Annotated in this window: 47 protein-coding genes, 5 tRNA genes, 1 pseudogene and 1 riboswitch (2 of these 54 only partly in view); of the genes and pseudogenes, 41 read left to right on the top strand and 12 right to left on the bottom strand. The window is 68.8% G+C overall.

Annotated features, from left to right (window positions below):
• The 3 genes and pseudogenes from nrdE to IE157_RS07290 all read left to right on the top strand — a co-directional run.
• Positions 1 to 1,792, top strand: partial view of a class 1b ribonucleoside-diphosphate reductase subunit alpha gene (gene nrdE / locus IE157_RS07300; protein ID WP_064846810.1) — the 3' portion only. It extends 368 nt beyond the left edge of the window; only the last 1,792 of its 2,160 coding nucleotides appear in the window; its start codon lies off the left edge, out of view; it ends in the stop codon at positions 1,790 to 1,792.
• Positions 1,793 to 1,942: 150 nt separating this feature from the next.
• Positions 1,943 to 2,668 (top strand): annotated as a pseudogene (locus tag IE157_RS07295) (ornithine cyclodeaminase family protein); the annotation flags it as partial.
• 206 nt (positions 2,669 to 2,874) lie between these two features.
• Positions 2,875 to 3,267, top strand: coding sequence for a MerR family transcriptional regulator (locus tag IE157_RS07290; protein ID WP_241246692.1), 393 nt, complete (start codon positions 2,875 to 2,877; stop codon positions 3,265 to 3,267).
• A gap of 223 nt (positions 3,268 to 3,490) precedes the next feature.
• Here IE157_RS07290 and IE157_RS07285 read toward each other — a convergent pair.
• The 3 genes from IE157_RS07285 to IE157_RS07275 all read right to left on the bottom strand — a co-directional run bounded on the left by IE157_RS07285 (position 3,491) and on the right by IE157_RS07275 (position 3,802).
• A tRNA-Val gene (locus IE157_RS07285) sits at positions 3,491 to 3,565 on the bottom strand.
• A gap of 36 nt (positions 3,566 to 3,601) precedes the next feature.
• Positions 3,602 to 3,672, bottom strand: a tRNA-Cys gene (locus tag IE157_RS07280).
• 57 nt (positions 3,673 to 3,729) lie between these two features.
• Positions 3,730 to 3,802: transfer RNA gene (locus IE157_RS07275), tRNA-Gly, on the bottom strand.
• 243 nt (positions 3,803 to 4,045) lie between these two features.
• Between IE157_RS07275 and IE157_RS07270 the strand changes: the two genes are divergently transcribed.
• The 6 genes from IE157_RS07270 (at position 4,046) to rpe (ending at position 9,234) form a co-directional block, all read left to right on the top strand.
• Positions 4,046 to 4,117, top strand: a tRNA-Val gene (locus IE157_RS07270).
• A 179-nt stretch (positions 4,118 to 4,296) separates the two neighbouring features.
• On the top strand, positions 4,297 to 5,217 hold the full coding sequence (locus tag IE157_RS07265; protein WP_193519559.1) for a cytochrome: 921 nt from the start codon (positions 4,297 to 4,299) through the stop codon (positions 5,215 to 5,217).
• Between the two features lie 45 nt (positions 5,218 to 5,262).
• Positions 5,263 to 5,922: a peptide deformylase gene (gene def / locus IE157_RS07260; protein WP_193519558.1), complete on the top strand. Its 660-nt coding sequence runs from the start codon at positions 5,263 to 5,265 to the stop codon at positions 5,920 to 5,922.
• Positions 5,919 to 6,869 (top strand): methionyl-tRNA formyltransferase, encoded by a 951-nt coding sequence (locus tag IE157_RS07255; protein ID WP_193519557.1) that lies wholly within the window; start codon positions 5,919 to 5,921, stop codon positions 6,867 to 6,869. The genes def and IE157_RS07255 overlap by 4 nt, the downstream gene beginning before the upstream one ends.
• Positions 6,866 to 8,524, top strand: coding sequence for an RsmB/NOP family class I SAM-dependent RNA methyltransferase (locus tag IE157_RS07250; protein ID WP_193519556.1), 1,659 nt, complete (start codon positions 6,866 to 6,868; stop codon positions 8,522 to 8,524). Before IE157_RS07255 ends, IE157_RS07250 begins: the two co-directional genes overlap by 4 nt.
• 44 nt (positions 8,525 to 8,568) lie before the next feature.
• Positions 8,569 to 9,234, top strand: coding sequence for a ribulose-phosphate 3-epimerase (rpe, locus tag IE157_RS07245; protein ID WP_064846815.1), 666 nt, complete (start codon positions 8,569 to 8,571; stop codon positions 9,232 to 9,234).
• 46 nt (positions 9,235 to 9,280) lie between these two features.
• On the opposite strand, the gene IE157_RS07240 is transcribed toward rpe, so the two are convergent.
• Positions 9,281 to 9,637: an ArsR/SmtB family transcription factor gene (locus IE157_RS07240; protein WP_064846816.1), complete on the bottom strand. Its 357-nt coding sequence runs from the start codon at positions 9,635 to 9,637 to the stop codon at positions 9,281 to 9,283.
• 85 nt (positions 9,638 to 9,722) lie between these two features.
• Here IE157_RS07240 and arsB point away from each other — a divergent pair, with 85 nt between their 5' ends.
• The 20 genes from arsB to pyk all read left to right on the top strand — a co-directional run bounded on the left by arsB (position 9,723) and on the right by pyk (position 33,584).
• Entirely contained in the window at positions 9,723 to 10,826 is a 1,104-nt protein-coding gene (gene arsB / locus IE157_RS07235; RefSeq protein ID WP_193519553.1) for an ACR3 family arsenite efflux transporter, read from the top strand.
• Positions 10,823 to 11,263, top strand: coding sequence for an arsenate reductase ArsC (locus IE157_RS07230; RefSeq protein ID WP_193519551.1), 441 nt, complete (start codon positions 10,823 to 10,825; stop codon positions 11,261 to 11,263). The genes arsB and IE157_RS07230 overlap by 4 nt, the downstream gene beginning before the upstream one ends.
• A gap of 57 nt (positions 11,264 to 11,320) precedes the next feature.
• Positions 11,321 to 11,496, top strand: a riboswitch (FMN riboswitch).
• Positions 11,497 to 11,643: 147 nt separating this feature from the next.
• Positions 11,644 to 12,351, top strand: a complete 708-nt coding sequence (pnuC, locus tag IE157_RS07225; protein WP_131332861.1) for a nicotinamide riboside transporter PnuC — start codon at positions 11,644 to 11,646, stop codon at positions 12,349 to 12,351.
• A 95-nt stretch (positions 12,352 to 12,446) separates the two neighbouring features.
• On the top strand, positions 12,447 to 13,616 hold the full coding sequence (gene ribD, locus IE157_RS07220; RefSeq protein ID WP_193519650.1) for a bifunctional diaminohydroxyphosphoribosylaminopyrimidine deaminase/5-amino-6-(5-phosphoribosylamino)uracil reductase RibD: 1,170 nt from the start codon (positions 12,447 to 12,449) through the stop codon (positions 13,614 to 13,616).
• Between the two features lie 88 nt (positions 13,617 to 13,704).
• Positions 13,705 to 15,099, top strand: a complete 1,395-nt coding sequence (gene ribB / locus IE157_RS07215) for a 3,4-dihydroxy-2-butanone-4-phosphate synthase (RefSeq protein WP_193519549.1) — start codon at positions 13,705 to 13,707, stop codon at positions 15,097 to 15,099.
• Positions 15,096 to 15,797, top strand: coding sequence for a GTP cyclohydrolase II (ribA, locus tag IE157_RS07210; RefSeq protein ID WP_082943382.1), 702 nt, complete (start codon positions 15,096 to 15,098; stop codon positions 15,795 to 15,797). The genes ribB and ribA overlap by 4 nt, the downstream gene beginning before the upstream one ends.
• On the top strand, positions 15,794 to 16,273 hold the full coding sequence (gene ribH / locus IE157_RS07205; protein WP_064846821.1) for a 6,7-dimethyl-8-ribityllumazine synthase: 480 nt from the start codon (positions 15,794 to 15,796) through the stop codon (positions 16,271 to 16,273). Before ribA ends, ribH begins: the two co-directional genes overlap by 4 nt.
• 114 nt (positions 16,274 to 16,387) lie before the next feature.
• Complete coding sequence (locus tag IE157_RS07200) at positions 16,388 to 16,651, top strand: phosphoribosyl-ATP diphosphatase (protein ID WP_035962118.1); 264 nt, start codon at positions 16,388 to 16,390, stop codon at positions 16,649 to 16,651.
• A gap of 69 nt (positions 16,652 to 16,720) precedes the next feature.
• Complete coding sequence (gene hisG / locus IE157_RS07195) at positions 16,721 to 17,566, top strand: ATP phosphoribosyltransferase (RefSeq protein WP_064846822.1); 846 nt, start codon at positions 16,721 to 16,723, stop codon at positions 17,564 to 17,566.
• Positions 17,567 to 17,614: 48 nt separating this feature from the next.
• Positions 17,615 to 18,379, top strand: coding sequence for an imidazole glycerol phosphate synthase subunit HisF (hisF, locus tag IE157_RS07190; RefSeq protein WP_064846823.1), 765 nt, complete (start codon positions 17,615 to 17,617; stop codon positions 18,377 to 18,379).
• Positions 18,379 to 18,783 (top strand): phosphoribosyl-AMP cyclohydrolase, encoded by a 405-nt coding sequence (gene hisI, locus IE157_RS07185; protein WP_231885604.1) that lies wholly within the window; start codon positions 18,379 to 18,381, stop codon positions 18,781 to 18,783. The genes hisF and hisI overlap by 1 nt, the downstream gene beginning before the upstream one ends.
• On the top strand, positions 18,784 to 20,373 hold the full coding sequence (locus IE157_RS07180; protein WP_085108536.1) for an anthranilate synthase component I: 1,590 nt from the start codon (positions 18,784 to 18,786) through the stop codon (positions 20,371 to 20,373).
• Positions 20,374 to 20,375: 2 nt separating this feature from the next.
• Positions 20,376 to 21,017, top strand: coding sequence for a Trp biosynthesis-associated membrane protein (locus IE157_RS07175; RefSeq protein WP_193519547.1), 642 nt, complete (start codon positions 20,376 to 20,378; stop codon positions 21,015 to 21,017).
• A 132-nt stretch (positions 21,018 to 21,149) separates the two neighbouring features.
• A complete protein-coding gene (locus IE157_RS07170) occupies positions 21,150 to 21,395 on the top strand; it encodes an HGxxPAAW family protein (RefSeq protein ID WP_098054460.1) in 246 nt (81 codons plus the stop codon).
• Positions 21,396 to 21,526: 131 nt separating this feature from the next.
• The gene (locus IE157_RS07165) at positions 21,527 to 23,692 is read left to right on the top strand and encodes a bifunctional phosphoribosylanthranilate isomerase/tryptophan synthase subunit beta (RefSeq protein WP_064846827.1); all 2,166 of its coding nucleotides are present in this window, start codon (positions 21,527 to 21,529) and stop codon (positions 23,690 to 23,692) included.
• Between the two features lie 38 nt (positions 23,693 to 23,730).
• On the top strand, positions 23,731 to 24,537 hold the full coding sequence (gene trpA / locus IE157_RS07160) for a tryptophan synthase subunit alpha (protein ID WP_231885607.1): 807 nt from the start codon (positions 23,731 to 23,733) through the stop codon (positions 24,535 to 24,537).
• Positions 24,537 to 25,400, top strand: coding sequence for a prolipoprotein diacylglyceryl transferase (lgt, locus tag IE157_RS07155; protein WP_064846828.1), 864 nt, complete (start codon positions 24,537 to 24,539; stop codon positions 25,398 to 25,400). The genes trpA and lgt overlap by 1 nt, the downstream gene beginning before the upstream one ends.
• Positions 25,401 to 25,727: 327 nt before the next feature.
• The gene (gene gltB, locus IE157_RS07150; protein ID WP_231885605.1) at positions 25,728 to 30,443 is read left to right on the top strand and encodes a glutamate synthase large subunit; all 4,716 of its coding nucleotides are present in this window, start codon (positions 25,728 to 25,730) and stop codon (positions 30,441 to 30,443) included.
• Positions 30,436 to 31,899 (top strand): glutamate synthase subunit beta, encoded by a 1,464-nt coding sequence (locus IE157_RS07145; protein ID WP_064846829.1) that lies wholly within the window; start codon positions 30,436 to 30,438, stop codon positions 31,897 to 31,899. Before gltB ends, IE157_RS07145 begins: the two co-directional genes overlap by 8 nt.
• 182 nt (positions 31,900 to 32,081) lie before the next feature.
• The gene (gene pyk, locus IE157_RS07140; RefSeq protein WP_064846830.1) at positions 32,082 to 33,584 is read left to right on the top strand and encodes a pyruvate kinase; all 1,503 of its coding nucleotides are present in this window, start codon (positions 32,082 to 32,084) and stop codon (positions 33,582 to 33,584) included.
• 217 nt (positions 33,585 to 33,801) lie between these two features.
• Here the strand turns inward: pyk and IE157_RS07135 are convergent, their stop codons facing one another.
• Both IE157_RS07135 and IE157_RS07130 read right to left on the bottom strand, forming a co-directional pair.
• Positions 33,802 to 34,167: an iron chaperone gene (locus IE157_RS07135; RefSeq protein ID WP_193519545.1), complete on the bottom strand. Its 366-nt coding sequence runs from the start codon at positions 34,165 to 34,167 to the stop codon at positions 33,802 to 33,804.
• Positions 34,168 to 34,408: 241 nt separating this feature from the next.
• Positions 34,409 to 34,490 (bottom strand) — tRNA-Leu (locus IE157_RS07130).
• Positions 34,491 to 34,685: 195 nt separating this feature from the next.
• On the opposite strand from IE157_RS07130, the gene IE157_RS07125 reads away from it, so the two are divergent.
• From IE157_RS07125 to rpsA, 4 genes are all read left to right on the top strand, one after another.
• Positions 34,686 to 35,420: an ANTAR domain-containing response regulator gene (locus tag IE157_RS07125; protein WP_064846832.1), complete on the top strand. Its 735-nt coding sequence runs from the start codon at positions 34,686 to 34,688 to the stop codon at positions 35,418 to 35,420.
• Positions 35,421 to 35,556: 136 nt separating this feature from the next.
• On the top strand, positions 35,557 to 38,445 hold the full coding sequence (gene polA / locus IE157_RS07120) for a DNA polymerase I (protein WP_193519543.1): 2,889 nt from the start codon (positions 35,557 to 35,559) through the stop codon (positions 38,443 to 38,445).
• A 129-nt stretch (positions 38,446 to 38,574) separates the two neighbouring features.
• Positions 38,575 to 39,972 (top strand): GNAT family N-acetyltransferase, encoded by a 1,398-nt coding sequence (locus IE157_RS07115; protein WP_064846834.1) that lies wholly within the window; start codon positions 38,575 to 38,577, stop codon positions 39,970 to 39,972.
• Positions 39,973 to 40,157: 185 nt separating this feature from the next.
• Positions 40,158 to 41,627, top strand: a complete 1,470-nt coding sequence (gene rpsA, locus IE157_RS07110) for a 30S ribosomal protein S1 (RefSeq protein ID WP_035962088.1) — start codon at positions 40,158 to 40,160, stop codon at positions 41,625 to 41,627.
• A gap of 78 nt (positions 41,628 to 41,705) precedes the next feature.
• Here the strand turns inward: rpsA and IE157_RS07105 are convergent, their stop codons facing one another.
• The gene (locus IE157_RS07105) at positions 41,706 to 42,428 is read right to left on the bottom strand and encodes an IMPACT family protein (RefSeq protein ID WP_286738176.1); all 723 of its coding nucleotides are present in this window, start codon (positions 42,426 to 42,428) and stop codon (positions 41,706 to 41,708) included.
• 156 nt (positions 42,429 to 42,584) lie between these two features.
• Here IE157_RS07105 and IE157_RS07100 point away from each other — a divergent pair, with 156 nt between their 5' ends.
• From IE157_RS07100 to IE157_RS07080, 6 genes are all read left to right on the top strand, one after another.
• Positions 42,585 to 44,840, top strand: a complete 2,256-nt coding sequence (locus tag IE157_RS07100) for a dephospho-CoA kinase (protein ID WP_318281373.1) — start codon at positions 42,585 to 42,587, stop codon at positions 44,838 to 44,840.
• Complete coding sequence (locus IE157_RS12845) at positions 44,795 to 44,956, top strand: hypothetical protein (RefSeq protein ID WP_318281372.1); 162 nt, start codon at positions 44,795 to 44,797, stop codon at positions 44,954 to 44,956. The genes IE157_RS07100 and IE157_RS12845 overlap by 46 nt, the downstream gene beginning before the upstream one ends.
• On the top strand, positions 44,949 to 45,575 hold the full coding sequence (gene coaE, locus IE157_RS07095) for a dephospho-CoA kinase (RefSeq protein WP_193519541.1): 627 nt from the start codon (positions 44,949 to 44,951) through the stop codon (positions 45,573 to 45,575). Before IE157_RS12845 ends, coaE begins: the two co-directional genes overlap by 8 nt.
• Before the next feature lie 62 nt (positions 45,576 to 45,637).
• Positions 45,638 to 47,785: an excinuclease ABC subunit UvrB gene (gene uvrB / locus IE157_RS07090; protein WP_193519539.1), complete on the top strand. Its 2,148-nt coding sequence runs from the start codon at positions 45,638 to 45,640 to the stop codon at positions 47,783 to 47,785.
• A gap of 104 nt (positions 47,786 to 47,889) precedes the next feature.
• Positions 47,890 to 49,101, top strand: coding sequence for a TerC family protein (locus tag IE157_RS07085; protein ID WP_064846601.1), 1,212 nt, complete (start codon positions 47,890 to 47,892; stop codon positions 49,099 to 49,101).
• A 297-nt stretch (positions 49,102 to 49,398) separates the two neighbouring features.
• Positions 49,399 to 50,781: a TerC family protein gene (locus tag IE157_RS07080; RefSeq protein WP_082943339.1), complete on the top strand. Its 1,383-nt coding sequence runs from the start codon at positions 49,399 to 49,401 to the stop codon at positions 50,779 to 50,781.
• A gap of 60 nt (positions 50,782 to 50,841) precedes the next feature.
• Here the strand turns inward: IE157_RS07080 and IE157_RS07075 are convergent, their stop codons facing one another.
• The 5 genes from IE157_RS07075 to IE157_RS07055 form a co-directional block, all read right to left on the bottom strand.
• Positions 50,842 to 51,342: a hypothetical protein gene (locus IE157_RS07075; RefSeq protein WP_064846600.1), complete on the bottom strand. Its 501-nt coding sequence runs from the start codon at positions 51,340 to 51,342 to the stop codon at positions 50,842 to 50,844.
• A complete protein-coding gene (locus IE157_RS07070) occupies positions 51,339 to 52,049 on the bottom strand; it encodes a sigma factor-like helix-turn-helix DNA-binding protein (RefSeq protein WP_064846599.1) in 711 nt (236 codons plus the stop codon). Before IE157_RS07070 ends, IE157_RS07075 begins: the two co-directional genes overlap by 4 nt.
• 85 nt (positions 52,050 to 52,134) lie before the next feature.
• Complete coding sequence (locus IE157_RS07065) at positions 52,135 to 54,747, bottom strand: DEAD/DEAH box helicase (RefSeq protein WP_064846598.1); 2,613 nt, start codon at positions 54,745 to 54,747, stop codon at positions 52,135 to 52,137.
• An 80-nt stretch (positions 54,748 to 54,827) separates the two neighbouring features.
• The gene (locus IE157_RS07060) at positions 54,828 to 55,814 is read right to left on the bottom strand and encodes a bile acid:sodium symporter family protein (protein ID WP_193519537.1); all 987 of its coding nucleotides are present in this window, start codon (positions 55,812 to 55,814) and stop codon (positions 54,828 to 54,830) included.
• Positions 55,811 to 56,467, bottom strand: coding sequence for an MBL fold metallo-hydrolase (locus IE157_RS07055; protein WP_193519535.1), 657 nt, complete (start codon positions 56,465 to 56,467; stop codon positions 55,811 to 55,813). The genes IE157_RS07060 and IE157_RS07055 overlap by 4 nt, the downstream gene beginning before the upstream one ends.
• A gap of 67 nt (positions 56,468 to 56,534) precedes the next feature.
• Here IE157_RS07055 and IE157_RS07050 point away from each other — a divergent pair, with 67 nt between their 5' ends.
• On the top strand, positions 56,535 to 57,326 hold the full coding sequence (locus IE157_RS07050) for a MarR family winged helix-turn-helix transcriptional regulator (RefSeq protein ID WP_318281371.1): 792 nt from the start codon (positions 56,535 to 56,537) through the stop codon (positions 57,324 to 57,326).
• Positions 57,323 to 57,671 carry the 5' end (the start) of an MDR family MFS transporter gene (locus IE157_RS07045; RefSeq protein ID WP_193519533.1) on the top strand. Its footprint extends 1,460 nt past the window's final position, so 349 of the gene's 1,809 nt are visible here — the first part of the coding sequence; it begins with the start codon at positions 57,323 to 57,325; the stop codon falls past the right edge of the window. Before IE157_RS07050 ends, IE157_RS07045 begins: the two co-directional genes overlap by 4 nt.

Below are 57,671 nucleotides of genomic sequence, written 5' to 3'. Positions count from 1 at the left end.
TGGTCAGCGTTACCTGGAACGGTTCGAGGACCGCGTGGTCATGGTGTCCCTGTACCTCGCGGACGGGGACGAGGCCCTCGCGCAGCGGCTCGTGGCGGAGATCATCTCCGGACGGTTCCAGCCGGCCACGCCCACGTTCCTCAACGCGGGCAAGAAGCAGCGCGGCGAGCTCGTCTCGTGCTTCCTGGTGCGCTTCGAGGACAACATGGAGTCGATCGGGCGCAACATCAACTCCGCGCTGCAGCTGTCCAAGCGCGGCGGTGGCGTGGCGTTCGCGCTGACCAACCTGCGCGAGTCCGGTGCGCCCATCAAGATGATCGAGAATCAGTCCTCCGGTGTCATCCCCGTGATGAAGCTGCTCGAGGACTCCTTCTCCTACGCCAATCAGCTGGGTGCCCGCCAGGGCGCCGGCGCGGTGTACTTGAACGCCCACCACCCGGACATCCTCAACTTCCTGGACACCAAGCGCGAGAACGCGGACGAGAAGATCCGCATCAAGACCCTCTCGCTGGGTGTGGTCATCCCGGACATCACGTTCGAGCTGGCCAAGAAGGACCAGGACATGTACCTGTTCTCCCCGTACGACGTGGAGAGGATCTACGGCGTGCCGTTCGCGGACGTCAACGTGAGCGAGAAGTACCACGAGATGGTGAACGACTCCCGCATCGCCAAGAAGAAGATCAACGCCCGCGAGTTCTTCCAGACCGTGGCGGAGGTGCAGTTCGAGTCCGGGTACCCGTACATCATGTTCGAGGACACGGTGAACCGCGCCAACCCCATCGACGGCAAGATCATCATGTCCAACCTGTGCTCCGAGATCCTCCAGGTCTCCGAGCCCTCCGTGTACAACGAGGACCTCACGTACGCGCAGGTGGGCAAGGACATCTCGTGCAACCTGGGGTCCATGAACATCGCCATGGCCATGGAGTCCCAGGACTTCGGCGCGAGCATCGAAATCGCGATCCGCGGTCTCACGGCGGTCTCGGACATGTCCAACATCGACTCGGTGCCCTCCATCCGGCGCGGCAATGAGATGTCCCACGCGGTGGGCCTGGGGCAGATGAACCTGCACGGGTACCTCGCCAAGGAGCACATCCACTACGGCTCGACCGAGGGCGTGGACTTCACCAACATGTACTTCTACGCGGTGACCTACCACGCGATCCGCGCGTCCAACCTGATCGCCAAGGAGCGCGGCGAGTCCTTCGTGGGCTTCGAGAAGTCGGCCTACGCGAGCGGCACGTTCTTCGACAAGTACGTCGACGGCGTGTGGGAGCCCGCCACGCCGCGCGTCGCCGAGCTGTTCGAGCGGGCGGGCATCGCCCTGCCCACCGCGGACGACTGGCGGGAGCTGCGCGAGAAGGTCATGGCGGACGGGATGTACAACCAGAACCTGCAAGCGGTCCCGCCCACGGGGTCCATCTCGTACATCAACAACTCCACGTCTTCGATCCACCCGATCGCCTCGCGGATCGAGATCCGCAAGGAGGGCAAGCTCGGGCGTGTGTACTACCCGGCGCCGTTCATGGACAACGAGAACCTGGAGTACTTCCAGGACGCGTACGAGATCGGCTACGAGAAAATCATCGACACGTACGCCGCCGCGACCCAGCACGTGGACCAGGGCCTGTCCCTCACGCTGTTCTTCAAGGACACCGCCACCACGCGCGACATCAACCGCGCGCAGATTTACGCGTGGCGCAAGGGCATCAAGACCATGTACTACTCGCGCATCCGCCAGCTGGCGCTCGAGGGTACCGAGGTCGAGGGCTGCGTCTCCTGCATGTTGTGATCCCCGCCGTCTCCTGACGGCACCGCGTCGGCGACGACGCCGCTCCCGCCCCGCCCGGGTCTCTTAGCCGGGTGGGGCGGGAGTTTTTCTCTGAAGTCCGGTCCTGGTCGGGGATATGCTGACGGAACAGTCGAGACAGTGAATCGGTCAATGCCGGAGCACCGCATCCCTGGGAGGAACCGCATCATGACCACCGCGGAATCGACCCCCCAGGAGCAGTGCTCGACAGGAATCCAGGGTGCACCCGCGTGGTACACCGAGGAACAGATCGTGCGGGCGGTTCCCGCCGAGCGTGCACGTCGGCTTCTCGAAGCCACGCTACGTTCGGGATTCCGCCCGGAAGATGACCCCGGGCGCAGCAATGTCCCCGCCGGCGAGGGCCACCTGCTGTTGATGCCGTCGGTCATTGGTGACTGGGCAGGCATCAAGATCGCATCGGTCTCGCCCGGGAATCCCGAACGCGATCTGCCCCGCATCCAGGCCACCTACATGCTCATAGACTCAGCCACCCTGAGTCTTCGAGCTCTGCTGGAAGGCAACGTCCTCACCACCCTACGGACCCCCGCGATCTCGGCCGTGGCCACCGACTACCTGGCCCCGAAGGAGGCGACCAAGCTCGTGGTGTTCGGTACGGGGCCGCAGGCGCTCGCCCACATCGCGGCATTCGCCGAGATTCGCTCGTTCACGGAGGTGGTGGTGTGCGGCCGGACGCCGCGCAAGGTGCACGCCGCCGTCGACTACGCCCGCACGCTGGGTCTCGCGGCCCGATCGGGGGACGCGAGCGAGGTACGCGACGCGGACGTGGTGGTGTGCACGACGTCGGCGGCGGAGCCCCTCTTCGACGGTGCCCTGGTGCCAGACACCGCGTGCATCGTGGCCATGGGATCCCACGAGCATGTTCCGCCGGCGCATTCGGACGTCGCCGTGCAGGATCCCCCACATGGCCAACCCCACCGAGAAGAGCGTGAACGCGGCGAGTCCGTGCAGCCAGGTCAGGCCGTGGGGGTGGATGAAGGTTGGGGTATCCAGCGCGCGCCATCAGGACAACTGGCGCGCGGAGGACTATCCGAGGGGGCTGCGTCATGCTGCTCAATGCCCTGGCCGAGGTCAGTAACACCACCACGGCCGGCATTAAGTTCTACCGTCGGGAGGGACTGTTGCCCGCCGGTACCAGGCTCACCGCCACGCGGCAGGACTACGATCAGGGTCACGCGGAACGCCTGCAGCTCATCCGGGTACTGCGGGAGGAGGCCGGTGCCACGATCCCCGACATCCGTGCGCTGGTCACCCTGATCGACGATCCGCGGCGGGCCCCTCGTGGACGCCCTCGAAATCGCCCAGGCGCTCGCCGCGGGCCTGTCACCTGCCGAGGCCAGCGGGCCCCCGGAGCGCCGGGAGGATCCGATGATCCGGGACATGCTCACGCAGCTGGGGTGGCCGGACGTGGCAAGCGGGCCGCGCCGGGCGCTCGGTGAGTTGTTGGAGGGCATGCGGGCCACTGGGTCACCCGTGGACCGGGGGAGACGCCGTCCTGGGACGTCATCGTGGCCCGCGCGGTGCGGGGAATGGTCTCTTACAATCGGCTGACCCGGGTGCTGCGGGCTCTGGGCCATGTCTCCCACTCGGTGCGCGCCGCCGGGTCGTAGGTCAGCGGTGGCACGCGAAAGGCCCCGGAAAGTAGTGTTCCGGGGCCTTGTCTGGTGCGCGATACTGGGATCGAACCAGTGACCTCTTCCGTGTCAGGGAAGCGCGCTACCGCTGCGCCAATCGCGCTCAATGTTCATCATATTGAACGAGGTGGTTGCACCGAGGTGGAGACGGGATTCGAACCCGCGTAGACGGCTTTGCAGGCCGCTGCCTAACCACTCGGCCACCCCACCGGGGACCAGATCCTTGGAGGACAAGGTCTCAGGTCTCGACCAGGGTCGAAAACTGCGAGCGGACGACGGGAGTCGAACCCGCGACCCTCACCATGGCAAGGTGATGCTCTACCAGCTGAGCTACGTCCGCATTGTCGGTCGATCGAGGCCCTGGAACTCAGTGCTCCGTTCTTCCGAGCGGAAACTTTATCACAAGACTTCACACCCTTCCGTGCTTGTCCATCCGGGGTGTTGCCATCGGAGGACTTCGCTTTCGGGGCGTTGCCAACGAGCAAGAACATTACCCACCGGAGCGGGTCCGGGCAAATCGATCGCGGACGCCGGGGAATTTGCCGTTCCCGGACGAAGTGTTCTAGAGTCTTCAACGTTGCAAGCGCGATTGGCGCAGCGGTAGCGCGCTTCGTTCACACCGAAGAGGTCACTGGTTCGATCCCAGTATCGCGCACGGTAACGAGGAACCCGGTCCCGGGAGGGGCCGGGTTCTTTCGCGTCCAAGGCCGATCGGACCGGTCGGTCCGGCCCCGACCGCGTGAGGTCCGGCTCCTGGACGGACGTCCGAGCCCGCTCTGCCCGGGTGAGCCCGTGATCGTTGTCCATGTCTGGGCCCCTTCCTACGCTGAGCCCATGACTCAACCCCGCTTGGCCCAGCAGACCGCCACCGGCCGGATGTACGCCCGGAGTGAGGGCGGGGACCTCGAGGTCCCCTCCATCACCACGGTCATCGGGTGCGAGGCCAACGACCTCGGGGGCTGGTACGCCTACACCGCAGCGCAGGCCCTGGCCACGGATCCCCAGTTGCCGGACGCGCTCCGGGACACGCGGCGTCGTCGTTCGCTCGTGAACCACGCGGCCAAGGCGGCGGAGCGACACCGGGACCACGCGGCGCAGCGCGGTGACCGCGTACACGACTACTGCGAGCAGCTCGCGCTGCGGGCCATGGGCCGCGACCACGAGGTGGACCGGGCCCGGGACACGCTCGCAGAACACCACGAGACCCGATTCGCGGACAGTGCGGACCAATGGTGGCAGTTGTTCCGCCCCGAACCGCTGGCCGCGGAGATCACGGTATGGAACTCCACGGTGGGCTACGCCGGCACTCTGGATCTCGTGGCGCGCATCGGCGGCAAGGTGTGTCTGATCGACTACAAGACCCGCGGGACCGACCGCGCCGGGCGGGTCAAGGCCCCGGACCCCAAGGTCGTGACCCAGTTGGTGGCCGGGCTCAAGGCCGAGGAATCCCTCGTGGACGCCACGGCGGGGGAGTGGGAACCGTGGCGCTACCGGGACGCGGAGGTCCTGATGGCCGTGGCGATCGGTGAGACCGAGGCGCTCACCGTGCAGGCCGCGCCCGAGCACCTCCCCGTGCACTGGTACAAGTTCTGCGCCCTGGCCAAGGTGTGGGCGCGCAATTCCCAATTGGCCACCGCGGGGGCGCAACTGCGCAGCATCGCGCCCCCGCCCCTGGATTCCTTCCCCACGGGTCGCGTGGCGGGCGGCCCGCAGGTCGTGACGGCCGAGACGGTCGCGGGCCCCGCCGTAGACTGACAGGCACACCCCGTCCCACGACCCCCATGAGGAGTGCACTCCGCGGTGAGTATTCTGCGCATTCGTACCATCGGTGACCCCGTCCTGCGCACCCCGGCCCAGGAGGTCACGCAGTTCGACGACGCCCTGGCTGCCCTCGTCCGGGACATGCTCGAGACCATGTACGCCGTGGGCGGTGTGGGTCTGGCCGCACCGCAGGTGGGCGTGGGGTTGCGCGTCTTCACGTGGGGCATCGACGGGGACGAAGGGCACGTGATCAACCCCCAGCTGAGCATGGGGGAGGAGCCGCAGGAAGGCGGCGAGGGCTGCCTGTCGGTCCCGGGCCTGTCCTACGAGACCCCCCGCGCCGAGCACGCCGTCCTCACCGGGGTGGATTGCCACGGCGAGCCCGTGCACCGTGAGGCCACCGGCCTGTTGGCCCGCTGCTTCCAGCACGAGAACGATCACCTGGGCGGCATGCTCTACGTCGACCGTCTCGTGGGTGACGAGCGCAAGGACGCCATGCGGCAGTTGCGCGCGCAGTCGTTCACGGACACGACCGCCCGTGTCACGCGCGAACGCGAGGCGCAGCGCGCGGGTCACTCAACACCGGACGCACACGACGCCGCTGGGTCGGCTTTCGGTGCGGCCCGCACCTCGGGAGCCGCATCCGGTGCCGCACACACGGCCGGTTCCGCGTTCGGCGCGGCGGGTGATGCCCGATGAGCCCCGACACGAACCAGCAGCCCCTCAAGATCCTGTACGCGGGAACCCCGGAGACCGCCGTCCCCCCGCTCGAGGCACTGCACCAGGATCCACGGATCGAGATCACCGCGGTGCTGACCCGGGAGGACGCCCCCGTGGGCCGCAAGAAGGTCATGGCCCCGTCCGCGGTGGGTCGTCGGGCCGATGAGCTCGGGCTGCCCGTGATCAAGGCCAATCGGGTCCGGGGTGAACTCCTGGACACCCTGCGTGACACCGGCGCGAGCATCGCGGCGGTCGTGGCCTACGGCGCCCTGCTGCCGCGACCGGCCCTGGAGGTCTTCCAGGACGGGTGGATCAACCTGCATTTCTCCCTCCTGCCCCAGTGGCGCGGCGCCGCCCCGGTGCAGCGGGCCCTCATGGCCGGGGACTCCGTGGTCGGGGCCACCACCTTCGTCCTGGACGACGGCATGGACACCGGCCCCGTGGTAGGCACCCTCACGGACGAGGTGCGTCCGGAGGACACCTCCGGGTCGGTGCTGGATCGGCTCGCACATGAAGGTTCGCCCCTGCTCGTGGAATCCTTGCTCGGTGTGGCCTCGGGCCGCGTGCACCCCACGCCGCAACGCGGTGAATCCACCGCTGCCCCTAAACTCACGGCCCAGGACGGGCGCGTCGATTGGTCACATCCCGCCGTGGCCGTGGCTCACCGGGTGCGCGGTGTGACCCCCGAACCCGGTGCGTGGACCGAACTCGACGGCCAGCGCTTCAAGCTCGACCGCGTGATCCCCGCCCCGGAGGTCACCGGGATCGCCCCGGGCCACGTGGAGCTGCGGGAGAAGCGGGTCTTCGTGGGCACCGGGTCCTACGCCGTGGAGCTGACCCGCGTGCAACCCAATGGCAAGAAACCCATGGCGGCCCTCGACTGGGCGCGCGGCAAGCAGAACACGGAACAGGTGGCCTTCGGATGAGTCGGGACCAGCAGCACCGCGGCCACGCCGGTAGCGGCAACGACCGGTCTCGGGGGAACAACCGCCGTCGTGACGATCGTCCGTCCCGTGATGCCGGCGGCCGGGGCCGCGACGACCGCTCGCCCCGGGAGGCCGGCGGGAGGGATCGACGAGCGGGGGACGGCTCGCGTCGCGACGCCCAGGGCCACGAGCGCAACCGCCTGGCCCAGCACGAGCGCTCCTACTCCGCACAGGCGCCCTCGCAGCGTCGCAAGCGCTCCGATCCCGCACGGCTGACCGCATATCAGGCCCTGCGCGCGGTCAACTCGGAGGACGCCTACGGGAATCTCGTGCTGCCACGCCTGGTCCGTGAAAACCGCCTCGACAAGCGGGACGCGGCGTTCGCGACCGAGCTCGCCTACGGGGCCATGCGGTGGAGTGGCACGTGGGACGCCGTGCTCGAGAAGTGCGTGGACCGCCCGCTGGACCAGTTGGACCCCGCGGTGCTGGACGCCCTGCGCCTGGGCGTGCACCAGTTGCTCGCGATGCGCGTCCCCGATCACGCCGCGCTGGACGCGACCGTGGGTCTGGTGCGCGGGGAGATCGGGCAGGGACCCTCGGGACTCGTCAACGCCGTCCTGCGCAAGGTGACCCGGCGCAGCCACGACGAATGGCTGGACGCGCTCGCCGCCGAGCACACCGACGAGCTGCGGCAGCTCGGTGTCCGCCACGCCCACCCGGTGTGGGAGGTCCGCGCGTTGCGCCGGTCCCTGCGCGCCAACGGCCGAGACACCGCGGAGATCGAGGCCCTGTTGGGAGCGGACAACGAGGCGCCCCGTGTGCACCTCGTGGCCCTGCCCGGTATCGGCTCGCTCGAGCCCGCACTCGCAGCAGGCGCCGAACCCGGTGACCTGGTCCCGAACAGCGCGGTCAGCGCCGGGGGAGACATTCACCGCGTCCCGGGCACGCGGGAGGGAACGGTGCGTGTCCAGGACGCCGGTTCCCAGCTCGTGGCCCGCGTGCTCGCGCAGGTGCCCGTGGCCGATGACAGCGGGGCGTGGGCCGACTTCTGCGCCGGACCCGGCGGCAAAGCGGCGCTGCTCGCGGCATTGGCCCACGAGCGCGGTGCCACGTTGCTGGCCAACGAGGTCAGCGGGCACCGTAGTGACCTCGTGCGCCAGGCGCTGTCGGCCGTGGACCACGAGGCGTGGCACGTCCGCACCGGCGATGCCCGGCAGATCCCGTCCGGCCAGGACACGCGTTTCGATCGGGTGCTCGTGGACGTGCCGTGCACCGGACTGGGCGCGCTGCGGCGTCGTCCCGAAGCGCGATGGCGGCGCACGCCGTCGGACGTCGCGAACCTGGCCCCGCTGCAGCGCGAGCTGCTCGACGCCGCGCTGGACGCCACCCGTCCCGGCGGGGTGGTGCTCTACGCCACGTGCTCACCGCACACCGCCGAGACGCACGACGTGCTCCAGGACGTCGTGGAACGGCGCGGCGACGTGTCGGTCCTGGACACCGCGCAGCTCGCCGTGGATGCCGCCCTGCCCGGCGCGCTCGACGACGCTCGGGCGGCGGGGCACGACGTCCCCGGCGGGGGTACGAGTGTGCAGTTGTGGCCGCACGTCCACGGAACCGACGCCATGTTCATGGTCGCGCTGCGCAAGAGCGCGTGAGCCGCGGCTCGGTCATTGATCCGGAACTATTCCCAGGAGGAACCATGTCCCGCTGTGACATCCACCCGTCAATCCTCTCCGCAGACTTCTCCCGGCTCGCGGAGGAACTCCAGCGCATCTCGAACGCGGATGCGGCGCACGTGGATGTGATGGACAACCACTTCGTCCCCAATCTGACCCTGGGGTTGCCGGTCGTGGAACGATTGCAGGCCGTCTCCCCGATCCCCCTGGACCTACACCTGATGATCGAGGACCCGGACCGGTGGGCCCCGGCGTACGCGGAGGCAGGGTGCGCATCCGTGACGTTCCACGCGGAAGCCGCCACGGCGCCGATCAAGCTCGCGCGTGAACTGCGCGCGGCGGGTGCCCGAGCGGGACTCGCGGTGCGTCCGGCCACGCCGATCGAGCCGTACCTGGACCTACTGCCGGAGCTGGACATGTTGCTCATCATGACTGTGGAACCCGGCTTCGGCGGCCAGAAGTTCCTGGACGTGACCCTGCCCAAGCTGCGCCGCGCCGCGGCGGCGGTCAAGGCCCACGGGGGCACGATCGCGCTGCAGGTGGACGGCGGGATCACGGAGGAGACCATCGTGCGCGCCGCGGAGGCTGGGGCGGACACGTTCGTCGCCGGTTCCGCGGTCTACGGCCAGGACGACCCCGCCGCCGCGATCGAGGCACTCCGCAGGACCGCGCGGGAGCACCGGGCCTGAATTTATGCGGGCCCCGATGACGGGTCCGCGGAGAACGCCCTGCCTGTCAGCGCAGGTCCAGGAGTTCACGCAGTTCCGTGAAGGCGCCGCGCACCACGGTGTAGTGCGCCCACTTGCCGCGCTGCTCGCGTGTGAGCAGTCCGGCGTCCACCAGCTTCTTGAGGTGATGACTCACGGTGGGCTGGCTGATGTCGAGGACGTCCAGCAGGTCGCAGGCGCACACTGCGTCGCAGCCCTGCGTGGCGATGTGGGAGAGCAACCGCAGGCGCGTCGGGTCGGAGAGCGCCTTGAGCTTCGCGGTCATGCGCTCGGCCTCGCCGGCCCCGAGCGGCGAGGAGGCGAGCGAGCAGCACTCGGTTGCTTTCTCATCGATCAGCTCGGGTCGTTGCGCGGGTGCTTTCATACCGAGATTTTACATTGACGGACATCTATATGACCTCGTAGCGTGTGTCCCATAGATGACCGTCGATACGAGGAGCTCGCCGCCCATGAGTACCACCATCGCCTCCGCACCGGTGAGGCAGAGCATGTCGTTCCTGGACCGGTGGCTGCCGGCCTGGATCCTGCTGGCCATGGGCGTGGGCCTGCTGCTGGGTCGGCTGGTGCCGGGGCTGAACACGGCCTTGGAAGCCATGACGATCGGACAGGTGTCGCTGCCGATCGCAGTCGGTCTGCTGGTGATGATGTATCCCGTCCTGGCGAAGGTGCGCTACGACGAGACCCGCCGCGTGACCGGCGACAAGCGATTGCTGGGCCTGTCGCTCGTGCTCAACTGGGTCGTGGGACCGGCGTTGATGTTCGTGCTCGCCTGGGTGTTCCTGCCCGATCTGCCCGAGTACCGCACCGGGTTGATCATCGTGGGCCTGGCCCGGTGCATCGCCATGGTCCTGATCTGGAACGACCTCGCATGCGGCGACCGGGAGAGTGCGGCCGTGCTCGTGGCCATCAACTCCGTCTTCCAGGTCGTAGCCTTCGGCGCTCTTGGGTGGTTCTACCTCCAGGTCCTGCCGTCGTGGCTGGGGCTGCCCACCACCACGGCCGAATTCTCCGTGGGGGCGATCGTGGGATCCGTCCTGGTATTCCTCGGCATCCCGCTGCTCGCAGGCTTCCTCACCCGCGTCCTGGGTGAACGGGCGAAGGGCCGGGACTGGTACGAGGAGAAGTTCCTCCCCGCGATCGGCCCGTGGGCCCTGTACGGCCTCCTGTTCACCATCGTGATGCTCTTCGCGCTCCAGGGGGACGCCATCACCTCACAGCCCCTCGACGTGGTCAGGATCGCGCTGCCGTTGCTCGTGTACTTCGCTCTGATGTTCGCCATCGGCCTCTTCGCCTCGAAAGCGGTGGGGCTCGACTACGGCAAGTCGGCCACGGTGGCTTTCACCGCGTCGGGCAACAACTTCGAACTGGCGATCGCCGTGGCCATCAGCACCTTCGGCGTCACCTCCGGGCAGGCACTGGCCGGCGTCGTGGGGCCGTTGATCGAAGTGCCCGTCCTGATCGGCCTGGTCTACGTGGCCCTGTGGGCCGGCCCGCGCGTGTTCCCGAACGATCCCTCCGTCCCCACCCACCGAACCCGGGAGACCGCATCATGAGCGCACCATCACCCACGAAACCGACCGTGCTCTTCGTCTGCGTCCACAACGCGGGCCGCTCCCAGATGGCGGCGGGCTACCTGGCCGCGATGTCAGGCGGGAGCATCGATGTCCGTTCGGCCGGGTCCGAACCGGCAGAGAGCCTGAACCCGGTGGCCGTGGAGGCGATGGCTGAGGAGGGCATCGACATCACCGCAGCCGTGCCCACGATCCTGCGGGCGGAGCAGATCAGGGCCTCCGACGTCGTCATCACCATGGGCTGTGGGGACACCTGCCCCGTGTTTCCGGGCAAGCGCTACGAGGACTGGGACCTCGACGACCCGGCCGGTCAGCCCCTCGCGGACGTGCGCAGGATCCGCGACGACATCAAGGCCCGCGTCGCCGGACTGCTCTCGGATCTGCAGGGCCGGGAGAACGGCCGGAAGAACAGGACGTGACCGCCCGGTGTCCCCGATCATGGGCATGGTGAGGCCGCGTGGCATAATGAGCGCAGCAACGTGTTCCGGGGTCGGTGCAATTCCGAACCGGCGGTGACAGTCCGCGAACCGTGAACACCGTGCACAGCGCCGAGCAGGTTCCCGTGGGAACCACCGAGGATGCGCACGGAGGGATCGGCCGAACCGGTGGAAATCCGGTACCGACAGTACAGTCTGGATGGTAGGCACACGTGAGCGTCACGGCGTCCTGACCGTGCGCGGTCGCACGCGATCGCGGTCCGTCGGGTGGTGCTGTGACGTGCTCCGCCGCGTGATCGTGTTCGACGCGTGTGCGCATTCCTCCCCGGGACCACCGACAGTGGCGGGTGAGAGGAGACACCGTGGACGTCCTGCGTTGGTTGTTCGACGCGCAGTTGCGGGTGGGTGACGGTTTCATCCTGTGGCGCGAGGTGCTCGGCAACGTGTTCGGGCTGTTGTCCGCGCTGGGCGGGATGCGCCGCAAAGTGTGGGCGTGGCCCGTGGGGATCGTGGGCAACGCGATCCTGCTGACCGTCTTCCTGGGCGCGGTGTTCGACACCCCCAACCCCGTGAACCTGTTGGGTCAGGCCGGCCGTCAGGTCATGTTCATCGCGGTGTCCGTGTACGGCTGGGTGCAGTGGCGCCGGTCCCGCGGGGCGTCCGAGGAGGCCGTGTCCCCGCGCTGGGCCACCGCCCGCGAACGCGTGTTCCTCGTGGTCGCCCTCGTGTTCGGGACGGCACTTCTCACGCCCATCTTCCGTGCCCTGGGCTCGTACGAACCCGTGTGGGCGGACGCCTGGATCTTCATGGGCTCGCTGCTCGCAACGCTCGGGATGGCCAAGGGCTGGGTCGAGTTCTGGCTGTTGTGGGTCGCCGTGGACATCGTGGGCGTGCCCCTCCTGTTCTCCGCCGGCTACTACGCCTCGGGCTTGATGTACGTGTTCTACGGCGCCTTCACGCTCGCCGGGTTCTTCGTGTGGTGGCGCGTGAACACGCGCCAGCGCCGTCGCGCGACGATCGAGACGGGCTTCCCGGACCTGCGCCTGTCCGTGGGTGAGGACGAGAAGTGACGGCGTACGACGACGCCGCTGCGCCGGGGCCCGCGCCCCGCTCCCGGCCGGGGGCGGAGCCGTCCCACGACTTCTCGGCCGCGGAACACGAGGCGATGCGCGCGGCTCTGGAAGCGGCTCGGCGGGGGATCCGCGGGGCCAATCCCGTGGTGGGCGCCGTGATCCTCTCCGCCGCGGGGGAGATCCTGCACGTGGGTCATCACCGCGGGGCGGGCACCCCGCATGCGGAGGCGGACGCCCTGCATCTGGCCCGTGAGGCGGGGACACCTCTCGAGGACACCACCATGGTCGTGTCCCTCGAACCCTGCAACCACACCGGACGCACTGGCCCGTGCTCGCGCGCGATCCTCGACGCGGGGATCCCCCGAGTCATTTACGCGGTGGCCGACGGCACGGACACCGCCCGCGGGGGCGGCGCGTTCCTCGCCGCACACGGGGTGGACGTGCGTCAGGGGCTGCTCGCGAGGGAAGCCCACGATCTCAATGACCGCTGGTTCATTGCCCAGCATGATGCGCGACCGTTCGTGACGCTGAAACTCGCTCAGACGATCGACGGCCGCGTGGCCGCAGCGGACGGAACGAGCCAGTGGATCACGGGTGCACCCGCTCGGGATCAGGGCCACGCCCTGCGCACCCGGGTGGACGCGATCCTGGTGGGCGGCGGGACCCTGCGCGCGGACGACCCGACCCTGACCGCGCGGGATGCCGGGGGTGAACCCCTCGCGCGGCAACCCCTGCGGGCAGTCATGAGCACCCGCCCCGTGCCCGCGGATGCCAAGGTCCGGCGCGGCGTCCTCGACCGCGCGCCCCGGGAAGACACCGAACCTGGAGCCCCGGGAGACACCGGAACGGATCACGGAGAGGTCGCATGCGCCGACCGCGGGCACGACGGGCGGTTCATCCACCTCACCACGCACGATCCCGCCGAGGCGTTGCAACACCTCCGTGAACGCGGGGTTTCCCACGTGCTCGTGGAAGGCGGGCCCACGGTGTCCGCCGCGTTTCTCGCCGCCGATCTCGTGGACGAGCTGTGGTTGTACCAGGCCCCACTGATCCTCGGGGACGGCGCGGCGTCGGTCGCGTCGCTCGGGATCGGGACGCTTGCCGCGGCGGCGTCATGGCGCGGTGACCCCGTGCGGCACCCGGCGGACCTCGCGCGCCCCGGCCACGAAGAGGCCGCGGAGCAGATGGAGGCGATCAGCCGCGTGGGCGTCGATGGACGGTGGCACTTGCGGCCCGCGGGTCCCGTACCCGACGCCCCATGACACGCCCCTGAACTGACGCAGCACACCAAGACCTCGCGCCGGGAAGTTCCCGAGAACCCCGCGCACCCCGGATCCCCAAGGAGAATCAGTGTTCACCGGAATTGTCGAAGCCCAGGCCACCGTGGAACGTGTGGAACGGTTGGCGCAGGACGCCGCCCGGCTGCACGTGTCCGCGGGGCCACTCGTCGCGGACCTGCCCCACGGCGGCTCACTCGCGGTCAACGGGGTGTGCCTGACCGCGGTCCCCTCGGGCGCGGCGGGGGACTTCACCGCGGACGTCATGGGCGAGACACTGCGCCTGACCACCCTGGGGGCGCTCGGACACGGTGACCTGGTGAACGTGGAACGCTGCACCGCAGCCGGGCAGCGCCTGGACGGGCACGTGGTCCAGGGGCACGTGGACGGCGTGGGCACCGTGGTGCAGCGCACGTCCCACACCGGATGGGAGACCGTGCGGATCAGAGTCCCCGTGGCACTTGCGCGCTACATCGCGGTCAAGGGTTCGATCGCCGTGGACGGCGTGTCCCTCACGGTCACTGCGGTGAACTCCACGGACGAGCCCGAGGCGTGGTTCGAGGTGGGGCTGATCCCGGAGACCCTGCGCGCGACCACGCTCGGCGCTCGCACGCCGGGTTCCACCGTCAACCTCGAGGTGGACGTGCTCGCCAAGTACGCCGAGCGCCTGGCCTCGTACGCGGCACCCGCGACACCGCGCGGCGTCGCCCTCGATCCGGTCGCGGACGCCGTGGCCGCGATGGCCTCGGGTGCCGCGGTCGTTGTCGTGGACGACGAGGACCGGGAGAACGAGGGCGACCTGGTGTTCGCGGCCCAGCACGCGACCCAGCCCCTCATGGGCTTCACGATCCGGCACAGCTCCGGGGTGGTGTGCGTGCCCATGACCGACGAGCGCGCGGACCGGCTTGCCCTGCCGCCCATGACCGAGCACAACGAGGACGCCAAGGCCACGGCGTACACCGTGACGTGCGACGCCCGCACCGGGATCACCACCGGGATCAGCGCGCGGGACCGGGCGCTGACCACGCGACTGCTCGCGCTGCCCGGCACCACCGCGGCCGAGCTCACGCGGCCCGGCCACATCCTGCCGCTGCGCGCGGTCCCTGGCGGGGTGCGCGAACGAGCGGGGCACACCGAGGCCGCCGTGGAGCTCGCGCGGCTCGCAGAGTGCGAGCCCGTGGGTGCGATCGCGGAGATCGTCGACGACGCCGGGCAGCCCCTGCGCGCCCCCGCCCTGCGGCGGTTCGCGGACGAGCACGGGCTCGTAATGATCAGCATCGCCGATCTGATCGCCCACCTGGACGCGACGGATGCCGCTGAGGACGCCGTCCCGCGGGCGGCCGCGAACGACGCCGGTGCCGCGGCTCAGGACGCGAAGGGCACAACTCGACCGAGCGCCGTCGACGTCGCCGGGGGCGCCACCGCGCCGTCGGTGGACACCACGGGGGAGGGAGACCGCATCGCATGAGCGTTTTCGACCACGGTGAGATCCCCGAACACGCGTCACCGGCCGACAATCACGCGGCTCCGGGAGCGGAGCCCCTGCACCACAGCGACCCCGTGACCGTGCCCTCCGAGTACGGCACGTTCTCGGTGACCGGTTGGCGCGTTCCGGAGCCGTCGGGGATCCCCGCCGCCGAGCACGTCTCGCTCACGGCACCCCCGCCCGCCGACGAAGCCGCTCTGCCACCGTTGCTGCGGCTGCATTCCGAGTGCCTCACCGGGGACGTCTTCGGCTCGTGGCGCTGTGACTGCGGACCGCAACTGCACCTTGCGCTGGAACGGATCTCCCGCCACGGGGGCACGGTGCTGTACCTGCGCAACCACGAGGGCCGCGGGATCGGGCTGATCAACAAGCTGCGCGCCTACAAGCTCCAGGACGGCGGAGCGGACACCGTGGACGCCAACACCATGCTCGGGCTGCCCGCGGAGGCCCGGGACTACACCGCCGCCGCCCGGATCCTCGCGGCCATGGGCCTGACCACGGTGCGGCTGCTGACCAACAACCCGGACAAGGTCGCCAAGCTCGAGGCGCTCGGGATCACCGTGGCGAACGTGATCCCCCACGAGGTCCACGCGCGCACCGAGAACCTGGACTACCTGCGCACCAAGCGCGACCGCATGCACCACCACCTGACCCACCTCAACCCAGGAGAAACATCATGAGCGGACACGGCGCCCCGACCACCCTCGCCTCGGACCTCGACGCCTCGGACCTGACCGTGGCCGTGGTCGCCGCGAGCTGGCACACGACGATCATGGACGGGCTGCTCGACGGCGCCCTGCGCGCCCTCACGGAAGCGAACACCGGCACGGTCGTGCGGGTGCGCGTACCCGGGAGCTTCGAGCTGCCCGTGGCCGCCCGCCGCCTGGCGGAGACGGCGGACGCGGTGGTCGCGCTCGGCGTCGTGATCCGCGGCGGCACCCCGCACTTCGACTACGTGTGCCACGCCGCGACCTCCGGACTCACGGACGTGTCCGTGGCCACCGGGACCCCGGTGGGCTTCGGCGTACTCACGTGTGACACGGAGGAACAGGGCCTGGACCGCGCCGGCCTCGAGGGCTCGCACGAGGACAAGGGCTACGAGGCCGCCCACGCCGCCCTGAGCACCGCCCTGACCCTGCGCGAGCACGGGGTCTGAACGGAGCAGACGCTCGCGGCCGGTCCGCCACGCTCGATCCGCGGAGGCCGGCCGCGAGCGGCGTGCATGTGCCACGCGTTCGGGACGGGCACGCGCACCCATTACCCTGAAGGGGTGAAAACCTTCGAAGACCTCTTCACCGAACTGCGCACCAAGGCCGAGCAACGCCCCGAGGGATCCAGGACCGTCACGGAACTGGACTCCGGGATCCACGGCATCGGGAAGAAGGTCGTCGAGGAGGCCGCCGAGGTCTGGATGGCGTGCGAGTACGAGTCCGACGCCGAGGCCGCTGAGGAGATCTCCCAGTTGCTCTACCACGTGCAGGTCATGATGATCGCCAAGGGTATGAGCCTCGAGGACGTCTACAAGTACCTCTGAGCCCCGCGCGTCACCCGCTCCGGGCACCGCCCCGATCCCCGTCATCTGCGCCCCGCGGAAAGGAATCCCATGCTGCGAGTAGCCGTGCCCAACAAGGGCGCGCTGTCCGAAGCCGCCATCACCATGCTCACCGAGGCCGGTTACCGGCAGCGGCGCAGCACCCGGGAACTCGTGCTCGTGGACAACGACAACCACGTGGAGTTCTTCTACCTGCGCCCGCGGGACATCGCGATCTACGTGGGTGGCGGCACCCTGGACCTGGGGATCACCGGACGGGACCTGCTGCTCGATTCCGGCGCGGAGGCCGAGGAGGAGCTGGGCCTGGACTTCGCCCGTTCCACCTTCCGGTTGGCAGGCCCGCACGGCCAGTTCGAGTCCGTGCAGGAACTCGAGGGCAAGCGGATCGCCACGAGCTACCAGTTGCTGCTGGAGCGTTACCTCGCGGACCGCGGCGTGGATGCCGAGGTCGTGCGCCTGGACGGCGCCGTAGAATCCTCCATCCGGTTGGGTGTCGCGGACGCGATCGCGGACGTCGTGGAGACCGGCAACACCCTGCGCGCGGCGGGCCTCGAGATCTTCGACGAACCGATCATGACCTCCGAGGCGCTGCTCATCCGCCGCGGCGACGAACCGGAACCCGAGGGACTGCGCGTGCTGCGACGTCGTCTGCAGGGTGTGCTGGTCGCGCGGCAGTACGTGATGATGGACTACGACATCACCGAGGACCTGCTGGCCGCCGCCACCGAGATCACCCCGGGTATGCAGGGCCCCACTATCTCCCCGCTCGGTCACGACGGCGCGGTGGCCGTTCGCGCGATGGTGCGCAAGAGCGACACCAACAAGGTCATGGACGCGCTCTACGAAGTGGGGGCCCGGGCCATCCTGGTCTCACCCATCCAGGCCGCGCGGATCTGACGCGGGCGCGGGCGAAGAGAAGTCGAGAGCAGTAAGGACGGTGGCGTAATGGGTGTGGCCGTACGAGTCATTCCGTGTCTGGACGTCGACGCCGGGCGCGTGGTCAAGGGCGTGAACTTCGAGAACCTGCGGGACGCGGGGGATCCTGTGGAACTCGCGGCGCGCTACAACCTGGCCGGCGCGGACGAGCTCACGTTCCTGGACGTGACCGCGTCCTCGAGCGAGCGGGACACCATGTTCGACGTCGTGGCCCGCACCGCAGAGAAGGTGTTCATCCCCCTGACCGTGGGGGGCGGCGTGCGCACGGCGCAGGACGTGGACCGGTTGCTGCGCTGCGGCGCGGACAAGGCCTCGATCAACACCGCGGCGGTCACGCGCCCGGAGGTCATCGACGAGATCACGAACCGCTTCGGCAACCAGGTGCTCGTGCTGTCCCTGGACGCGAAACGCACGGGCAACACCCCGTCCGGTTTCGAGGTCACCACGCGCGGTGGGCGCACGCTCACGGGCCTGGACGCGCTCGAGTGGGCCCGGGAGGCCGAGGAACGCGGGGTCGGGGAGATCCTGCTCAACTCGATGGACGCGGACGGGACCCGCGAGGGCTTCGACCTGGAGATGATCTCCGCCGTGCGGGATCGGGTAAACGTTCCGCTCATCGCGTCGGGCGGGGCCGGGGCACCCGAGCACTTCCCGCCCGCGGTCGCCGCCGGCGCGGACGCGGTGCTGGCGGCCTCGGTGTTCCACTTCGGCCCGGACGACGCGATCGCGGACGTCAAGAACGCCCTGCGTGCCGCAGGTTACGAGGTGCGCTGATGTCCCAGAACCAGGAGACGCGGATGAGTACCGCCACGGACGAGTTCACGACCCACAACCTGGACCCCCGCATCGCCGAGCAGCTCTCGCACAACGAGGCGGGACTCGTGGCGGCGATCATCCAGCAGTACGACACCAAGGAGGTGCTCATGCTGGGCTGGATGAACGACGAGGCCCTGCACCGCACCCTGACCGAGGGTCGCGTGACCTTCTGGTCGCGGTCCCGCCAGGAGTACTGGCGCAAGGGGGACACCTCCGGGCACTACCAGAGCGTGCACTCCGTGAGCCTGGACTGTGACGGGGACGCCTTGCTCGTGCAGGTGGACCAGCACGGCGCGGCATGCCACACGGGCTCGCGCACGTGTTTCGACGATCGAGACCTCCACGCGGAACAGGCGGTTTAAATGCACGAACTCGGCAACATCACCCCCACCCTTGAGGAGTTCCGGCAGTATGCCGCGACCCGCCGCGTGATCCCGGTGCGCACCACGGTGCTCGCGGACTCACTGACCCCCGTGGGTCTGTACCGCGCGCTCGTGACCCGCGAGGGCGAACCCCGCCCGGGCACGTTCCTGCTCGAGTCCGCTGCGGAGGGCGGGGTGTGGTCCCGCTACTCGTTCGTGGGTGCCGGTTCCGTGGCCACGCTGACCTCCCGGGACGGGCAGGCGCACTGGATCGGTGACGCACCGGCCGGGGCACCGGTGGACGGCGATCCCCTCGACGCACTGCGCGCGACCATGCAGTTGCTGCACACCGCACCCTTCGACGGCGTCCCACCGCTCACGAGCGGGATGGTGGGTTTCGTGGGCTGGGAGGCCGTGCGCCGCTGGGAGACCCTGCCCAACCCGCCCGAGGATGACCTGCACATGCCCGAGCTGGCCATGAACCTGGTCGCGGACATGGCCGTGCACGACAGCAAGGACGGCTCCGTGTTGCTCGTGGCCAATGCCGTGAACGTCAACGGCACGGACGAGAACGTGGATGCCGCCTACCACGACGCCGTGTCCCGGTTGCGCTCCATGGTGACCCGCCTGGCCACCCCGCTCGAGCGCACTACGGTGTCCATCGCGGAGCAGGGAGCACCGGAGCTCACGGACGTGGAGTCCGTCGCGCGCCAGTCGTGGGACCGGGAGCTGTTCATGTCCGCGATCGACCGCGGCAAGCAGGCGATCGTGGACGGCGACATCTTCCAGGTGGTGGTCTCGCGCCGCTTCGAGGCTGAGTGCCACGCGAGCTCGCTGGACGTCTACCGCACGCTGCGCCGGATCAACCCGAGCCCGTACATGTACCTGTACTCGTTCGAGGACGCCCAAGGTCGGCCGTACTCGATCGTGGGTTCCTCACCCGAGGCGCTCGTGACGGTCACGGGCCGCCAGGCCATGACCCACCCGATCGCGGGCTCCCGCCCGCGCGGTGCCACGGTGGACGAGGACGTGGCCCTGGGCCAGGACCTGCTCGCGGACGAGAAGGAACGCGCGGAGCACCTCATGCTCGTGGACCTGGCCCGCAACGATCTTTCCAAGGTCGCCGAGCCCGGCAGCGTGGACGTGAGCGAGTTCATGGAGATCGAGCGTTTCAGCCACATCATGCACCTGTGCTCCACGGTGGTCGCGCGCATGCGCGAGGACGTCACCGCCTACGACGTCCTCGCCGCCACGTTCCCCGCGGGCACGCTCTCGGGCGCGCCCAAGCCTCGCGCGTTGCGCCTGCTCGACGAGTACGAGCCGCTGCGCCGGGCCGTCTACGGCGGCGTCGTGGGCTACATGGACTTCGCGGGGAACATGGACATGGCGATCGCGATCCGCACGGCGCTGCTGCTCGAGGGTACGGCGTACGTCCAGGCGGGCGGCGGTATCGTGGCTGATTCGGATCCCGAGTCCGAGGCCCAGGAATCCCTCAACAAGGCCACCGCGCCGTTGCGCGCCGCGCTGATCGCCCAGACCCTGCGCGAGCCGGGCACGGACACCCGGGCCTCCCGTCCCCCGAGGAGCTGACGTTGCTGCGCCGCACCGCACCCGCCGTCCTGGTCACGCTGTTGTGTGCCCTGGCGTTGTTCGCCACGACCACCGCCACCTGGATCCACGCGGACGTCCCCACGTCCCTGCAGTCGGTCACGGTGGACGTCCCCGGGGCCGACGCCGCTCCGGCCGTCACCGCCCTGGGTCTTGTCGCCGCCGTGGCCGCGGTGGCCTCCACGCTGGGAGGCCGGGTGCTGCGCATGATCGTGGGCGCCGTCGTCGCGCTAGCGGGCGTGGGCGCGGTGCTCGCGGTGCTGGCCGTCACGGGGGACTCGCGTGCGGCCGCGCAACCCACGGTTGGCGCGCAGACGGGTGTGATCAACGACGGCGGGGACTACGCCCTTACCGGGTGGCCGTGGGCCGCCGTGACCGCCGCGGTGCTGCTCGCACTGTGCGGCGTGTGGCTCGCGGTGGTCGCCCGGCACGCGCGACGGCGCAATGCGCAACGCTACGATCGCGCTGCGGTCGCCGGCAGCGTGGGAACCGCCGCGACGACGGCCGCGATGCACCCGCGGGGTGGCGAGGCCTCGGCAGGGGAGACCCAGGCCGCGGAGCACGTGGACGACATCGACACGTGGGACGCGCTGACCCGCGGCGAGGATCCTACACAAACCGACTGAACCGCGTGGGCTGCGGCGCGCACGCGCCGGGAAGTGGCACAATGGGGTCAGAGAATCCTCGGTCCCACGGCTCACGCGGGACCGGCAATCCAAGAGCCGAGCGGCTCAACCGGCACGGGAGAGTGGACACGCATGTCGAACACCGATCAGATCATCCTGGACCACACCGCCGCGGTGGGCCACGGCAACACCGTGGCCGCGTGGGCCTGTGTGGGCGTGATGACCGTGGGTGTCATCGTGGGCTGCGTGGGTTTCGTGATGGCTTCGGTCCCTGTGACGGTCGTGGGCATCGGTCTGATCATCGTGGGCGTGATCGTGGGCGGCGTGCTCAAGTCCATGGGGTACGGCAAGGGCGGGTCCAAGACCAAGTCCCACTGATCGCCGCAGGGGATCGGTACCGCATTCATCCGTCGATGACCAGTTCCGCGCTGTCGGGGAACTGGTCATCGTCGTCCGCGCGCCGGGTGCACCGTACGCCGGCGTGCACCGAGAACTAAGTGAGGAATCGCATGACGCAGCAGCACACCGGTACGGTGCTGGACCGGATCATCGAGGGGGTGCGCGAGGACCTCGAGACCCGGAAGGCATCGGTGTCCCTGCAGGACGTGCGCCATGCCGCCGCGGAACAGACTCCCGCGCTGGACGCCGAGTCCGCGCTGCGCGGTTCGGATCCCGCGTCCGTGCAGGTGATCGCCGAGGTCAAGCGCTCGAGCCCGTCCAAGGGTGCGCTCGCAGCGATCGAGGACCCGGCGCAGCTGGCCGCCGCGTACGAGCGCGGTGGGGCCTCCGTGATCTCGGTGCTCACCGAGCAGCGCCGCTTCGGGGGCTCGCTCGCGGACCTCGACGCCGTGCGCCGCGCCGTGGGCATCCCCGTGCTGCGCAAGGACTTCGTGGTCGAGGAGTACCAGGTGTGGGAGGCCCGCGCGCACGGTGCGGACATCGTGCTGCTCATCGTGGCGGCCCTCGACGACGCCACCCTGCGGGACCTGCTCGAACTGACCCACCACCTCGGCATGCATGCGCTCGTGGAGACGCACACCGAGGAGGAGATCGATCGCGCCGTCGCCGTGGGTGCGCGGATCATCGGGGTGAACACCCGCAACCTCAAGACCCTGGACGTGGACGTGGACACGTTCGGTCGGCTCGCCGAGCGGTTGCCACGCGAGGCCGTAATCGTGGCGGAGTCCGGTGTCCTGGGGGAGGAGCAGATCCGGTTGTACGCGGGCCACGGCGCCAACGCGGTGCTGACCGGTGAGGTGCTCGTGCGCGCCGAGGACCCCGCGCAGACCATCGGTCGCTTCCGGGAGGTCGGCGCAATGTCCCGGGCCGAGTACTTGGCTGGGGCCACCCCGACCGCCGCGCAGGAGGAACTAGCCGCGGCCCAGGTCTCGGGGGAGGCTTCCGCACGGGACGCCGAGTCCCTCCGGCACGCCCCGGGCCCTTACTTCGGGGACTTCGGTGGCCGGTGGATGCCCGAGTCCCTCGTGGCGGCCCTGGACGAGCTGACCGAGACGTTCGACAAGGCTCGTACGGATGAGACCTTCCAGGACGAGTTCCAGCGGCTCTCCCGCGAGTACTCCGGCCGGCCCTCCCTGCTCACCGAGGCCGAGCGCTTCGGCGCGGAACTCGGGGTGCGCGTGTTCCTCAAGCGTGAGGACCTCAACCACACCGGTTCCCACAAAATCAACAACGTGCTGGGGCAGGCCCTGTTGGCCCGGCGCATGGGCAAGACACGGCTGATCGCCGAGACAGGCGCGGGCCAGCACGGTGTGGCCACGGCCACCGCAGCGGCTCTGTTCGGCATGGAGTGCTGCGTGTACATGGGCGAGGAGGACACGCGCCGCCAAGCGCTCAACGTCGCGCGCATGCGGCTGCTGGGAGCGGAGGTCGTGGCCGTGAAGAACGGTTCCCGCACCCTCAAGGACGCGATCAACGAGGCCCTGCGGGACTGGGTCGCGTCCGTGGAGACCACTCACTACCTGCTCGGCACCGCCGCCGGACCGCACCCGTTCCCGGCTATGGTCCGCTACTTCCACGAACAGATCGGTGAGGAGGCCCGCGCGCAGATCCTCGAGCAGGCAGGCCGCCTCCCGGACGCCGTGACCGCGTGCGTGGGCGGCGGGTCCAACGCCATCGGGATCTTCCACGGTTTCCTGGACGATGAGTCCGTGCAGCTCTACGGCAACGAGGCCGGGGGTGACGGCGTGCAGACCGGCCGCCACGCCGCGACCATCACACTGGGCCGACCGGGCGTGCTGCACGGCGCCAAGACGTTCCTCATGCAGGACCCGGACGGGCAGACCGTGGAGTCCCACTCGATCTCCGCCGGCCTGGACTACCCCGCCGTGGGGCCGGAACACTCCTACCTGCACTCGATCGGGCGCGTGAACTACGAAGCGGTCACGGACGTCCAGGCCATGGACGCCTTCCGGCTGCTGTGCCGCACCGAGGGCATCCTCCCGGCCATCGAGTCCTCCCACGCGCTCGCCGGCGCCCGCGAGGTCGCTGCCCGCTGGGTCGCGGAACTCGGGCCCGAGGAAGCGGCGCAGAAGATCATCGTGGTCTCGCTCTCCGGGCGCGGCGACAAGGACGTGGCCACCGCGGGGGAATGGTTCGACCTCCTCCCGCAGGACAGCCACGAGGAACGCGTGGCGCAGAAAGGCGAACAACTGTGAGCACCACCGAGCACACCCCTGCGGGCTTGACCGAACGCATCGTCCCACGTGACCTCACGCGCAGCGCGGACTCCGCGCTGTCGCGGCGGATTGAACAGTGCAAGGCCGAGGGCCGCCCGGCCCTCGTGGGCTATCTGCCCGCCGGGTACCCCACCGTCGAGGAGTCCGCCGCCGCCGCCGTGGCCCTGGGTCGCAACGGCGCGGACATCATCGAGATCGGCATCCCCTACTCGGACCCCGTGATGGACGGACCGGTCATCCAGGCGGCGACCACCCAGGCGCTCGCCAACGGTTTCCGGGTCGAGGACGCGTTCACCGTGGTGCGCGCCGTCGCCGAGCAGACGGACGCGGTCCCCGTGGTGATGACGTACTGGAACCCCGTGCTGCAGGCGGGGGTGGACGAGTTCGCGCGCCGGCTCAAGGACGCCGGGGGAGCCGGGATCATCACCCCGGACCTGATCCCGGACGAGGCCTCGGAATGGTTCGCGGCCTCCGAAGAGCACGGTCTGGACCGGATCTTCCTGGTGGCCCCGTCCACCACCCGTGAGCGCATGGACATGACTGTGAGCGCGGCCTCCGGCTTCGTGTACGCGGTGTCCGTGATGGGCGTGACCGGGACCCGGGACCAGGTGTCCTCGGCCGCCGAGGACGTCGTCGCCCGCGCACGCGGGGCCGGTGCGGAGCGGGTGTGCGTGGGCCTGGGGGTGTCCAGCCGCGAGCACGTGCTGGAGATCGGGGCGTACGCGGACGGCGTGATCGTGGGCACGGCTCTCGTGCGCGCGCTCGGTGAGGGCGGACCGCAGGCCGTGGGTGAGCTCGCCGCGCACCTCGCGGGACGCGACTGATGCCGCCGGTGTTGCCCGCCTCCATCCCGTCCCCGAGCATCAGCAGCATCCACCTGGGGCCGCTCACGGTGCACTTCTACGCGCTGTGCATCCTGCTCGGCATGGCCCTGGCCATCTGGCTCACCATGCGGCGCTGGAAGCAGTGCGGTCAGGACCCGGACGTACTGTGGGACATCGTGTTCTGGGCGGTGCTCGCCGGGATCGTGGGGGCGCGCGCCTACCACGTGCTGATCACGGACCCCGCCGGGTACTTCGGGCCCGGCGCGGACCCCCTGGCCGTCTTCCGGATCTGGGAGGGCGGACTCGGCATCATGGGTGCCGTGCTGTTCGGCGCCGTGGCCGCGTGGCTCGTCTCGCGCAAGAACGGGTTGTCGCTCGCCGTGTTCGCGGACTGCGTGGCCCCCGGACTCCTGCTTGCCCAGGCCGTGGGACGGTGGGGCAACTGGTTCAACCAGGAACTGTTCGGCAGACCCACCACACTGCCGTGGGGGCTCGAGATCTCCCCGGCGTCCCCGAACTTCCCCGCGGGGCTGCCCGCGGACACGCTGTTCCACCCCACGTTCCTGTATGAGAGCCTGTGGAACCTGCTGGGTGTGGTGCTGCTGCTCGCAATCGACCGCCGCATGCGGGACCCGCACGGGCGCATCTTCGCGCTGTACATGATCTACTACGGGATCGGGCGACTGCTCATCGAGCTGTTCCTGCGCGTGGACCCGGCCCTGATGATCGCCGGTGTGCGCGTGCACGTGTGGACCTCGCTGCTGATCGTCATCGCGGGCATCATCCTCTTCGCGGTCCTGGGTAGGCGTGCCCGCTCTCGTGCCGGGGCAGCGGCCGAGCCTGCCCGGGCCGTGCGTTCCTGACGCGTCCTCCGGGTCTCCGACCACGACGCCGCACGCGGGCCCCGCAGAGCTCTTCACGACTCCGCGGGGCCCGCGTCGTCGTCCGTGCGATCCGTCACGCATGTTCGTGTGACGTGGCCTACGTGGTAAATTACCCGAGCACCGTGCCTGTCCCGCTCATCCGTGGGACCCGCCGGTTCGATCCACGGCCCACGGGCCGCTTCCTTCCGCAACGGGGCGGACACGCGCGTCACCTGGATCCCGCGTCGCCCGCTGCGCACCCACCGAGTGCTCCCCGGGCCTCGTCCGACGCATTCGACCTGCCGGCCCTTGGTGAGGAGTACCGCCATGAGCAGTGACCAGATAGCAGCCCCGAACTCCCGCGAGCAGCATCGCGTGAGCACCACGGATCCCGTCCACCGGGACGCACCCGAACCACGCGACGCCGCCGAACCGGTGTCCCCGTTCGAGCGTTTCTCGGCAGTGCCCGAGGATCAGGGCCTGTACCGCTCGGAGGACGAGAAGGACGCGTGCGGTCTGGCCGTCGTGGCCACCCTGGACGGCGTGGCCTCCCACGACATCGTGGACGCCGCGCTCACGGCCCTGCGCAACCTCGAGCACCGCGGTGCGGTAGGTGGGGACGAGGGCACCGGGGACGGCGCCGGTCTGCTGACCCAGATCCCGGACGAGTTCCTGCGCGAGGTGGTGGACTTCCCGCTGCCGCCCCAGGGGGCCTACGTGGTGGGCACGGCGTTCATGCCCACCGGCGGTAAGCACCTCGAGGAGCTCAAGCGCTCGCTCGAGGAACTCGCCCGCATGGAACGCCTCACGGTCCTGGGCTGGCGGGACGTCCCCGTGGTCGACGACGCCGTGGGCGCGTCCGCGCGCGCCGTGATGCCAACGTTCGTGCAGTTCTTCGTCTCCGACAGCAGTCACAACGAGCGGGCGGCGTCCCTGTTTGCGCAGGACGCAACGTCCTACGATCCCGTGGCCGCCCAGCTCGAACTGGACCAGAAGGCGTTCCGCGTGCGCAAGCGCGCGCAGAACAAGTTCGGGGTGTACTTCCCGTCCTTCTCGTCCCGCACGCTCGTGTACAAGGGCATGCTCACCACGGCTCAGCTCGAACCGTTCTACCCGGACCTGTCCGATCCGCGGTTCACGACCAAGCTCGCGGTGGTGCACTCGCGCTTCTCCACCAATACGTTCCCGTCCTGGCCGCTCGCCCAGCCCATGCGAACGCTCGCGCACAACGGTGAAATCAACACCGTGGTGGGCAACCGCAACTGGATGCGCGCACGCCAGTCCTCGCTGTCCGGGGCCGTGCTGGGCCGCCAGCCCGAGGACCTGTTCCCCATCTGCTCGGAGGGCGCGTCCGACTCGCAGTCGCTCGACGAGGTTGCCGAGCTGCTCCAGCTCGCGGGCCGGCCCGTGACCGAGACCATGCTCATGCTGATCCCGGAGGCGTGGCAGAACCATGAGACCATGGATCCGCAGCTCAAGGCTTTCTACCAGTACCACGCCACGCTCATGGAGCCGTGGGACGGTCCCGCGTGCGTGTCCTTCACGGACGGCGTGCGCGTGGGCTCGGTCCTGGACCGTAACGGGTTGCGCCCGGGGCGGTTCTGGCAGACCGACGACGGTCTGGTGATCTTCGCCTCCGAGGTGGGCGTCGTGGACGTGGGGGAGCGCGTCGTCGTCCGCAAGGGCCGGGTGTCCCCGGGGACCATGTTCCTCGTGGACACGGACGAGGGCCGGATCGTGGAGGACAGCGAGATCAAGGCCGAACTCGCCGCCACCAAGCCGTGGCAGGACTGGGTGCGGGACTCGGTGCTGCCCATCACGGAGCTGCCCGAACGCGAGCACATGACCCACCCGCCGCACTCCATCCGGTTACGGCAGAAGACCTTCGGCTACACCGAGGAAGAGCTCAAGCTGATCATCGGTCCCATGGCCGCGGCCGGCGCCGAGCCCATCTACGCGATGGGCACGGACACGCCCGTGGCGGTGCTGTCCAACCGCTCGCGGCTGTTGTTCGACTACTTCGTGCAGTCCTTCGCGCAAGTGACCAACCCGCCGCTCGACGCGATCCGCGAGGAACTCGTCACGTCCATGGCCGGTGCCGTGGGGCCCATGGCCAACATGCTCTCCACGCAGCAGACCCGGACGCGCCAGATCCAGCTGAACTTCCCGGTGATCGACAACGACCAGCTGGACCAGTTCGTGCACCTGGACGACGACGGCGTGCCCCTGAGCCTGCGCGTGCGCGGGCTGTACCGTCCCGTGGACGGTGCGGACTCGCTGCGGGCCCGGATCGCGGAGATCTGCGAGAAGGTCTCCGCGGCCGTGAACCGCGGGGTGCAGTTCGTCATCATCTCCGACCGGGACTCCAACGGCGTGTGGGCTCCCATCCCGTCCCTGCTGCTGACCTCCGCCGTGCACCACCACCTGTTGCGCTCGGCAACCCGCACCAAGGTGGCCCTGATCGTGGAATCGGGGGACGTGCGGGAGGTCCACCACGTGGCCCTGCTGCTGGGCTACGGGGCGTCGGCCGTGAACCCCTACCTGGCCATGGAATCCGCCGAGGAACTCGTGCGCCGCGGGGAGATCCGGGGGGTCACGGAAGAACAGGCCGTGGCGAACCTCATCAAGGCGCTGGGCAAGGGCGTGCAGAAGATCATGTCCAAGATGGGCATCTCCACCGTGCAGTCGTACTGCGGTGCGCAGACGTTCGAGGCCCTGGGCCTGTCGAGCGAGCTCGTGGACGACTACTTCGCGGGCACACGGACCCAGATCGAGGGTGTGGGTCTGGACGTGATCGCCGCGGAGATCCAGTCCCGACACCGCCTGGCCTATCCGGAGGACGGCGTCACCGAACCGCACCGGGACCTCGCCACGGGCGGCGAGTACGACTGGCGCCGCGAGGGACCGCGGCACCTGTTCGACCCGCACACGGTCTTCCGGTTGCAGCACGCGACCCGCACGGGCCGCTACGACATCTTCAAGTCCTACACGTCCCGTGTGGACGACCAGGCCAAGGAGCTCGCGACCCTGCGCGGACTCATGAGTTTCGCGTCCACGCGCGAGCCCGTGGACATCGACGAGGTGGAGCCCGTGAGCGAGATCGTCAAGCGGTTCTCCACGGGTGCCATGAGCTACGGCTCGATCTCCGCGGAGGCCCACGAGACGCTCGCGATCGCCATGAACCGTCTGGGCGCCAAGTCCAACACGGGCGAGGGCGGTGAGGACGTCGAGCGGCTGATCGACCCCGAGCGGCGTTCGGCGATCAAGCAGGTGGCCTCTGGCCGGTTCGGGGTCACGAGCCTGTACCTCGCGACCGCGGACGACCTGCAGATCAAGATGGCCCAGGGCGCCAAGCCCGGCGAGGGCGGGCAGCTCATGGCGCAGAAGGTCTACCCATGGATCGCGCGCACGCGCCACGCGACCCCGGGGGTTTCGCTGATCTCCCCGCCGCCGCACCACGACATCTACTCGATCGAGGACCTCGCGCAGCTGATCTACGACCTCAAGCACGCCAACCCTCGCGCTCGCGTGCACGTCAAGCTCGTGTCGGAACGCGGGATTGGGACGGTCGCGGCGGGCGTGACCAAGGCCAAGGCCGACGTCGTACTGGTCTCCGGCCACGACGGCGGCACGGGCGCGGCGCCCCTGAACTCGCTCAAGCACGCGGGCATGCCGTGGGAGCTGGGACTCGCGGAGACCCAGCAGACCCTGCGGCTGAACGGGCTGCGCGAGCGCGTGGTCGTGCAGGCGGACGGCCAGCTCAAGACGGGGCGCGACGTCGTCGTCGCCGCGTTGCTGGGCGCCGAGGAATTCGGCTTCGCCACGGCGCCGCTCGTGGTGGAGGGCTGCATCATGATGCGCAAGTGCCATCTGGACACGTGCCCCGTGGGAGTTGCCACGCAGAACCCCGAACTGCGCAAGCGCTTCACGGGCAAGGCCGAGCACGTGGTGAACTTCTTCGAGTTCATTGCCCAAGAGGTGCGCGAGATCCTCGCCGAACTCGGGTTCCGCAGCATCGCGGAGGCCGTGGGGCACGCCGAGGTACTGCGCACGCGGGAGGCCGTGGCGCACTGGAAGGCCAAGGGGCTGGACCTGAGCCCCGTGCTCGATTCGTTCCGCGCGGAAGGGGTCACGGGCGGACTGCGCAATACCGGCGTCCAGGACCACGAACTCGAGAAGCACTTCGACACGAAGCTCATCCCGCTCGCGCAACCGGCGATCGAACGCGGTGAACCCGTGCGCGTACAGGAACGCGTGATCAACACGGACCGCGCCGTGGGCACGATGCTCGGATACACCGTGACCAGCGCGCTCGGGACCCGGGAACTGCCGGATGACACGATCGACGTGACCCTGACCGGTCAGGCCGGCCAGTCGCTGGGCGCCTTCGTGCCCCGCGGTATCACGCTGCGGCTCGAGGGGGACGCGAACGACTACACGGGCAAGGGTCTTTCCGGCGGACGGATCGTCGTGCGGCCCCCGCGCGACGCCGGGTTCGTGGCCCACGAGAACGTGATCGCGGGCAACGTGATCGGTTACGGCGCCACGAGCGGCGAGATGTTCTTCAACGGCACCGTGGGGGAGCGCTTCCTGGTGCGCAATTCCGGGGCCACCGCGGTGGTCGAGGGCATCGGTGACCACGGCTGCGAGTACATGACCGGGGGTGTGGCCGTGGTGCTGGGTGAGACGGGCCGCAACTTCGGGGCCGGGATGTCCGGCGGTGTGGCATACGTGCTGGACCTGGACGAGCGGGACGTGAACAAGCAGGCCCGCGAGAGCGGTGAACTGCACCTCGAGCACCCGGACGCCAACGACCGTGAGTTGCTCGCCGACCTCATCAAGCGCCACGGTGAGGAGACCGGGTCCGAGTTCGCGCGTCAACTGCTCGCGGACCCGGACCGCACGATGTCGCGCTTCACCAAACTGCTGCCGCGGGACTACTCCGCGGTGCTCGCACTGCGCAACGAGGCCGAAGCCGCCGGGGACGACCCGGACGGCGACGGCACCTGGCACAAGATTCTGGAGGTGACCGGCCGTGGCTGATCCCCGTGGTTTTCTCAAGGTCCGCACACGCGAGGACCGTCCCAAGCGCCCCGTCCCGGTGCGCCTCATGGACTGGGCGGAGGTGCAGCAACGCCAGGAGGCGGGGACGCTGCACGAGCAGGCCGGGCGCTGTATGGACTGCGGTGTGCCGTTCTGTCACCAGGGGTGTCCCCTGGGCAACCTCATCCCCGAGTGGAACGACCTCGTGTGGCGTGACCGGTGGGACGAGGCCTCCGAGCGGATGCACGCGACCAACAACTTCCCGGAGTTCACCGGGCGCGTGTGCCCCGCGCCGTGCGAGTCCTCGTGCGTGCTCGGGATCAACCAGGAGCCCGTGACCATCAAGCAGGTCGAGTACGCGATCGGCGAGAAGGCGTTCGACGACGACCTCATCAAGCCCTACGTCCCGCAGCGGCTCGTGGGCAAGACGGTCGCGGTGGTCGGTTCCGGTCCCGCCGGACTCGCGGCGGCCCAGCAGCTCACGCAGGCGGGGTTCACGGTGGCCGTGTACGAACGGGACGACCGGATCGGCGGTCTGCTGCGCTATGGCATCCCCGACTTCAAGCTCGAGAAGTCCGTGCTCGAACGCCGGCTCGAGATCATGCGCCAGGAGGGCACCAAGTTCCGCCCGGGCGTGGAGATCGGCACGGACATCACGTGGGACGCGCTGCGCAGGCGTTACGACGCCGTGATCGTGGCCACGGGTGCCACGCGGCCCCGTGAGCTCGCGATCCCCGGCCGTGAGCTCGCGGGGATCCACTACGCCATGGACTTCCTCGTGCGAGCCAATCACCTGGTGGCCGAGGACCACGTCCCCGACCCCATCGACGCGCGCGGCAAGCACGTGATCGTGTTGGGCGGCGGTGACACCGGTTCCGACTGCATCGGCACCGCGCTGCGCCAGGGTGCGGCGTCCGTGACGTCGCTCGCGATCGGTCGCAAGCCTCCCGTGGACCGCGCGGACGAGGAACCGTGGCCCATGATGCCCCGGGTCTTCGAGGTCTCCACGTCCCACGAGGAGGGCGGCGAACGAACGTACCTGGCCTCCACGGTGGAGTTCGTGGGGCAGGACGGCCGGGTCACGGGACTGCGCGTGGCGGAGACCGAGTACCGCGAGGACGGCTCCCGCGGTCCCGTGGCCGGCACCGAGAAGGTGTTGCCTGCGGACCTGATCCTGCTCGCCCTGGGATTCACGGGCAATGAGTCCCGCGAGCTCACCGAGCAGCTACCCGTGGCGCTGGACTCCCGGGACAACGTGGCGCGGGACGAGACCTACATGACCGCCGTGGACGGGGTGTTCTCGTGCGGTGACGCAGGTCGTGGGCAGTCCCTCGTGGTGTGGGCCATCGCGGAGGGCCGGGCGTGCGCCGCTCACGTGGAACGCCACCTTACAGGCCAGACCCGGTTGCCAGAACCCGTGACCCCGTCCGAGCGGGCGATCGACCTGAGCCTGTGACCCGCACGCATCCGTGATCCTCCCGGCACCCGCCATGAGTCCAGCCATATCAATTCCCAGGGCTCGTTGCTAAGGTAGGAACGGACATCGGCGAAGCGGCCGCGGTCGGGCAGCACCAGGCTGCTCGACCCGGCCGCTTCGTCATATGCACCAACCATCCGCCATTCGAAAGGGAGTCACCCATGCGTCGAGCGAAGATCGTGGCCACCATCGGCCCCGCCATCTCCTCGTACGAGAACGTCACCCAGGCGATCCAGGCCGGAATGAACGTGGCTCGCCTCAACATGAGTCACGGTGACCACACCGTGCACAATACGTCCTACGAGAACCTGCGCCGGGCCAGCGAAGAGCTGGGCACCACGGTCGCGATCCTCGCGGACCTGCAGGGGCCCAAGATCCGGCTGGGCAACTTCGCGGACGGCCCCCATGCGCTGGACGTGGGTGACACCTTCACGATCACGATCGAGGACGTCCCCGGCTCCAAGGAGCTGTGCTCCACGACCCACAAGGGCCTGCCCGGCGACGTCAACGTGGGGGACCCGCTGCTGATCGACGACGGCAAGGTCGCCCTGCGCGCCACGGCCGTGTCGGACACCGCCGTCACCACCGAGGTCGTGGTCGCCGGGACCGTGTCCGACCACAAGGGCATCAACCTCCCCGGCGTGGCCGTCAACGTCCCCGCACTGAGCGAGAAGGACGAGGCGGACCTGCGCTGGGCCCTGCAGCGCGGCGTCGACATCATCGCGCTGTCCTTCGTGCGGGACGCCCAGGACATCACCCGGGTGCACGAGATCATGGCGGAGGAGGATCGCAAGATCCCCGTGATCGCCAAGATCGAGAAGCCTCAGGCCGTGGATGCGCTGCACGAGATCATCGACGCGTTCGACGGCATCATGGTTGCCCGCGGCGACCTCGGTGTGGAGCTGCCGCTGGAGGCCGTGCCGATCGTGCAGAAGCGCGCGATCGAGCTCGCCCGCCGCTGGGCGAAGCCCGTGATCGTGGCCACCCAGGTGCTCGAGTCCATGATCGACAACCCGCGCCCCACGCGCGCCGAGGCCTCGGACTGCGCGAACGCCGTGCTCGACGGCGCGGACGCCGTGATGCTCTCGGGCGAGACCTCGGTGGGCAAGTACCCCATCAAGACGCTCGAGACCATGTCGAACATCATCCTGGCCACCGAGACGCAGGGCATGGACCGCATGCCCCCGCTGGGCACCGAGCCCCGCACGCGCGGCGGCGCCATCACCCGTGCGGCGGTGACCATCGCCCGGCAGCTGGACGTGAACTACATCTGCACGTTCACCCAGACGGGTGACTCGGCCCGCCGGTTGTCCCGGTTGCGCCCGGAACGCCCGATCCTCGCGTTCACCCCCGAGAAGAGCGTGCAGGCGTGGCTGCAGTTGCTGTGGGGCGTCCAGCCCATCCGGGTGGATCGCGTGGAGCACACCGACGACATGACTCGTCAGGTGGACCACTACCTGCTCCAGCATGATCTCGCCAACACCGAGGACATGGTCATCATCTGCGCCGGTTCGCCCCCGGGCCACGCCGGGTCCACCAACCTCGTGAAGGTGCACCGCGTGGGCGACCTCCAGGACGCAGGCGAGGCACCCCAGCGCGAACCCCGCGAGCGCGTGGGACCGTGGGGCGGCATGGCCGGTTCCGCCACGTGGCGGGAGCCGTGATCGGTCGCTGATCCACGCGGGTCGGCCGTATGGCGGACCGCTGCGAGCGGTTCTCGTCGCGGCATCTGCGTGTGGGTGTCGACCCGATGTTCTAGTGGAGTAAAGGCAGTCCGGAGGCCGTCCGAGCTGCCTTTACTCCACTCTGCGTGCTGACCGTGGACGCTGTGATCGATCGCGCGAACAGCGGCTGGGGCCCTACGGTCTCCGAAAGGTTTTGCTACGCGCCTTGATCGCGGAGCCGGTCCCGCATGAGGGATTCGAGCAGCGTGATGGGCAGGGGCCGGTCGTAGGGAAGCTTGATGAACCCGGCGCCATACTCCTCCCCCGCAGCCGCTTCCCGTGACTGGTGGGGTGCGAAGAACTCGGGGGTGAACCGCAGGGAGCAGTGGTGCTTGAAGTTCCACAGCATCCACAGAGTGGTGTTGTCGTCGAGCGCGTACGTGGGCTGGTTCCACTTCAGGACCTCCCGCGCGTGCGGCGCCACGCGACGGCTGAGGTCTCGAAGCGCCTCGAGGTGGGGACGTTGGTGGGGCTCCAGTCGAGCGGAATAGTCCTCGGCACCGATCCGCTTGGGCATCGGCATGGGGTCTCCCGTCGTGGTGTGAGCTGTGTCGGAGGTGCTCAGGCTGTCGGCTTCATCCTGGGAAGTCGACCACGGGCGGGCCTCCCCATTGCTGACAGGTCCCCGACCGGTCCACCCACCCGCCCGACCACGGATGCGGGGAGACCCACGACCCCCGTGCATTCGCCCTGTGTTCGGCCACGAAAAACGGCCCCGCGGGTGCGAGGCCGTTCCAAAGGTGCTCCGACGGAGCGAGTTGTCGTGCCCAAGGTGGGACTCGAACCCACACATGTCTCCATACTGCATTTTGAGTGCAGCGCGTCTGCCAATTCCGCCACTTGGGCATGTCCGGGAAGGGGACCGTAGTGCGGGCCACCGCCGCCGGTGCGGATAACAGCATACATGATGGGTCTAGGCTGGAGACCGGTCCGCCCCTTCCGCGCCCGGGGGTGTGCTGTGTCCCATCAGGCGCGTTCGCGGCACTCGTGGTTGGATGCCGTGTCGACACGACCAAGTTATCCCCAAACCTAGGAGTCCCCGTGACGGATTCGTCGAACACCCCGGAGCCCACTGCGCCCGGGGCACAACGGTCGGGCGCCGCAGACCCTGGCGTCGCGCAGCCCGACACCGCCCGCGCCGAGACGACCCACGTCGACGCCGCGCCCGCCCAGGACCACGCCGCCCGTTCCGAGGCGCAGGGTTCCGGAGCCAAGACGGTCGTCGTCGCGGAGGACGAGGCGCTGATCCGCATGGACATCGTCGAGATGCTCGAGGACGCCGGGTACCGCGTGGTGGCGCAGGCGGAGAACGGGGAGCGCGCCGTCGCCCTGGCCTCCGAGCACCGCCCGGACCTCGTGCTCATGGACGTGAAGATGCCCGTGATGGACGGGATTACCGCCGCAGAGCAGATCGCGCAGGACCGGATCGCGCCCGTGGTACTGCTCACCGCGTTCAGCCAGCGCGAGCTCGTGGAGCGTGCGCGGGAGGCCGGCGCCATGGCGTACGTGGTCAAGCCGTTCACCGTGGACGACGTGGTGCCCGCGATCGAGATCGCGATGTCTCGTTTCGAGGAGATCACGGCCCTCGAGAGCGAGGTCGCGGACATGAAGGAACAGTTCGCCACGCGCAAGCTCGTGGAACGCGCCAAGTCGCTGCTGCAGACCAAGATGGGTCTGTCCGAGCCCGAGGCGTTCCGCTGGATCCAGAAGACGTCCATGGATCGCAGGCTGTCGATGCGCGAGGTGGCCGAGGCGATCATCAGCCAGGTGGCCTGACGCCCCCGGGGCCCAGATCGTCCCGGGCCGCACGCGGAACGCGCCCGAAGCTGTCCCTGGCCGTGCGGCGTCCCGCGCCCGAGCCCGTGTTCCGCCGGGGCCTGTGCCTTTCCGGGGGTGGCCCTAGGATGGAGCCGTGACTGAGACGAGCAAGCAGGCCAGCCAGGACGCCCCTGAGACCCGCACCGTGGTGATCGGTGAGAAGACCGAGCACCCGCAGGAGGTCTCGCTGCCCGTTCCGGTGTCCCGGCCCGAGAAGCGCTTGCTACTGATCGACGGGCACTCCCTGGCGTTCCGCGCATTCTTCGCGCTCTCCCGCGCCGCCGAGTACGGTGGGGGCCCCGGTTTCGTGACGTCCGACGGCGTCCACACCGAGGGCGTCTACGGATTCGTGAACACCATGGTCAAGCTCGTGCGCGAGGAGAAGCCCACCCACCTGGTCGTCTCCTTCGACCTCGAGGGCCCTACCCTGCGCTCCCAGGAGTACGGGGAGTACAAGGGCGGCCGGGACGAGACCCCGGAGGAGTTCCACGGGCAGGTCCCCAACATCCGACGCATCCTCGAGGCTGTTGGCATTCCGATCGTCACGAGCGAGGGCCACGAGGCGGACGATGTCCTGGCCACGCTCGCCACCACGGCCGCCGCCGAGGACTTCGAGGTGCTCGTGTTCTCGGGTGACCGGGACGCGTTCCAGATGATCACGGACCACGTGACGGTGGTCTACCCGGGCCGCACGCCGTCGGACCTGCGCCGCATGGACGCGCAGGCGGTCTTCGAGAAGTACAAGGTCGCCCCGCAGAACTACCCGGATCTCGCCGCGCTGACGGGGGAGACCGCGGACAACCTACCGGGTGTACCGGGCGTGGGTCCCGGCTTCGCGGCCAAGTGGATTACGTCCTACGGTCCCGTGGAATCGCTGCTCGAGCACGCGGACCGGATCACCGGCAAGAAGGGCGAGGCCCTGCGCGAGCACGAGGACCTCGTGCGGCGCAACCGCAAACTCAACCGCCTGGTCACGGACCTGCCCCTCGACGTGAACCTGGATCACGCGGTACTGCCCGAGGCCGATCCCGAGCGGGTCGGCGTGGTCTTCGACGAGCTCGAGTTCGGTGCCCAGTTGCGCGGGCGTCTGCTCGAGGCCTTCGGTTCCCACGCTTCCGACGACGCCGGCGCCACGGTTCCCGAGGTCACCGACGTCACCCGGGTGCGCACCGCCCAGGAGTTCAGCGATTGGCTGGACGCGGGGGAGAAGGACGTGCCCATCGTCGTCCGCCGCTTGGCGCACGACCCCAAGGCGCCCTCCGGCGCGGAGGTGACCACCCTCATGCTCATGAACCAGGGCGGTGCCGCCGTGGACCTCGTGACCGCGGACCAGGAGCTGACCATCGCCGTCGAGGCATGGCTCGCAGACCCGGCGGCGCCCAAGATCGTGGACGGCCTCAAGGACCTGTACCACGGTCTGATCCAGCGCGGGATCGAGCTCGCCGGTGTCGTGGACGACGTCCAGCTCTCCGGCTACCTCGTGCGGCCCGCGCTGCGTTCCTACGAGCTGGACGCCCAACTGAGCCACCACCTGGAGGTGGAGGTGCCCCGCGCGGACGAGTCCGCGGCGTCGGAGAAAAACGGACAGACCGAACTCGCGCTGGACGCGTCGGACGAACAGGACGAGCTGGCCGGTGTGAGCGACGCCGAACTGCGTCGCCAGGCCACGCTCGGTTCCGCGTGCCGGCAGTTGAGCGAACACCTGCGCGGGCTGCTCGAGGCCGACGGCCAACTGGGGCTGCTCACGGATCTGGAGATGCCCCTCGCCGTGATCCTCGCCCGGATGGAGGCCACGGGGATCGCGATGGACCGCCCAGGTATCGACCGGTTGTTCGACGACCTCCAGCAACCGATCGACCAGGCCTTCGAGCAGGCGCAGGCGCAGATCGACCACGAGATCAACCTGGGTTCCACCAAGCAACTGCAGGCCGTGATGTTCGAGGAACTCGGCCTGCCCAAGACCAAGAAGACCAAGACCGGGTACACCACGGACGCCGCGGCGGTCGCGGACCTGCTCGGACGCGTGGACCCCGAGACCCAGGGTTCGCGGTTCCTCGTGGCGCTCATGAACTGGCGCGAGTACTCCAAGCTCAAGCAGATCGTGGCCGGATTGCGGGACGCGATCGCCGAGGACGGGCGCATCCACACCACGTACCAGCAGACCGTGGCGGCCACCGGACGGCTGTCCTCCACGGGTCCCAACCTGCAGAACATCCCCGTGCGCACCGAGCAGGGCCAGCGCATCCGCGACGTGTTCGTGGTGGGGGAGGACTCCCAGGGCCCGTTCGAATGCCTCATGACCGCGGACTACTCCCAGATCGAGATGCGGATCATGGCCCACCTGTCCGGGGACGAGGGCCTGATCGAGGCGTTCCGCGGCGGGGAGGACCTGCACCGGTTCGTGGGCTCGCGCGTGTTCGACGTGGCCCCGGAGGACGTCACCCCTCAGATGCGTTCCAAGGTCAAGGCCATGAGCTACGGCCTCGTCTACGGGCTGAGCTCCTACGGCCTGTCCCAGCAGCTGAACATCGGCGTGGACGAGGCCCGCACCATGATGAGCGGCTACTTCGAACGCTTCGGCGGCGTGCGGGACTTCCTGCGCGGCGTCGTCGAGGAAGCCCGTTCCAAGGGCTACACCGAAACGATCGACGGGCGACGCCGCTACCTCCCGGACCTCACGAGCGACAACCGCCAGGCCCGCCAGGCCGCCGAGCGCATGGCCCTGAACGCACCCATCCAGGGGTCGGCCGCGGACATCATCAAGAAGGCCATGATCGGCGTGGACCGGGCCCTGCGCGAGGACGACCTGCGCTCGCGGGTGCTGCTGCAGGTCCACGACGAACTCATCGTGGAGGTCGCCCCGGGGGAGACGGAGCGGGTCGAGGAGATCCTGCGCACCGAGATGGCCGGGGCCGCGGAACTGACCGTGCCCCTGGACGTCAACGTGGGCACGGGGCGGACATGGCACCAGGCCGCCCACTGACCGCCTGAGCGCACGGACCACTCAGCCCGCCGCTCGGCGCCGCAGCAGGCCGTGCACCCAGCACGACACCCGCCACCGCGCGGCGGGCCATGGCACACCCGAACCGCCCGAGTCACGACGAGGAGCATCATGAACGCGACACCCCGGCACGAGCAGACCCGCGAGAGCGAGTACAGCGCCCGCGGGAACGACTACGTCCTGCGCCGCTTTCTCGCGAACGAGGGTGGCACGGACGCGAACCCCGAGTTCGTGGAGTGGAACCGGGCGGTCGCCCAGGGGTTCCACGGCCGTGAACCGGGGCAGGAGGCCACCGAGCGCAACCTGCGATCGATGCGCGCCGCTGGCACCCGGTTCCGCGCCGCATACACCGCGGACCCCGTGCCCACAGCCGCGCTGGGGGCCGAGCGACCCGTGGCCACGTTCTGCTCGTGGGACTCGGAGCTGACGCTCGGGGAAGGGCGCAGCGTGCCCGCGTGGTTGGTCTCTGAGGTCACGGTGCGCCCAACCCATGCCCGGCGAGGACTGTTGCGCCGGCTCATGACCACCGACCTGACCGAGGCCCACGAGGCGGGGTTCCCGATCGCGGCGCTCACCGCCTCCGAGGCCACGATCTACGGTCGCTTCGGTTTCGGTGCGGGCACGTTCAACACCGAGATCACGGTGGACGCGCACACGCGGTTGCAGTTGAAGGCCCCGACCGTGGGCACGGTGGAAATGGCCGACAACCACGCCGTGGCCGAGCTGGCGCCGAGCATCTTCGATCGCTTCCACCGCGTGACGGCGGGCTCCCTCACGCGCACTCAGAAGTGGTGGGACATTATCTCCGGTCGGTGGAACTGGGACCAGGAGGGCGCGGATCCTGAGATCCGCACCGCGGTGCACTACGACGCCCGGGGTGAGGCGGACGGCTACGTGAGCTACAAGTTCGTCTCCACCCAGGGGTTCCAGGGGTACCTGAAGGTCGTGGACCTCGTGTCCCCGAGCTCGCAGGTGCGCATCGCCCTGTGGGAGTACCTGTGCAACCTGGACCTCGTCACGGAGGTGCGCTACAACAGCGCCCAGATGGAAGACCCGCTCATGTGGGGCATGGTGGACATGTCCGCCTACACCGTGCGCAAGCGCTACGAGCGACTGTGGTTGCGCGTCCTGGACCCGGTGGCGGCCCTGTCCGCCCGGCACTACACGTCCCACCGCAAGGTCAGGATGTCGGTCGTGGACTCCATGGGCTTCGCGGACGGGATCTACGAGATCGACACCACCGGTGATGCCCCCCGCGTGGAACGCGTAGCGGACCGCCCGCGCACACAGGACGATCTCGCGGGGAAGTCCATGCCCGCCGTGGAACTGTCCGACGGCGCGGACGTCGCCCTGAACGTCGATTCGCTCGGCTCGCTGTACCTTGGGGCCGTCAAGGCGTCCACGCTGCACTACGCGGGGCTGCTGCGCGTGCGCGACGACGCCGCCCTGCGGGACATCCAGGCGCTCATGTCCACGCCCACCCACCCGTACTGCATCTCCCCGTTCTGAGCGCGGCTCGCGCAGCGCGCGGACGCACCCTTCAGGCTTGAACCGGCACGGTTTCGAGCCTAGACTGGAGCGGTGCGTGTATTCGCACGCCCACATCAAGCGTGACGTCGCCAATCCGGTGCGCCCCACAGGGCGGGGTTGGTGACACCAAACCATCACATCAATTTCATCGGAGTCCCTACTACATGACCACCACCACCCAGCAGGTCGCCGTCAACGACATCGGAACCGAAGAGGATTTCCTCGCCGCTGTCGACGCGACCATCAAGTACTTCAACGACGGCGACCTCGTGGAAGGCACCGTCGTCAAGGTCGACCGCGACGAGGTCCTCCTGGACATCGGGTACAAGACCGAAGGTGTCATCCCCTCTCGTGAGTTGTCCATCAAGCACGACATCAACCCCGATGACGTCGTGGCTGTGGGTGACGAGGTGGAGGCTCTGGTCCTCACCAAGGAGGACAAGGAAGGTCGCCTGATCCTCTCCAAGAAGCGCGCTCAGTACGAGCGCGCCTGGGGCGACATCGAGAAGGTCAAGGACGAGGACGGCGTCGTCACCGGCACCGTTATCGAGGTCGTCAAGGGCGGCCTCATCCTGGACATCGGCCTGCGTGGCTTCCTGCCCGCCTCCCTCGTGGAGATGCGCCGCGTCCGCGACCTCGCTCCGTACATCGGTCAGCAGCTCGAGGCCAAGATCATCGAGCTGGACAAGAACCGCAACAACGTGGTGCTCTCCCGCCGTGCGTGGCTCGAGCAGACCCAGTCCGAGGTGCGCGCCAACTTCCTGCAGCAGCTGCAGAAGGGCCAGGTCCGCACGGGCACCGTGTCCTCGATCGTCAACTTCGGTGCGTTCGTGGACCTCGGCGGTGTTGACGGTCTGGTGCACGTCTCCGAGCTGTCCTGGAAGCACATCGACCACCCCTCCGAGGTCGTCGAGGTCGGTCAGGAAGTCACCGTCGAGGTGCTGGACGTGGACATGGATCGCGAGCGTGTGTCGCTCTCGCTCAAGGCCACCCAGGAAGATCCGTGGCAGCTGTTCGCCCGCACCCACGCCCTGGGCCAGGTCGTCCCCGGCAAGGTCACCAAGCTGGTTCCCTTCGGTGCGTTCGTTCGCGTCGAGGACGGCATCGAGGGCCTCGTGCACATCTCCGAGCTGGCGCAGCGTCACGTGGACATGGCCGAGCAGGTCGTCTCCGTGAACGAGGAGCTGTTCGTCAAGGTCATCGACATCGACCTGGACCGCCGCCGGATCTCGTTGTCCCTCAAGCAGGCCAACGAGGGTGTGGACCCGGACTCCACCGAGTTCGATCCCGCCCAGTACGGCATGGCCGCCGAGTACGACGAGCAGGGCAACTACAAGTACCCCGAGGGCTTCGATCCCGAGACCAACGAGTGGATCGAGGGTTATGAGGAACAGCGCGCCGCGTGGGAGGAGCAGTACGCTCAGGCCCAGGCCCGCTGGGAGGCGCACAAGGAGCAGGTGCGCAAGCACCTGCAGGAAGACCAGGATGCGGCGACCACTTCGTCCTCCTCGTCCTCCCCGAGCCACTCCTCCGGCCCCACGAGCTACTCTTCCGAGGCTCCGGCCGAGGACGCCGGGACGCTCGCGTCCGACGAGGCCCTCGCCGCTCTGCGCGAGAAGCTCACCGGTCACTGAGTCGCACGCGGCGGCCCGTGAGCTCGCCGTGAGGTGAATCCGAGAGGTCCCGCTCCCCGTCACGGGGAGCGGGACCTTTCACATGTCCGGGACGTCCTCCCACCGGGCGGGTCCCTCGTGGACGCTCGCGTGGCCCGCGGTGATACTCGCAAGGGCTGCCCGGGCATCGTCGATGGCGCCGGGGAGGTCCGCCACGAGCAGGCGCAGGGTCGCGTCCGCGGAGCCGTAACCGGTGGGCAGGACCGTGAACCCGCGAGCGCGCATCTGGGACTCCACGCGGCCGGCCTCGGCGTAGGGGAGCAGCAGGGTCAGTTCGCGGCAGCGCATCCTGCGCACGAGCGGGGCGGTGTCCAGCGCGGCGGCCACGGCACCGGAGTAGGCGCGCACGAGCCCGCCGGCCCCGAGCTTGACCCCGCCGAACCACCGCACGACCACGGCACACACGTCCGAGAGGTCACCGGCCTCGTCCGCGGTGCGTTGCCGGGTCGTGGCGTGCGCGGTCAGCGCCTGCAGCATGGGCATGCCCGCGGTACCCGCCGGTTCGCCGTCGTCGGACGAGCGCGTCGTGGCGCGCGTGGGTCCGAGCACGAACGCCGAGCAGTGGTGACGGGCGTCCCGGTGTTCGGCGGCCACACGGGTGATGAACTCGCGGGCTTCCGCTTCCGTGTCCACGCGGGTGAGTAGTGCCAGGAACCGGGACTTCTTGATCTCGAGCTCCACGCTGTGCACGATGCCCCGGCGCGGGACGGTGTAGGACACGCGCGAGTCCGCGGCGTCGTGGGAGAGGGATTCGGCGGGCACACCACCAGTGTAGGGACGCGCCGATCCGGGGGCTCGTGGTCGCGCGGGGGGCCGGGACGGTCCCGGGGCGCCCGCTGAGCACGGGAGGGCCACTACAGTGAGACCTGCCGCGCCGACGCGGCCACGTGCCACCGCCTCCCATCGGAAAGCTGACCTGTGCTCAATCGTCTTCACGACCGACTGGGGTTGCGCACGACCCCGTCCATCTTCTTCGTCTCGGCCGCGCTGATCGTTGTCTTCACGCTCGCCATGAGTCTGTTCCCGGGGCCCGTGCAATCGGTCTTCGGCGTGGTCTCCCATGCGTTGCGCTACCAGACGGGATGGTTCTACACCTTCAGCGTGACCGCTCTCGTGATCTTCGCGATCGGTCTGGCACTGAGCCGCTACGGTCGCGTGAAGATCGGCGACGACGATTCCGTCCCGGAGTACTCCGGGATCGCGTGGTTCGGGATGCTCTTCGCGGCGGGCGTGGGCGCCGTGCTGATGTTCTGGGGTGTGGCCGAACCCGTCAACCACTACGCGAACCCACCCATGTACGGCACCGAACCCGCCTCGGACCGCGCCGCGGTGGAGGCCCTGAACATCGCCAACTTCCACTTCGGCGTGCACATGTGGGCGATCCTCGCCGTACCCGGTCTGACGTTCGGGTACTTCACGTACAAGCGCAAACTGCCCCCGCGCGTCTCGTCCGCGTTCCACCCGGTGCTCGGGGACGGGATCCACGGCCCGTGGGGAAAAGCGATCGACGTGCTCTCGATCGTCGCGACCGTGTTCGGGCTCGCGGTGTCCGTGGGGCTCGGGGCGCTGCAGATCAACAGCGGCCTCACATACGTCTACGGCATCCCGATGGAGGGGTGGATCCAGGCGGCCATCATCGCGCTGATCACGGCGGTGGGCCTGGCGTCCGTGCTCGCGGGCATGGAGAAGGGCGTCAAGCGACTGTCGTACGCGAACATCGTCCTGGCCGTGGCCCTGTTGCTGTTCGTGCTCATGGCCGGGGCCACAATGGACACGATGCGCAGCATCGTGGAATCCGTGGGTGGCTACGTGAACCAGTTGCCCACGCTCGCGTTCTTCAACGACACGTTCGGCGGCGGCACGTGGTCCGGTGACTGGACGGTGTTCTACTGGGCCTGGACCGTCACATGGGCGCCGTTCGTGGGGATGTTCGTGGCCAAGATCTCGCGCGGGCGCACGATCCGCCAGTTCGTGGTGGGGGTGCTCGGCGTCCCGTCGTCGTTCGTGGCGGTGTGGATGGCCATCTACGGCTACAGCGCGATCCGCATCGACCGCGCTCCCGAGACGCAGGGCAGTCTCACGGACACCATCGTCACGCAAGGCAACGTGGAGGCCGCTCTGTTCCAGTTGCTCGGATCCATGCCGTGGTTCGCGGTCACCGCGCTCGTGGCGCTCGTGGTCATCACGATCTTCTTCATCACCTCGATCGACTCCGGCGCTCTCGTGATGGACGCGATGGCCAATGGGCACGAGGACGAAGGCCCGCGCCGGCAGCGGATCTTCTGGACGCTCGCCGTGGGCGCGGTGTGTGCCGCGATCATCACGACCTCCGGCGAGAACGGGCTCAACGCCCTGCAGGAGGTCATCATCGTGATCGGTGCTCCCGTGATGGTCCTGGAGGTCATGCAGGCCGGGATGCTGTTGCGGGCGTTACGCCAGGACGCCGGTACCGCGCGTCCCATGCGCACGCGGCAGTGGAAGAAGGTGCTGCCCGCGGAGGAGTACCACCGCAGGGCGCAGCAGGACACCGCCGCGATCGAGGACTACGTCATCCGTCCCGAGTACGAGGTGGGCACCGAACCCGATCACGACACCCATCAGCCCCGCACGTGGCACTGGCAGCGAGAGCAGGAGGGCCGGCCGGTGTTCCAGCTCGCGCTCACCGGTGGGCCGTCGGCGGGCAAGCACACCGTGGCCCGCGAGTTCGAGGCGCTGGGCGCCGTCGTCGTGGACAGCTCGGCGCTGTGGGGCGAGCTCCTGAGCCCGGGCACGGACACGCGCGCGGACGTCGAGCGCGTCTTCGGGGAGCAGTTGCGCGCCCGGGGGGTCTCTTCGCAGGACAAGGCCGCTGCGGCCGAGGCGCTCGACGACCTGATGACTCACAACGACGCCGCCAGGGCCCGCGCCCACGAACTGTTGCTCCCCGCGCTGCGGGAGGCGGCGCGGCGTCGTGCCCGGGACGCGGGACCCGACAGCGTGGTCGTGCAGGTGATCCGGGACCCGCTCGAGGCGGACCAGGGGGACCGGTTCGACCTCGTCGTGGCCGTCGACGCGCCCGTGGAGGACCGGGTGCGGAGGTTGCGCGCAGGTAAGGGCCTGCCCGCCGAGGACGCGGGGGCCGGGTGGACGTGGCCGCCGGGCCGGAGGAGATCCGGGCGGTCGCGGACGAGGTGATCGTCAACGACGGTGACCTCCACGGTCTGCGGGAGCGCTCCCGCGAGATCTGGCGCGACCACGTGCTCCCGGCACTGGGCCGGGACCAGGACACGGAAGGACACCGTCATGACTGAGCTGTTGCGCAGACCCGGCCACACCGAGACCCTGCGGGTCGGGCTGACGGGCGGGATCGCCTCGGGCAAGTCCACCGTCTCGCGGCGGCTGAGCGAGCTCGGGGCGCTTGTCGTGGACGCGGACGCGATCGCCCGGGCCCTGCAGGAACCGGGGGAACCAGGCTACGAGGCCATGGTGGCCCACTTCGGTGAGCGGATCGTGCAGCCGGACTCGGGCGCACTGGACCGCGCGGCGGTCGCGGCCATCGTGTTCGACGACCCCGAGCAGCTCGCGGCCCTGAACGGGATCATCCACCCGCTCGTGCGGCGCGAGACCGCGCGGCTCGTGAGTGAGGTGCCGCCGGGGGGAGTGGTGGTCCACGACATCCCGCTGCTCGTGGAGACCGCTCAGTACGAGACGATGGACGAGGTGCTCGTGGTGCAGGCGCCCGAGGACGAGCGGGTGCGACGGATGGTCGAGGACCGCGGGATGAGCCCGGAGGACGCCCGCCGCCGGATCGCGGCCCAGGCCAGCGACGAGCAGCGCCGGGCGGTGGCCACGGCAGTCCTCGACAATTCCACGACCATCAAGGACCTGCTCGCGCAGGTGGACGAGTGGTGGCGCACGCGGGTCCTGTGAGCAGTTCCGGAGCGATGCGAGCCGCCCGGATCCGTGTCTGAGTCGGCGCGTACGCTGGGTCCATGTCGCTCGCGCAGAAGATCAATCGTGTGGTCGCCCCGTTCGAGGTCGTGTCCGAGTACCAGCCCGCCGGTGACCAGCCCAAGGCCATCGCGGACCTGTCCCGCCGGATCGAGGGCGGGGAGAAGGACGTGGTACTCATGGGCGCCACGGGCACGGGTAAGTCCGCGACCGCCGCATGGCTCATCGAGGCCGTCCAGCGGCCCACGCTGTTGCTCGTGCAGAACAAGACCCTGGCCGCCCAGCTGGCCAACGAGCTGCGCGAACTGCTGCCCCACAACGCCGTCGAGTACTTCGTCTCCTACTACGACTACTACCAGCCGGAGGCCTACGTCCCCCAGACGGACACCTTCATCGAGAAGGACTCCTCGATCAACGAGGAGGTCGAGCGGTTGCGGCACTCCGCGACCAATGCCCTGCTGACCCGCCGCGACACCGTGGTGGTCTCCACCGTGTCCTGCATCTACGGTCTGGGTACCCCGGAGGAGTACGTCAATCAAATGGTCACCCTGGCCGTGGGCCAGGAGATGGACAGGGACACCCTGCTGCGTCAGTTCGTGAACATGCAGTATGTGCGCAACGACGTGGACTTCCACCGCGGGACGTTCCGCGTGCGCGGGGACACCGTGGAGATCATCCCCATGTACGAGGAACTCGCGGTGCGCATCGAGTTCTTCGGGGACGAGATCGAGGCGATCTACACGCTGCACCCGCTCACGGGGGAGATCGTAAACGAGGAGCAGGAGATGTACGTCTTCCCCGCCTCGCACTACGTGGCCGGTGCGGAACGGATGGCCTCGGCGATCGAGTCCATCCAGAAGGAGCTGCAGGAGCGGCTGCAGGAGCTCGAGTCGCAGAACAAGCTCGTGGAGGCCCAGCGGTTGCGCATGCGCACCACGTACGACCTCGAGATGATGGAACAAATGGGCTACTGCAACGGGATCGAGAACTACTCGCTGCACATCGACGGCCGCCCGCGCGGTTCCGCTCCCCACTGTCTGCTGGATTACTTCCCGGACGACTTCCTGCTCATCATCGACGAGTCCCACGTGACCGTGCCGCAGATCGGTGGCATGTACGAGGGGGACATGTCCCGCAAGCGCACGCTGGTGGAACACGGCTTCCGGTTGCCGTCCGCCATGGACAACCGCCCCCTGAAATGGGACGAGTTCCTGGAACGAATCGGGCAGACCATGTACATGTCCGCGACCCCGGGGCCGTACGAGATGTCCAAGGTGGACTCCGTGGTGGAGCAGATCATCCGCCCCACGGGACTCGTGGACCCCCAGGTGATCGTCAAACCCACCAAGGGCCAGATCGACGACCTGCTGGAACAGATCGAGCTGCGCGTGGAACGCGACGAACGCGTCCTGGTGACCACGCTGACCAAGCGCATGGCGGAGGACCTCACCGAGTACCTCATGGAACACGGTGTGCGGGTCCAGTACCTGCACTCGGACGTGGACACCCTCAAGCGCGTGGAACTGCTGCGGGACCTGCGCATGGGCACGTTCGACGTCCTCGTGGGCATCAACCTGTTGCGCGAGGGCCTGGACCTGCCCGAGGTCTCCCTCGTGGCCATCCTGGACGCGGACAAGGAAGGCTTCCTGCGTTCTACCACGTCCCTGATCCAGACGATCGGTCGCGCCGCCCGTAACGTCTCGGGTGAAGTCCACATGTACGCGGACAAGATCACCAATTCCATGAACGTTGCGATCGAGGAGACCAACCGCCGCCGGGAGATCCAGGTCGCGTACAACGAGGAACACGGGATCGATCCGCAACCGCTGCGCAAGCGGATCGCGGATATCACCGATCAGTTGGCACGCGAGGACGAGGACACCCGCACCCTGCTGGCCCAGCGCGCCGCCGCCAACAATCACACCGCTCCCGTCAAGGGCGGTAAGGGCAAGGCCACAGGCAAGGCCACGGGCAAGGATCAGGCCGCGGCCGCCGCGGAGTCCAAACTGCTGCGCGACGGTGTCGCGGCCGCACCCGCCGAGGACCTCGTGGATCTGATCGAGGACCTCAGCGAGCAGATGCGCAACGCCGCCGCCGAGCTGAAGTTCGAGCTGGCCGGGCGGCTGCGGGACGAGATCGCGGACCTCAAGAAGGAACTGCGGCGCATGAAGGACGCCGGCCACGCGTGAGCCGATCGCACCTCTTACGGCGAGTTGTTAGTCAGGTAAACTTCCCGAGTTACCCAGCCCGTTCCCGGGCTGCTGCATACGTCGTTCTCGCCTAAGGGGTGCTCGTGGAGGTTTCCGGTCTGCAATGGGGGGTCACCATCGCGGTGATCGTGGGGTTGCTCGCGTACGACTTCATCTTCCACGCGCGCAAACCGCACGAACCCAGCATCAAGGAAGCGGCGCTGTGGACCAGCCTGTACGTGTCCCTGGCCCTGATCTTCGGCCTGCTGATCCTGTTCTGGGACGGCCCGGGCTTCGCGGCGCAGTACTACGCGGGCTTCGTGACCGAGCAGGCACTGTCCGTGGACAATCTGTTCGTGTTCCTGATCATCATGGCGTCCTTCAAGGTGCCCCGGGCTGACCAGCAAAAGGTGCTCCTGTTCGGCATCGTGGTGGCTCTGATCGCCCGCACGGTGTTCATCTTCATCGGCGCGGCCGCGATCAACCGGTGGTCCGCGCTGTTCTACGTGTTCGGTCTGTTCCTGCTCTACACCGCGGGCAACCTGGTCAAGGGTGAGGTCACGGACAAGGACGAGGGAGACGAGGCCAACAACGTGATGGTTCGTCTGGCCAAGCGCTTCCTCAAGACCACGGACGAGTACGACGGCGACAAGCTGTTCACCGAGGTCGACGGCAAGCGCGTGATGACCCCCATGCTGCTGGTCATGGTGGCCATCGGGCTCACGGACATCATGTTCGCCCTGGACTCCATCCCCGCGATCTTCGGTCTCACCCAGGAGACCTACATCGTGTTCACGGCCACCGCGTTCTCCCTCATGGGTCTGCGTCAGCTGTACTTCCTGATCGACGGTCTGCTGGACCGGTTGATCTACCTCTCGTGGGGTCTCGCGATCATCCTGGGCTTCATCGGCGTGAAGCTCATCCTGCACGCCCTGCACGAGAACACCCTGCCGTTCATCAACGACGGCGAGCCCGTGCACGTGGTCGAGGTGACCACCGGGTTCTCACTGGCCGTGATCCTGGGGGTGTTGATCGTGACCGTGCTCGCATCGCTGTTCAGCCCCAAGGGCCGCGCGGTGCGCATCGTCAACGGCGCGCGCGACTGGGCCGAACGCTACCTGGACCTGCCCGAGGACGCGCCCCGGGACGAGCGGGTCAAGGCCGCGGAGAAGATGACCAAGTACCGGGAACTGCTGCCCACCGTGAAGGAGAAGTACCGGGACGAGCTCATCGAGTCCGAGGCCCGCTACCACGACCTGCTCGAACGGGCCCACGGATTGCGTCAGCACCGGCTCGCCCGGACCGAGAACCGCTGAGTTCGCGTCTCGCCCGAGGGCCCGTCCAGGGCCCGCCACCGTGGCCCGCTCACGGATCCGCCACGAGGCCCCGCCGGTGCACCGGCGGGGCCTCGCCCGTCACCGCGTGCCTCCACGCCGGGAACCCGGTACACTCTTGCCTGATCAAGGGAGTATCCCATCACTTCCGTGCACGTCAGTACGTCGGGCGCCGTCGCCGGGCCGGGCACGGACCACGCCGCACCCCGTCCTCCGCGTGAGGGCCGGCGCGTGGGGGAGAGACTTGTGCGGTACACCTCACCCACAAGGAGACCCTCCGTGGAGATCACATCCTTCCAATGGGGCATCACGATCGCCCTGATCGTGGGCCTGCTGGCCTACGACTTCATCTTCCACGTGCGTAAGGCGCACGAACCGTCGATCAAGGAAGCGGCCATTTGGTCCGCGGCGTACGTGGGCATCGCGTTGCTGTTCGGCTTCGTGATCCTGTGGCTGGACGGCCCCACGCTCATGGCCGAGTACTACGGCGGCTACGTCACGGAGAAGGCGTTGTCGGTGGACAACCTCTTCGTGTTCCTGATCATCATCGGCTCGTTCGCGGTGCCCCGGGCGGACCAGCAGAAGGTGCTGCTGTTCGGCATCATCTTCGCGTTGATCGCCCGCACGGTGTTCATCTTCATCGGCGCGGCCGCGATCAACACCTTCGCGTGGGTCTTCTACCTCTTCGGCCTGATCCTGATCTTCACCGCGGGCAACCTGATCAAGGGCGAGGTCACGGACGACAAGTCGGACGAGGCCAACAACATCGTGGTGCGCCTGGCCAAGAAGGTCTTCCACACCACGGACTACTACGACGGCGACAAGCTGTTCACGAGGCACAACGGCAAGCGCGCGCTGACCCCCATGCTGCTCGTGATGGTCGCGATCGGTGGCACGGACATCCTCTTTGCCCTGGACTCGATCCCCGCGATCTTCGGCCTCACGCAGGAGCCGTACATCGTGTTCACGGCCACCGCGTTCTCCCTCATGGGTCTGCGCCAGTTGTACTTCCTGATCGACGGTCTGCTGGACCGGTTGATCTACCTCTCGTGGGGCCTGTCCATCATCCTCGCGTTCATCGGTGTGAAGCTCATCCTGCACGCGCTGCACGAGAACACCCTGCCGTTCATCAACGACGGCGAGCACGTGGCCGTCGCCGAAATTGGGATCGGCACGTCCCTCACGGTGATCATCTCCGTGCTCGTGCTCACCGTCCTCATCTCGCTGTACAGCCCCAAGGGCCGCGCGCTGCGCACCATCCAGAAGACGCAGGACCTCACCGAGAAGTACCTGGCTCTCCCGCAGGACGCGGACGCCGAGGAGCGTCACAAGATCGCCGGGGAGCTCGCGCGGCTGCAGAAGCGTTTCCCGCGGATCTCGGAGAAGCACAAGAACGAGCTGATCGATTCCCGCGCTCGGTTCCGTAAGATGCTCGAGACCGCCCGGGGTCAGCACCGCGAGTTCGAGGAGACCGGCCGGGTGCAGACCCCTTCCCCGGACTTTGCCGAAGAGAGCCACCGCGACGACACCGCCTCCCCGGCCGCCCCGGGGGCCAACACGGGCAAGGCCGCTCCGGCGGGTGAAGCGGCCGCGGACGCCACGCCGGGTGCGGGGACCGCCCGCGGCGACTCCTCGGGCGGGGGCTCCACCGCGGCGCGGTAGCCACCCGGCTGCCCGAGGCGTACGACGACGCCGCTCGAACCGGTCCGCGGGGCCCGTTCCCTATCCTGGGAACGGGCCCCGCGGCGTCGTGCACCACAGCGCAGCACCGGCGAACAACGCGGCCCATAGCAGGGACACGAGGGTGCCGATGATGAACTGTTCGCGCTGCTGGGCGTTGGTGAACTCGCCGTAGCGGGCCAGGCCCTTGATCGCCACGACCACGCCGATCCCGGCGACCATGCCCGTGAGCAGCGAGACGATGGCGCCGGCGCGTTCCAGCGCACCGATGACCAGACCTCCGCGCAGCGGCGGGTCCACGGGTTCCGCCGTGGCCTCGGAGTCGTCCCACGGGCTCTTCGCCGGACGCAGGCGTTCGTGGGAGACGTCCGCGAAGCGGAAGACCCCGCGCACCACAGGGTCGCCGGACAGGGCCCCGGCGATCAGCAGCGCGGGATAGGCCCATTCCCGGGGCACGGTCCCCGCGAACACGGTCCAGATCGCGGTGGTCAGCACCAGGGCTGCGGGGAGGACCGCGGTGGTGAGCGGGCGCAGGAAGCTCACGCGTCACCGCCCGAGGTGGTGTCGCCACTCGAGGCGACATCCTCCGGCGAGGAGGCGTTCTTCGAGGAGGTGGCGTCCTGCGCTGAGGGGGCCGCGGCGTCCGGAGCGTGGCCAGAGGGGGAGTGCTCGTCCGCGAGTCGGAACAACGCCTCGAGGGTCTCGTGGACCGTGTGTTCCTCGTGCCACAGCGCTGCGCTGAGCCGCCGGGACACCGAGGACTGGGTGATCCCGAGCCCCTCGGCGATCTCCTGTTGCGTGAGCCCCCGGTCGGCGAGTTCCGTGGCCTGCGCCCCGGCCTCGGAACGCCGGGCCCGCACGGCACACACCAGATCCACCACGCTGCCCGCGCGCCGCGCCCACTCGTTGCCGGCCACGACCGGACGGCCGCGCTCCTTCGCGGCGTTCACGGCATCCCGCGCGGCCACGAAGGCCTCGCCCGTAGCTTCGCGCACGGACGACGGCAGGGGGTCGTCCACCGCGCCGATGCCCACGCCCACGTGCCAGTGCCCGGCGTCGGCGAGCGCGAGGACCGCGCGGACGATCGCGGCGGCGTCGTCGTAGAGCGCCTGCAGCTCATCGCCCGCGCTGATCTCCCAATCGAGGACCGGGCGGGGGAGTTCCTCCTGCAGAGCCGTGCGCTGCCGTCCCATGTGCAGCTCGGCGGCGCGGCCGCGGGAATCGCGGCGGTCGATCGTCAGGGCGAACACGAACTCCTCCTCACCCTATGCATCCTAAAGTGCATATTATCCGATGATGCGTCTCCACATGCATGGCTTCTGGGATAACCGGTGCTCAGCGTCTCGTGTCGGTGATGGGACCCACGTTGTCCACGAGGACCACGGGGAAGCCGTCCTCGTCCGACGCCGCGAGGTCGACGCGCGCGTTGATACCCCAGTCGTGGTGCCCGTCCGGATCGTCGAAGACCTGCGTGACGGTCCAGAACCCGGTCATTCCCTCGGGGTCCTCGGTGATGCGGATCAGAGACGGCCCGCGGGACTGGGCGTCCGTGTAGATGTCCTCGTACTCGTCGAAGTACGTGTCCATCGCGTCCGCCCAGCGGTCGCGGTCCCACCCGGTTCTCTCGTCCAGGGCCCCGAGCACCTTGTCCTTCTCCTGCGCGAACAGTTCCACGCGCTGGAACAGGGCATTACGCACCATCACGCGGAACGCACGGGGGTTCGCGGTGACGCCTTCCGGCTGTTCGGCCACGAGTTCCTTGAGGGAGTCCGCGCCCGTGCCCATGGGGGATTCCTCCCCGGAGGCCAGCTTCTCCCATTCGTCCAGCAGGGAGTTGTCGGTCTGGCGGATGCTCTCCCCGAGCCATTCCACCAGGTCGGTGAGCGACTCGGTCGTGGCGTCCACCGGGACCGTCTGGCGCAGGGCCTTGTACGCGTCCGAGAGGTAGCGCAGCAGGATGCCCTCGGAGCGGGCGAGACCGTAGAACTGCACGTAGTCCCCGAACGTCATGGCGCGCTCGTACATGTCCCGCACCACGGACTTGGGGGAAAGCTCGAACTGTGCGACCCACGGGGCGGAGGTTCGGTAGGTCTCGAACGACTGCTCGAGCAGTTCCCGCAACGGCTGGGGGTACGTGATCTCGTCCAACTCGCGCATGCGTTCCATGTACTCGAGGCCGTCGGCCTTCATGGTCGCGAGCGCCTCGCCCTTGACCTTCTTCTCCTGCAGGTTCAGCACCTGGCGCGGTTTCTCCAGCGTGGCCTCGATGACCGATACGACGTCGAGCGCGTACGTCTCCGACTCCGGGTCCAGCAGGGTGAGCGCGGCCAGTGCGAACGGGGACAGCGGCTGGTTCAGCGCGAAGTTCTCCTGCAGCTCGACCGTGAGCCGGTAGCGGCGCCCGGTTTCGTCCGGCTCAGGCAGGCGTACGACGACGCCCGCGCGCAGCAGTTCCTTGAGGATCGCGAGCGCCTGGCGCAGCAGCAGGCGTTGGCGCGGCCGTGGTTCGTCCACGCTCGTGAGCAAGCGGTACCCGGCGCCGATGTTGTCCCCGGGCCGCTGCAGCATGTTCAGGACCATGGAGTGGGTGATCGCGAAGGAGGACGTGAGCTGTTCGGGCTGGGCGGCCACGAGCGACTCGAACGTCTTGCGGCTCCAGGACACGAAGCCCTCCGGCGGCTTCTTCTTGGGCACCTGACGCAGTTTCTTCTGATCGTCCCCGTGCTTGGCCCGGGCCTTGGCCATCGCGCGTTCGTTCTCGATGACGTGCTCGGGGGCCTGGACCACCACGGTCCCCGCGGTGTCGTAGCCGGCGCGGCCCGCGCGGCCCGCGATCTGGTGGAACTCGCGGGCGCTGAGCCGGCGGGTGCGGCGGCCGTCGAACTTGGACAGCGCCGTGATCAGCACGGTGCGGATGGGCACGTTGATCCCCACGCCTAGGGTGTCCGTCCCGCAGATCACCTTGAGCAGCCCGGTCTGGGCGAGCTGTTCCACGAGGCGGCGGTACTTGGGCAGCATGCCCGCGTGGTGCACCCCGATCCCGTGCCGCACGAGCCGGTTGAGCGTCTTGCCGAAGCCCGCGGAGAAGCGGAAGTCCTTGATCAGCTCCGCCACGCGCTGCTTCTCGTCCTTGCTGAGGACGTCCACAGACATCAGGTTCTGGGCCTGTTCCGCGGCCTGCAGCTGCGAGAAGTGCACCACGTACACCGGGGCCTGGTGGGTGCTGAGCAGTTCCTCGAGCTCCTCGTGGACGGGGCGCTCGGAGTAGTAGTGGTGCAGGGGGATGGGGCGTTCCGCGGAGGAGACGAGCGCGGTGGAACGGCCCGTGGTCTCGTTCAGGCGGTTCTCGATGCGGGTGACGTCCCCGAGGGTCGCGCTCATGAGCAGGAACTGCGCCTGGGGCAGTTCGATGAGCGGCACCTGCCACGCCCAGCCGCGCTGGGGATCGGAGTAGAAGTGGAACTCGTCCATGATCACCACGCCGAGGTCCGCGTCCGCACCCTCACGCAGGGCCACGTTCGCGAGGATCTCCGCGGTGCAGCACACGATCGGGGCGTTCTGGTTGACCGCGGAATCACCCGTGACCATGCCTACGTTCTCGGCGCCGAAGATCTCGCACAGGTCGAAGAACTTCTCGGACACCAGGGCCTTGATGGGCGCGGTGTAGTACGAGCGAGCCCCGCGAGCGAGCCCCGCGAAGTGCGCGGCCACGGCCACGGTGGACTTACCCGACCCCGTGGGGGTCGCGAGGATCACGTTGGACCCGTTGGCGACCTCCAGCACGGCTTCGTCCTGGGCGGGGTACAGCTCCATGTCCCGTGAGGCGATCCAGCCGAGGAACCCCTCGTAGATCTCGTCCTCGCTCAGGGGGTTGGACGCGAAATCACCGCGCAGGTACCGGTGCCCGGGGGCGGAGAGATCGGGGGCCAGGGAATCGAGGAGTTTCATCCCCGTCAGCCTATCGGCCCCCGCGGACACGCATACGGGCGTGTCCTGCGGGGGTGCGCGGGAACGACGTCGCGACGTCGTCAGATGTTCGCGCGCCGCGCCGCGGCCGAATCCGCCCGGCGGCACAGCAGCGCGAAGACCGCGCCGGAGAGGTTGTGCCACACCGAGAACACCGCGCCGGGCAGGGCTGCGAGCGGGGACATGTACTGCGCCGCGAGACCCGCGGCGAGTCCGGAGTTCTGCATGCCGACCTCCACCGCGGTGGTCCGGCGCACGGGAGCCGGCTGTCCGGTTACCCGGCCGACCGCGTAACCCAGCAAATACCCGAGCACGTTGTGGATCGCGACGGCGGCGAGCACGAGCAGTCCCGCCTGGATGATCTTGTCCGCCGAGCCAGAGACCACGACCGCCACGATCACGGCGATGCCGAGTACCGACACCCACGGCAGCACGGGTAGCAAACGCTCGACCACGCGGGGTAGCGTGAGGCGCACCACGAGTCCCGCGAGCACGGGCAGTAGGACGATCAGGGCGATCGACGTGGCCATGGCGGCGCCGTCGAGCGGCATATACGCGCCCGCGAGCCACAGCGTGAGGAACGGGGTGAGCAGCGGGGCGAGCAGCGTGGAGATGGACGTCATGGTCACGGACACGGCCACGTCACCGCGGGCCAGGTAGGACACCACGTTGGAGGACGTGCCGCCCGGGGCGCAGCCCACGAGGATCACGCCGGCCGCGATCTCCGGGGGCAGTCGCAGCAGCCAGGTCACGAGCAGCGCGATGGTCGGCATGAGGACGTACTGGGCCAACACACCCACGACGATCGGGACCGGGCGCTTGGCCACGAGCGCGAAGTCCACGGGACGCAGAGTGAGTCCCATCCCGAACATCACGAGACCCAGCAGGGGATTCGTCCAGCCCGCGGCCTGGTGCACCGTGGGGGCGAACGCGTATCCGACCACCCCGCCCGCGAGCACCAACAGGGGGAAGGCCAAGACGGCGACGTACGCGGCCCGGTCCGCCGTGTTACGCGTCGGGGCCGCGGCCCCGGACGAGGCGGCGCTCACCAGCCGCGTTCTTTCCACTCCTGCAGGTGCGGGCGTTCGGCGCCCAGGGTCGTGGGGTCGCCGTGGCCCGGGTGGATCACGGTGTCGTCCGGGAACTCGTCGAAGATCCGCTCGGTGACGTCCTGGTAGAGCTGCTGGAAGTCCTCGGGGGAGTTCGTCTTGCCGAGACCGCCGGGGAAGAGGGAGTCACCCGAGAAGATGTGGGCGGGCCGGGACGGGTCCCGGTACACCACCGCGATGGAGCCTGGGGTGTGCCCGCGCAGCTCGATGATGTCCAGCTCGAAACCGTCGAGCTCGGCGGTGTCCCCGTTCTCGAACGTGAGGTCCATGGGCACCGAGATGTCGTTCTCGTCCGCGGCACCGCACGCCGTCATGGCCTCCGAGTGCAAGGCCACGGACTCCAGCGCGCGCACGTGGTCCCAGTGCGAGTGGGTCGTGATGATCAACTGCAGGTTCCCCCAGTCGGAGCAGTCCCCGGACCCGGCGGCCACGAGACCGGCGATGGCGCGGGCGTCGTCCGCGGCGTCGATGAGCACCTGCGTGCCGTGCTCCTTGGAGGTGAGGAGGTACACGTTGTTGTCCATCTCGCTCACCGAAATGCGGCGGATGGTGATGTCGGCGAGTTCCGTGATCTCGGTCTGGGTAGCGATCATGCCCACGATTCTAGGCCGCCGAGTCACGCCGGGCTAATACGCACCCGCGCGCGGGGAGGTGCGTGTAATGCAGACGACACGCCCGGTGATGGACTACCGGAGCGTAAAAATATATAGTTGCGCGAAGCAAATAAATAAGCTGGCGGCGTCCGAGCGCCGCGTGCTCACCCGACTGAACGGCGTCGACCGCCGAGTCCTGCGAACCCAGCGGATCGCCCGAGTGGGCAGCAATGAACTCATGACCGCCCGCACCGGGTGCGGACCGCGCGCTACGGACCCGGCACCCGAGGAACGGGGGGGGGAGTGGATGGGCGTGTCACACGCGACCGCCGAGGAGCTCGTGCGCGACTTGTTCGAGCTGCAACGCGTGACCCGCAAGGTGCTCAAGGCAGCGGCGCTGCACCGGGAACTGTCCATGGTGCACACCAACATCCTGAGCTATCTCGCGTGCGTGCCCGGACGCCGGGCAAAGGACATCGTGGCCGAGTCCGGCCTCGGGGCCTCAGGGATGAGCCGACACCTGAGCGCCCTCGAACACCTCGGGTACGTGACCCGCACACGGGATCTCGAGGACGGACGCGCGCAGATCGTGGAGATCACCGCCGAGGGTCGCAAGGCCCTCGAGGCGAACCTGCGCGCGGACGCCGAGACCCTCGTCGCCCGTCTGGGCGACCTGGGCGAGGACGAGGCAGAACGCACACGCGTGGACCTCAACCGGCTCACCGAACTCTTCCTGACATCACTGGGCATGTCCCGGGTCACGGCGGCCACGATCGCGCCGGAGCCCGGGGCGCAGCCCGGATCCCCGCACCCCACGGCGTCCGGTGACCCCGGTCGCGGAAAGGAGAACAGCCCGTGACGGCAGCCCAGGACACGCGCGGTAAGGCGCGTACCACGCGAACGAGCGACCAGGAGCATCGGGACGTCCTGCGGGCGTTGACCGGCATCCTGGCCGCGTTCTTCATGGCCATGGTCACCCTGACCATCATCGGCACGGCACTGCCCGTCATCATGGCGGACCTGGGCGGAGACCAGACGGCACTGTCCTGGACGGTCACGGGCACCCTGTTGGCCAACGCCGTCACGACCCCCATGTGGGGCAAGCTCGCGGACCTTTTCGACAAGAAAAAGCTGCTGCTCATGGCCATCGCGATCTTCGTGATCGGTTCCGCCGCTGCGGGTCTCGCGGGATCCATCACCATGC

The sequence above is a fragment of the Kocuria marina genome (assembly GCA_014652975.1).
GTDB classification, from domain to species: Bacteria; Actinomycetota; Actinomycetes; order Actinomycetales; family Micrococcaceae; genus Kocuria; species Kocuria marina.
The sequence above is the reverse complement of the archived record's forward strand: the minus strand, read 5'-3'. Positions and strand labels throughout refer to the sequence as shown.

What these genes read in the sequence shown, in the direction of transcription:
- IE157_RS07290 (WP_241246692.1), top strand. Translation starts at nt 2,875, where the DNA reads ATGCTGCTCAATGCCCTGGCCGAGGTCAGTAACACCACCACGGCCGGC.
- IE157_RS07265 (WP_193519559.1), top strand. Translation starts at nt 4,297, where the DNA reads ATGACTCAACCCCGCTTGGCCCAGCAGACCGCCACCGGCCGGATGTAC.
- IE157_RS07255 (WP_193519557.1), top strand. Translation starts at nt 5,919, where the DNA reads ATGAGCCCCGACACGAACCAGCAGCCCCTCAAGATCCTGTACGCGGGA.
- IE157_RS07250 (WP_193519556.1), top strand. Translation starts at nt 6,866, where the DNA reads ATGAGTCGGGACCAGCAGCACCGCGGCCACGCCGGTAGCGGCAACGAC.
- rpe (WP_064846815.1), top strand. Translation starts at nt 8,569, where the DNA reads ATGTCCCGCTGTGACATCCACCCGTCAATCCTCTCCGCAGACTTCTCC.
- IE157_RS07240 (WP_064846816.1), bottom strand. Translation starts at nt 9,637, where the DNA reads ATGAAAGCACCCGCGCAACGACCCGAGCTGATCGATGAGAAAGCAACC.
- arsB (WP_193519553.1), top strand. Translation starts at nt 9,723, where the DNA reads ATGAGTACCACCATCGCCTCCGCACCGGTGAGGCAGAGCATGTCGTTC.
- IE157_RS07230 (WP_193519551.1), top strand. Translation starts at nt 10,823, where the DNA reads ATGAGCGCACCATCACCCACGAAACCGACCGTGCTCTTCGTCTGCGTC.
- ribD (WP_193519650.1), top strand. Translation starts at nt 12,447, where the DNA reads ATGCGCGCGGCTCTGGAAGCGGCTCGGCGGGGGATCCGCGGGGCCAAT.
- ribA (WP_082943382.1), top strand. Translation starts at nt 15,096, where the DNA reads ATGAGCGTTTTCGACCACGGTGAGATCCCCGAACACGCGTCACCGGCC.
- ribH (WP_064846821.1), top strand. Translation starts at nt 15,794, where the DNA reads ATGAGCGGACACGGCGCCCCGACCACCCTCGCCTCGGACCTCGACGCC.
- hisG (WP_064846822.1), top strand. Translation starts at nt 16,721, where the DNA reads ATGCTGCGAGTAGCCGTGCCCAACAAGGGCGCGCTGTCCGAAGCCGCC.
- hisF (WP_064846823.1), top strand. Translation starts at nt 17,615, where the DNA reads ATGGGTGTGGCCGTACGAGTCATTCCGTGTCTGGACGTCGACGCCGGG.
- hisI (WP_231885604.1), top strand. Translation starts at nt 18,379, where the DNA reads ATGTCCCAGAACCAGGAGACGCGGATGAGTACCGCCACGGACGAGTTC.
- IE157_RS07180 (WP_085108536.1), top strand. Translation starts at nt 18,784, where the DNA reads ATGCACGAACTCGGCAACATCACCCCCACCCTTGAGGAGTTCCGGCAG.
- IE157_RS07170 (WP_098054460.1), top strand. Translation starts at nt 21,150, where the DNA reads ATGTCGAACACCGATCAGATCATCCTGGACCACACCGCCGCGGTGGGC.
- IE157_RS07165 (WP_064846827.1), top strand. Translation starts at nt 21,527, where the DNA reads ATGACGCAGCAGCACACCGGTACGGTGCTGGACCGGATCATCGAGGGG.
- lgt (WP_064846828.1), top strand. Translation starts at nt 24,537, where the DNA reads ATGCCGCCGGTGTTGCCCGCCTCCATCCCGTCCCCGAGCATCAGCAGC.
- gltB (WP_231885605.1), top strand. Translation starts at nt 25,728, where the DNA reads ATGAGCAGTGACCAGATAGCAGCCCCGAACTCCCGCGAGCAGCATCGC.
- pyk (WP_064846830.1), top strand. Translation starts at nt 32,082, where the DNA reads ATGCGTCGAGCGAAGATCGTGGCCACCATCGGCCCCGCCATCTCCTCG.
- IE157_RS07135 (WP_193519545.1), bottom strand. Translation starts at nt 34,167, where the DNA reads ATGCCGATGCCCAAGCGGATCGGTGCCGAGGACTATTCCGCTCGACTG.
- IE157_RS07115 (WP_064846834.1), top strand. Translation starts at nt 38,575, where the DNA reads ATGAACGCGACACCCCGGCACGAGCAGACCCGCGAGAGCGAGTACAGC.
- rpsA (WP_035962088.1), top strand. Translation starts at nt 40,158, where the DNA reads ATGACCACCACCACCCAGCAGGTCGCCGTCAACGACATCGGAACCGAA.
- coaE (WP_193519541.1), top strand. Translation starts at nt 44,949, where the DNA reads ATGACTGAGCTGTTGCGCAGACCCGGCCACACCGAGACCCTGCGGGTC.
- uvrB (WP_193519539.1), top strand. Translation starts at nt 45,638, where the DNA reads ATGTCGCTCGCGCAGAAGATCAATCGTGTGGTCGCCCCGTTCGAGGTC.
- IE157_RS07065 (WP_064846598.1), bottom strand. Translation starts at nt 54,747, where the DNA reads ATGAAACTCCTCGATTCCCTGGCCCCCGATCTCTCCGCCCCCGGGCAC.
- IE157_RS07055 (WP_193519535.1), bottom strand. Translation starts at nt 56,467, where the DNA reads ATGATCGCTACCCAGACCGAGATCACGGAACTCGCCGACATCACCATC.
- IE157_RS07050 (WP_318281371.1), top strand. Translation starts at nt 56,535, where the DNA reads ATGCAGACGACACGCCCGGTGATGGACTACCGGAGCGTAAAAATATAT.